Raw genomic sequence first — 55,089 nt, forward strand, 5'->3', positions numbered from 1 at the left:
GGTGCAGATGCAGGTCGGAAATCAGGTCGACGGTGCGCCACGCGGGCGGCGCCACCAGCTCGGAGAAAGCCGGGTTTGCCACGTGGGTCATGCCGCGCCGTCGCTCCTGAAAGGCGTCATTCAGCGGTGACGACAGCCTTTTCGATCACGACGTCCTCGAGGGGCACGTCGTCATGGAAACCCTTGCGGCCCGTCTTCACGGCCTTGATCTTGTCGACGACATCGGTGCCGCCCGTGACCTTGCCGAAGACCGCGTAGCCCCAGCCCTGGGCCGAGGGTGCGGTGTGGTTCAGGAAGCCGTTGTCGGCCACGTTGATGAAGAACTGGGCGGTGGCCGAGTGCGGTGCGCTCGTGCGGGCCATGGCCACGGTGTAGTTGGCGTTCTTGAGGCCGTTGTTGGCTTCGTTCTCGATCTCGGCGCCGGTCGGCTTTTGCTTCATGCCGGGCTCGAAGCCGCCGCCTTGCACCATGAAGCCGGGGATCACGCGGTGGAACACGGTGTTGTCGTAGTGGCCCTTCTTCACGTACTCGATGAAGTTGGCGGTCGACTTCGGTGCCTTCACGCCGTCGAGTTCGAGCGTGATGACGCCGAGGTTCTTGATGTGCAGTTCGACTTGGGGGTTGCTCATGAGATAGCTCCTTCTTCGGAAACGGGATTACTTCGCCACAGAGGCGGACTTGATGGTGATGGTTTCGACGGGCACGTCCTGCATGCCGTTCTTGTTGCCGGTTGGCACGGCGCGGATCTTTTCGACCACGTCGGTGCCGGCGACGACCTTGCCGAACACGGTGTAGCCGTAGCCGTCGGGGCTGGGTGCGTTGAGCGCGTCGTTGTTCTTCACGTTGATGAAGAACTGCGAGGTGGCCGAGTTCGGGTTGCCCGTGCGGGCCATCGCGATCGTGTACTTGTCGTTCTTCAGGCCGTTGTTGGCCTCGAGCGGGATCGGCGGGCGCGTGGGCTTTTGCTGCAGGTCGGCCGTGAAGCCGCCACCCTGGATCATGAAGTTGCCGATGACGCGATGGAACACCGTGCCGTCGTAGTGCTTGTCCTTGACGTACTGCAGGAAGTTCTCGACCGTCTTGGGGGCCTTGGCCGCATCGAGCTCGACCACGATGTCGCCCGCCGAGGTGGCGAGCTTCACGCGCGGCGCGGCCTGCTGGGCGTGCGCGCCGGCGGCGGCACCGAAGGCCAGGGCCGCAGCCAGTGCAAGGGCGCCGCGGCGGCTGAAACGGGAAAGTGCAGGGGTCGTCAAATGAGGCTCCGTGTGCGGGTGGAGGGGAGGGCGATGGGCCTGCGATGGCGCAGGCTGGGAGGCAACTGTGTGCGCACCGCCGGATTGCAAGGGGCTGTTACTTGGTCGAACGGCCCACGGGCTTGCGCACTTCGGCGGGCGCAGCCGGCAGCACGGCCGCATCGGCCGCGGCCTTGGGCGTGAAGATCTGGCGGATCAACGAGAGCTTGGGTGCGACGCTCGCGTTGGTGGTGGCGAACTGCTGGGCGCGCATGTATTCCTGGGCTGCCAGGCGTGCATACACGTCGCCGAGGTTTTCGTGCGCGGTGGCGTAGTTGGGGCTGAGCTTGAGCGCGGTTTCGAGGGCGGCGCGCGCCTGGTCGAACTTGCTCTGCGAGGCGTAGAGCGCCGCGAGGTTGTTGTAGGGCTCGGGCAGTTCAGGGAAGTCCTGCGTGAGCTGCGTGAACGCGGTGATGGCCTCGGCGGTCTTGTTCTGCTCGGTGAGGATCACACCGCGCAGGAAGCGCATCTGCGGGTCACGCGGCTTGCCGGCGATGTAGGTGTCGGCCTTGGCGAGCGCCTCGGTGGCCTTGCCCTGGCGTAGCAGGAGGTTGACGTCGTCGTAGTCGTTGGCGTGCGCGGCAGAGCCCCACAGACCGAACAGCAATGCAAAGGCGATGGAGAGTCTGGAGAACGCGGCGTGCTTCATGAAGCCTCGGCAGGATTGGGGGGAGCGGGCCTGGAGAACACCCGGATGCTGCGCGGCGGCAGCCGTTTATACTGCGTCGCATTGTAGCCGAGGGGCCATGTCCAACCCCTCGTCGCCACACCTCCCGTCACCCCTGAAATACACCGTTGTTCGCCCGTGCCGCACGTGCGCGAATCAACGCTTTCCGAGTCCCATGAGTCTGCGCATCTACAACACGCTGTCGCGTGAATTGGAGGATTTCTCCCCCCTGCAACCTGGACAGGTGCGCATGTACGTGTGCGGCATGACGGTCTACGACCTGTGCCATATCGGTCACGCCCGCATGATGATGGCGTTCGACGTGGTGCAGCGCTGGTTGTGCGCCAGCGGCTATGCCGTGACCTACGTGCGCAACATCACCGACATCGACGACAAGATCATCGCCCGTGCGGTCCAGCGCGGCATCACCATCCGCGCACTGACCGACGAGGTGATCGCGGCCATGCACGAGGACATCGGGGCGCTGCGCATCGAACCGCCCACCATCGAGCCGCGCGCCACCGAATACGTGCCGCAGATGCTCGGCATCATCGAGACGCTGGAGCGCAAGGGCCTGGCCTACCGCTCGGACAACGGCGACGTGAACTACGCGGTGCGCAAGTTCCCCGGCTACGGCAAGCTTTCGGGCAAGTCGCTCGACGAGTTGCACGCGGGCGAACGCGTCGCGGTGCTCGACGGCAAGCAGGACCCACTCGACTTCGTGCTCTGGAAATCCGCCAAGCCGACCGAGCCCGACGACGCCAAGTGGGAAGGCCCCTTCGGCACCGGCCGCCCGGGTTGGCACATCGAGTGCTCGGCCATGAGCTGCGCCACGCTCGGCGAGACCTTCGACATTCACGGCGGCGGCGCGGACCTGCAGTTCCCGCACCACGAGAACGAGATCGCACAGAGCGAGGGCGCCAACGACAAGCCGCTCGCGCGCTTCTGGGTGCACAACGGCTTCGTTCGGGTGGACAACGAGAAGATGTCCAAGAGCCTGGGCAACTTCTTCACGATCCGCGAAGTGCTTCAGAAGTACGACGCCGAGAGCCTGCGTTTCTTCCTCGTGCGCACGCACTACCGCAGCGCACTCAACTACAGCGATGCGCACCTGGACGACGCGCGCAACTCTCTCAAGCGCCTGTACACCGCGCTCGACCTGGTGGCGCCCGCGGTCGTGTCCATCGACTGGACGCAGCCCCACGCGGCACGCTTCAAGGCGGCGATGGACGAGGACTTCGGCACGCCCGAAGCCATTGCCGTGCTGTTCGAGCTGGCAGGCGAAGTCAATCGCACGAAGTCTGCGGAGACCGCAGGCCTGCTGAAGGCGCTGGCGGGTACGCTGGGGTTGCTGCAAGGCGACCCGGAGGCATTTCTGCAGGCGGGCACCACGCTCGACGACGCCACCATCCAGTCGAAGATCGACGCACGCGCGGCGGCCAAGGCGGCGAAGAATTTCGCCGAGGCCGATCGCATTCGCCAGGAACTCCTCGAGCAGGGCATCGTGCTCAAGGATTCGCCCACGGGAACGACCTGGGCGGCCGCACAGTGAACGGAACGACGAACCCCGTACCCGCAACCCAGCAGACCAGCGTGCGCATCTACACGCCGGACTATTGGGAGGAAGCCTGCAAGCACCTCGCCAAGAAGGACCGCGTGATGAAGCGGCTCATTCCGAAGTTCGGCGAAGCGTGCCTCGAATCGCGTGGCGACGCCTTCACCACGCTGGCACGCAGCATCGTGGGCCAGCAGATCTCGGTGAAAGCGGCGCAGTCGACCTGGGACAAGTTCGCTGCGCTGCCGCGCAAGCTGACCCCGGCCAGCGTACTCAAGCTCAAGGTTGACGACATGCGCGGCGCTGGGCTGTCGGCGCGCAAGATCGAGTATCTGGTCGACCTGGCCCTGCATTTCGACTCGCGCACCGTGCACGTCGACGGCTGGAAGGACATGTCGGACGAGCTCATCATCGAAGAGCTCGTGGCGATCCGCGGCATCAGCCGCTGGACCGCCGAGATGTTCCTCATCTTCCACCTGATGCGCCCGAACGTGCTGCCGGTCGATGACCAGGGCCTGCTCAACGGCATCAGCGTGAACTATTTTTCAGGCGATCCGGTCAGCCGCAGCGATGCCCGCGATGTCGCCGTGGCCTGGGCGCCGTATTGCAGCGTGGCGACTTGGTATATTTGGCGATCGCTGGACCCCGTCCCAGTCGCGTATTAGGAACACCCCCAGGCTGCGCGCACTTCGTGTCGCTTCCGCCAACCCCCTCGAGGGGGCAACACCAGCGGCCCGGCAAAGCCGGTTCCGTGGTGTTCCTTGAATGGATGCGACGGACTGATGGCCGGTCAATTGAAATCAACAGGAGAAGACGTTGGCAAAACGAACCTTCCTCGACTTCGAGCAGCCCATTGCTGAACTCGAAACCAAGATCGAAGAACTGCGCTATGTACAGACCGAATCGGCGGTCGACATCTCGGAAGAAATCGATCAGCTGGGCAAGAAAAGCCAGCAGCTCACCAAAGACATCTACAGCGACCTGACGCCCTGGCAGATCACCAAGATCGCGCGGCATCCGGAGCGCCCCTACACGCTTGACTACGTCAACGAAATCTTCACCGACTTCGTCGAGTTGCATGGGGACCGTCATTTCTCCGACGACCTGTCGATCGTCGGCGGCCTTGCGCGCTTCAACGGCGTGCCCTGCATGGTCATCGGCCACCAGAAGGGCCGCGACACGAAGGAGCGCACCGCGCGCAACTTCGGCATGAGCAAGCCCGAGGGTTACCGCAAGGCCTTGCGCCTCATGAAGACGGCCGAGAAGTTCAAACTGCCGGTGTTCACCTTCGTGGATACGCCGGGTGCCTATCCCGGCATCGACGCCGAAGAGCGCGGCCAGTCGGAAGCCATCGGCCGCAACATCTTCGAGATGGCGCAGCTCGAAGTGCCGATCATCGTCACGATCATCGGTGAAGGCGGTTCGGGTGGCGCGCTGGCCATTTCGGTTGGCGACCAGCTCGTGATGCTGCAGTACTCGATCTACTCGGTGATCAGCCCTGAAGGTTGTGCGTCGATTCTCTGGAAGACCAGCGACAAGGCGCAGGAAGCCGCCGATGCGCTGGGCATCACGGCGCACCGCCTGAAGGCGCTGGGCCTGGTCGACAAGATCGTCAACGAACCCGTCGGCGGCGCGCACCGCGACCATCGCCAGATGGCTGCCTTCCTCAAGCGCGCGCTCAACGACGCCTTCCGCCAGGTCAGCGACCTGAAGCCGAAGGAACTGCTGGAGCGCCGCTATGAGCGCGTGCAGAGCTACGGCCGGTTCAACGACACCAAGGCCGACAACGGCCGCTGAGCGGCCCGTCCCTTTTCGATCATGAGCGAAGCCTTCGAACGCGCCATGGCCGCGTTCGAGCCGGCTTGCCTGCCGCTGGCCGTGGGCTTCAGTGGCGGCGCCGATTCGACGGCCTTGCTCGCGGCCTGCGCGGCGCGTTGGCCGGGGCAGGTGATCGCTTTCCACGTGCACCACGGCCTGCAGGCGGCGGCTGACGACTTCGAGCGGCAATGCGCGCAAGTCTGCGAACGGCTCGGCGTGCCGCTGGTGACGCATCGGGTCGATGCCCGACATGCGCCTGGTGACAGCCCTGAGGATGCCGCGCGGCGCGCGCGCTATGACGCGTATGCGGCCATGGCACAGGCTGATGGCGCGCGGCCCGCGGTGTCGTCCATCGCGCTCGGGCACCACGCCGACGACCAGATTGAAACGCTGCTGCTGGCGTTGTCCCGCGGCGCCGGCATGCCGGGTTTGGCCGCGATGCCTGCGCATGCCGTGCGCAACGGCTTGAACGTCCATCGACCGTTGCTCGCTGTGCCCGCAGCCGATATCCGCGACTGGCTCGCGCAACAGCAACTGCCATGGATCGAGGACCCGAGCAACGCCGACGCGCGCTACACCCGCAATCGCATTCGCGCCGTGCTGCTGCCGGCGCTGGCAGACGCTTTCCCACAGTTCCGCGCCACTTTCGCCCGCAGCATCGGCCATGCAGCGCAGGCCCAGCAGTTGCTGGGTGAGTTGGCGGCGCAGGACCTCGCCGTGGTGGGGGAGCCGCCGCAGATCCGGCCATTGCAGGCGCTGTCCCGCGCTCGCCAGGCCAATGTCCTGCGCCAGTGGCTGATGCAGGCGCACGGCTGCGCGCCGAGCGCGGCGCAGCTCGATCAGCTGCTGGACCAGGTCCGCGCCTGCACCACGCGCGGCCACCGCATCCGCCTCAAGGTGGGCGCGGGCTTCGCCGAGCGCAGGGGAGAGCGGCTGCATTGGTACAATGCCCCGCCCTCGCTGAAGACTTTGCTCTGACGGCTTGCAGGGCGCCGCCTTTCAAGCGGCCCTTTATCTTTCTCTGATTGCATCCATGGCATTGATCGTTCACAAATACGGCGGCACGTCGATGGGCTCGACCGAGCGCATCCGCAATGTCGCCAAGCGCGTCGCGAAATGGGCGCGTGCGGGCCACCAGATGGTCGTGGTGCCCAGCGCCATGAGCGGCGAGACCAACCGCCTGCTCGGTCTTGCCAAGGAGCTCACTCCGAGCAAACCCGGCGTGGCCTATCAGCGCGAACTCGACATGCTCGCCGCCACCGGCGAGCAGGCATCGTCGGCGCTGCTGGCGATGGCGCTGCAGGCCGAAGGCATGGAGTCCGTGAGCTACGCGGGCTGGCAGGTGTCGGTGCATACCGACAACTCGTACACCAAGGCCCGCATCGAGAGCATCGACGACGCCAAGGTGCGCGCCGACCTCGAGGCTGGCCGTGTCGTGGTCATCACCGGCTTCCAGGGCGTGGACGACGAGGGCAACATCACCACGCTGGGGCGCGGTGGCAGCGACACCTCGGCCGTGGCCATTGCGGCGGCCATGAAGGCCAGCGAGTGCCTGATCTACACCGACGTCGACGGCGTCTACACCACCGACCCGCGCGTCGAGCCCGATGCGCGCCGCCTGAGCACCGTGAGCTTCGAAGAGATGCTCGAGATGGCCAGCCTGGGCTCCAAGATCCTGCAGATCCGCTCGGTGGAATTCGCCGGCAAGTACAAGGTGCCGTTGCGTGTGCTTTCGAGCTTCACCGCATGGGACATCGACATCAATGAAGAGGCCAAGTCCGGCACGCTGATCACTTTCGAGGAAGACGAAAACATGGAACAAGCCGTCGTATCCGGCATCGCATTCAACCGCGACGAAGCCAAGATCTCGGTGCTCGGTGTGCCCGACAAGCCCGGCATCGCGTATCACATCCTCGGTGCCGTGGCGGACGCCAACATCGAGGTCGATGTGATCATCCAGAACCTCAGCAAGGACGGCAAGACCGACTTCAGCTTCACCGTGCATCGCAACGAGTTCGCGCGCACGGTCGAACTGCTGGAGTCGAAGGTGATGCCTTCGCTGGGGGCGACCGAAATCGTGGGCGACACCAAGATCTGCAAGGTCAGCATCGTCGGCATCGGCATGCGCAGCCACGTGGGTGTGGCGAGCAAGATGTTCCGTGTGTTGAGCGAAGAGGGCATCAACATCCAGATGATCTCGACCAGCGAAATCAAGACCTCGGTCGTGATTGACGAAAAATATATGGAATTGGCTGTGCGCGCGCTGCATAAAGCGTTCGATCTCGACCAACCGAGCGCCTAAGTAATGGCATAATCGACGCTTCTTTCAGGAACTGTGACCGAGTGGCCGAAGGTGCTCCCCTGCTAAGGGAGTATGGGGTGTAGAGCCTCATCGAGGGTTCGAATCCCTCCGGTTCCGCCAGGATTGGCTTCCTGATCACTTCACGGTGATCAAACAGCCCTTAAAAGCCCCGCCCGTCGGGGCTTTTTTGCGTCCGGGTGCGACGTGTGACAGCTTCGTCGAGAAGGCGTGATGACCTTCAGGCCCTCTGCGGTTCAAGCGTGATGGGCGCCGCATTCACGACCCCGCCCAATGCCAGTTCGCATGGATCGCAAGGCACCGAAATCTGTCGCCCGTCGAACCTCACCCGCACATGCGGAAAGGTCGTTCCGGTGATGGTGCCGAGCCGGCCCTCGCAGAGGACACGATCCCCTCGGCGGAAGGATCGACCGAAGCGAAGCCTGATCTGTTCGAAGCTCATTTTTCGTTGTCTCCTGGTGTGCATCCGATGCTCAACGCACCGTGTCGGGTTCGAGCGGCGGCCGGACCAGGGTCGCGGCCGTGTCCTGAAGGATCAGCGCGTGATCCGGGTCGTGGCTGAGGTAGGGACTGGTCAGCAGTTGGCTCATCAGCCGGTCGAAGTGGTAGCGGACCTTGGCTGGCTCAGGGTGCGCGGCGTACATGGCGCGCAACATCGAGACGACGACACTGGTCTGGGTGGTCAAGACCTCCATGGAACCCAGGCGGCCCGCCGCTTCGAAAACTGCTTGTTGATCTGTGGGGGGCATTCGGACCTCCTTTCTGGGGCGTTGGAATGTCCAACGCGAAAGAGGCTTAAAGGATTACATTGGCCGACTCCATCCCCGAAATCGGTGAAGTTGCGCCTTTTATTTGTGATTTATTTCACGAATTTTGGCTATCGGCGTTTCTCGGGAGCCGATCCCAGGATTCCGGCCAGCACCCGCAACGCGTCGGTCGCGAGGTCTGAAAAGTGCACCGAGCAGGCCAGCATGAGGTTCAAAGGCAGCCCGAAATCTTCGATCAGCGTGCCGTCCGGGTCTCGCAGGGTGCCGTCCGGATCGCGACCCACGAGGCCGGCCGTACCGGCGCGCTGCGCGTAGGTGCCTGGCGGAACGCCGTAGGCGGCCACTGGAAGGCCCAGGGCAATGGCGGCGCCGACCTCGAACACCGTGCCCGAGTCCGGCTCCAGCCCGCGAAACGGCGCGAGGTTGGCGATGACGCCATCCGCCGACCGCAGCAGCTTCATGTTCTCCTCGTAGATCCGGCGTGCGGGGTCGGTGCCGGCATCCTTGCCGTCGAACGGCGGCACCGCCGTCATGCCGAGCGCGTCGCAGGCCAGCGCCAGCGCGGCAAAGTACTGCGCGGCGTCGGGCCGGAACACGTCGGGGCCGGCGAGATAGACCCGCGGACGTGAGGAAGAGGAGGGCATCGGTCGAGTATGCGACCGCCTCCCGCGAAGAGCCAACGGGAAGGGCGGTGAACAGGTCGGCTACTTCTTCATTGCCTTGACTTCAGCCATGCCCTTGCTTTCTTCGGCCTTGGCCTGCTTCACGCACGTCGCCTTGGCTTCGCCCTTCTGGTCGTCGCATTTCTCCTTGGCGATGCTGTAGGCAACGTCCACCTTGGCTTCGGCCACCTTGCGCGCGTTGCCGTCGCTGGGCTTCATCTTCTGGTCGAGTTCGGCCTTGGCGAGTTTTTCCTTGCCCTTGGCTTCTTCCACGCAGACGTCCTTGGCGTTGTCCTTCATGGCATCGCATGCCGACCGGTCGGTCTTGTAGTCGGCCGAGATCTTGTCGCGGGCTGCCTTGTATTCGGCGACCATCGGATCGACGGTGGCCGTGGGTGGCGTGTTCATTTGCGCTTGCGCCGTCACTGCCGTGAGACAGGACACGGCAGCGGCGCACATCCACATGAGCTTTCTTTGCATGGTCATCTCCTTGACGACGCCGGCGTTTGCCTCATGGCAGGAAGCGCAAGAGATCCGGCGCCCGGAACCATCCTAGGAGGCGAGCGCACCGAAGCGGTAGGACGCCTCGCGCAGCCGCCGTCAGCGCATGCTGACGCTCAGTGGTCTTCCGTTGTAGCGTGCGCGCGTATCTCGCTGCGCAGGGCGCGCTGGCCCGAAGCCAGTGCAAGTTCGTAGCTCTCGACCGGGTCGAAGGCGCTGCGAAGGACGGTGGGGTGAGCCCCGTCCGTGTCGGTTTCGAGCAGCCGCCAGACAAAGGATCCGGGAGCCGGCTCGTCGATGATGAGTTCGATCGGATGCGTCATGGCCTCACCATGTCCGCTCGGACTGCACCTGTCTGTAGGCGAAGGCCGACCGATCCCGGGCCGCGCCGCCAGAACCCCCAGATATGGTGATGGCCGACGGCCGTTCGCTGGGGGACACTGCGCTGCCGCTCGCGGGGCCTGAGCGATGATTCGGGCATGCCGCGCCCCTTGTTCGAACCGATGTCGATGTCCGTCCTGTCTTCCATGCCCGAAGGTCCGGCGATGGCGCCGTTGCCCAGCCCCGACCTGCCGATGCCCGTGCTGATCGTCGAGGACGACGCCTTGATGCAGCGGCGCATCGTCGGCATCCTGGGCCAGTTGGGCTATGGCAACGAAGCGCTGGTGCTGGCGGGCACGCTGACCGAGGCACGCATCCAGCTCGCGATGAAATCGTTCGCGCTGGTGCTGGTCGACCTGGGCCTGCCCGACGGCAACGGCGTGGAGCTGATCGCGCAGATGAGCGCATCGACGAATGCATCGCTGAACGCATCGGTGAACGCATCGGTGAACGCGGACGAGGGCCCCGGCATCCTCGTGATTTCCGCCTGGAGCACCGACGACCTCATCCTGAACGCGCTGCGCGCCGGCGCCACCGGCTATGTGCTCAAGGAGCGTGACGACCTGGAGCTGCTGTTGTCGATCCGCAGCGTGCTGCGCGGCGGGGCGCCGATCGATCCGTTCATTGCGCGCCGCATCCTCGACCTGACGCAGGCGCCGCCGGCCACGCCGGGGCGCGTCGGCGAAGATGTGCTGACCGCGCGCGAACTGCAGATTCTTCAACTGGTTGCCGAAGGTCTGACCAACCGCGAGATTGCCGAGCAGATCTTCCTGTCGCGGCACACCGTCGAATGCCACATCAAGAACATCTACCGCAAGCTCACCGTTTCCTCGCGCACGCGCGCCGTTTTCGAAGCGCGTTCGCGTGGCTTGCTGGCCTGAGCCTGTGGTGGTTGTTCGCGCACGCGGCCTGGGCGGCCGAAGGATGCGCGCCGCGCATCGACAGCGTGCGGGCTGTGCGCGCCGCAGCCGGCAGCGGGCCTGAAGCGCCGCCTCCCATCGACGGCTGGCAGCCGGTGACGCTGCCTCACCATTGGAACGAGCACTGGCCCGGCTTCGAAGGCACCGTGTGGTACCGCATCGATTGGCAGCGCCCGTGCGCGGGCCGCGACGACGAGCCGCAATTGGGCGTGGCCTTCGACTACCTGAGCATGGCCGGTGCGATCTCGCTGAACGACAACCTGCTGTGGCGCGACGCCAGCCTCGTGGAGCCGTTGAGCCGCAGCTGGAACACGCCGCGCGTGTTCTTCCTGCCGGGTGCTGCCTTGAACGCCAGCACCAACACGCTGTGGGTGCAGGTGGTGGGCGGCAGCATGCACGGCTCGGGGCTGGGACGCGTGATGCTCGCTCCGGCGGACGAGGCGGTGGCGTACTACGACGAGCGCCGCCTGTTCGGGCGTGTGCTGCCCGCGGTGAACATCGTCATCTCGATCACGCTGGGTTGCTTCTTCGTGGTGCTGTGGCTCATGCGCCGGCAGGAGACGGCCTACGGCTGGTACGCGCTCAGCGCCATTGCCTGGCTGGTGTTCGCGAGCAACACGGTGATCACCACCGTGCCGTGGCCGTTCGCTTCGACCGAGGCCTGGTCGCGCTGGATCACGGCCTGGATGGTCCTGTACGTAAGTTGCTTCTGCATGTTCATGTGGCATTTCGGCGATCAGCGCTTTCCCCGGCTGGCCCGCGTGCTCTGGGCGGTGGCGGTGCTGGCCGTGGCGGCGATCGCGCTGTTGCCGCAGCCTGCGCTGTCTCTGGCGACGCTGGCAGTGTTCATCACGTACTCGCTGCTCTTCATGGCCGTCTGCGTGCAGTTCATCCTGCGGGCGCTCGACACGAAGAAGGCCGAGCACCTGCTGTTGGCCCTGTGCGCCTTCGGCTTCCTGGTGGCGGCCGTGCACGACGCGTTGATGATCCTGCGCGTCATCGACGACCGCTTCGGCTACACGGTGGTCACGGCGCCGCTGATCATGATCGGCATGTCGTTGATCCTGGCGGGCGGCTTCACGCGCAGCCTGCGTCGTGTCGAAAGTTTCAACGACGACCTGGAGCGCGAGGTGCGTGGTGCGCGCACCGAACTGGCCGACACGCTCAGTCGCGAACACCGCTTGGAGCTCGACAACGTGCGGCTGAACGAGCGCCTGAGCGTGGCGCACGACCTGCACGACGGCCTGGGCAGTTCGCTGGTGCGTTCGATCGCGCTGGTGGAACAGTCGGGCGAAGCGCTGCAGCGGCCGCAGTACCTGTCGATGTTCAAGTCGCTGCGCGACGACCTGCGCCAAATCATCGACACCCACAGCGGCGGCGCGGCCCCGGTGGCCGCCACGCCCACGCAATGGCTGGCGCCGATGCGCCATCGCTTCGGCCGGCTGTTCGAGGAGATGGGCATGCGCAGCCATTGGCAGACGCCCGTGGCCTGGCCTTGTGGGCTATCCGCGCGCCAGGTGCTGGGCCTCACGCGCCTGCTCGAAGAGGCATTGGCCAACGTCGTGAAGCACAGCCGCGCGCAGACCCTGCGCGTGCAACTGCTGGCCGATGGCGAGGCTGGCGTGCTGCTGAGCGTCGAAGACGACGGCGTGGGCTTCGATGCGGTGGCTGTTGCCTCGTCGATCGGTGGACTGGGCCTGCGCAGCATGCAGGCGCGCATGACGCGCATCGGCGGCACGCTGCAGATCGATGCCGGCGCAGGAGGCACAAGGCTGGAGGCGAGGGTGCAGGCACCCGTGGCAGGCCCTGGCAACGGCTGAGGCGCGCGCTGCGCGCGGTGATCACCCAGCCTTTCGGAACGCGCGAACTTCGGGCGCCGGGTTGTCCTCGACATACTGCATCAGGAAGTCCAGGAACTCCTGCGCCGAAGGCGAGAGCCCGCGGTCCTTGTTGAGCCACACCTGGAACCTGCGGCTGAGCACGGGCGTGACGAGCGGGCGAAATTCGAGTTTCTGGCGCTGCAGCAGCACGCCCGCGTACGGCAGGCAGGTGGTCACGCCCAGGCCGTGCTCGACCATGCTCAGGGCGGTCGTGAGGAAGGCGACTTCATGCGTCGGGCTGAACTCGATCCGGCCAGGCGACGCGTACAGCTCGGCGCTGAGCAACTGCGTGTACTCGCCCTGCAGCGAGATCACGGGGTAGCGGACCAGGTCGCTCCACGCGACCCGTTGCTTCTGGGTCAGCGGATGCCCCGGAGGCAGCACCGCCAGGAAGGGCAGGGTGAACAGCGCGCGCGCCACCACATGGGCCGATGCGTCGCGTTCGGGGCCGATGGCCAGGTCCACGTCGCCGCTGGTGAGGCGGCCCAGCACGCTTTCCACCATCGAGTCCTGCAGGCGCACGCGGATGCCGGGGTACTTCCGGGCAAAGGCGGCCATGATTTCCGGCATGACCGTGCACGCCATCACCTGCGGCACCGCGATGCGCACGGTGCCGGTGCGCAGCTCCCGCAGGTCGGACACCGCGTCGAGCGCCATGCCCAGGTCCTGGAGGATGCGCTCGGCCATCGGCAGGAACACCTCGCCCGCGCCGGACAGCTGCAGCTTGCGCGTCGTGCGGTGAAGCATCTGCACGCCCAGGTTGGACTCCAGGTCCTTGATGAGGCCGCTCAGTGCCGACTGCGTGATGTGCAGCCGCAACGCCGCCTCGGTCACGCTGCCGGCGCGGGCGACCGCAATGAAGGCGCGCAATTGACGCAGCGTGACATTCATCGGTTTATCCAATAAATGGAAAAGAAATATCTGATTGAACCATGAATGAAGCTCGCATCCAATCGCAGCGCTGTCACAACAACCACTGCCCAGGAGACATCGTTCATGCCCGTTTTTCATCGTCTTGCACGTCGCGGCTTCCTTTCGCTGGCTGCCGCCGTGCTTGCTTTCGCAGGAGGCCACGCCCAGGCGCAGGCACCAGCCTTCCCGTCCAAGCCGATCAAGTGGATCGTCGGCTACCCCGCCGGCGGCGGAAGCGACTTCCTGGCCCGCACCATCGGCGCCCAGATGTCGATCCAGGCCGGCCAGCCGGTCATCGTCGACAACCGGGCCGGCGCCGGCGCCATCATCGGCGCCGAGGTCACGGCCCGGTCCCCGGGCGACGGCTACACCGTCTTCACCGCCGACAACGGCGTGCTCGTGTACAACCCTGCGCTCTACAAGAAGCTGCCCTACGCCGTCGATCGCGACTTCGCGATGCTCGGCCTGATGGCGCGCACGCCGCTCGTGCTGGTGGCGGCACCCTCGACCAACATCAAGACGATCGGTGCCCTGATGGAGACGCTGAAGAGCAAGCCGGGCACCTTGTCGTACGCCTCGCCGGGCAACGGCAGCCCACACCACCTCGCGATGGAACTGTTCCTGAGCCGCAGTGGCCTGTCGACGATGCACGTGCCGTACCGCGGCGCCGCGCCCGCGCTGCAGGACGTGATGGGCGGACAGGTGCCGCTGATGGTCGTCGACACCTCGTCGGGGCTCAGCGCCATCCAGGCGGGGAAGGTCGTTCCGCTGATGGTGTTCAGCGCCAAGCGCCTGCCGATTCTTCCCGCCGTTCCCACGGTGGGCGAGCAAGGCTTCAAGGATTCGGAGGCCTACGCATGGCAAGGGCTGGTTGTGCCCGCGAACACGCCGCAGGCCATCCAGGACCGTCTTTCCAAGGAGATGCAGGCAGCGGTCGGCAACGAAGGCGTGCGCAAGAAGCTGCAGGAAGGCGGCTGGGAGCCGGTGCCGAGCGACAGCGCGCTGATGAAGACCTATGCCTTCGCGGAGACGAAGAAGTGGCACGCGTTGATCCGTGAACGCGGCATCTCGCTGGACTGAAGACGCCGCCTCGCGATGAGGCGAGCCGGGGCGCACCGGCGGTGTTGTAGCCTGTCGCCCCATGGATTCCCTCATCGCCGCTTCCGCGCGTGCGCTCGCTGCCGGCGACGCGCTGGGTGCCCTCAAGCGCGTGGCCTTGCGCGACGACCCGCCGGCCCTCGCGCTGCGCGGCATCGCCATGGCCCAGCTCGGAGAGCATCCGCGCGCACGCGAGCTGCTGCGGCGGGCCGCGAGCGGTTTCGGGGCGCACGAAGAAGCGGCGCGTGCGCGCTGCGTCGTCGCGGAGGCCGAGGTGGCGCTGGCGATGCGCGACCTGGGCGGTTCGCCGCGTGCGTTGATCGCGGCAGCCGCCACGCTCGAAGCACGCGCCGACCTGGCCAATGCACTGCAGGCGCGGCTCATCGCGGCGCGCCGGCTGTTGCTGATCGGCCGGCTCGACGAGGCTGCAGCCGCACTGTCGCTGCTCGATGGGCACAGCCTGCCGCCGTCGCTGGCGGCGGTGGCCGAGCTGGCGTCGGCGGAACTTGCGTTGCGTTCACTGCGCACCGGCACGGCGCGGGCGGCACTCGCTCGTGCGCATGAAGCGGCCGTGCGTGCGCGCGTGCCGGCATTGCTGGCCGAGGTGGCCGAGGCACGGGCCGCGCTGGAGCGTCCCGCTGCACGACGCATCGCCGCAGGCGGTGAGCAGGCCCTGCGCATGGACGAGGTCGAGGCGCTGCTCGCGTCCGATGCGCTGGTGGTCGATGCCTGCCGTCGCGGCATCGGAGGCGGTGACACCTGGCGCTCGCTTGCGCGGCGGCCCGTGCTGTTTTCGCTGGCGCGCGCGCTGGCTGCGGCATGGCCCGGCGATGTCGATCGCGACGCGCTGATTGCCGACGCGTTCCGCACGCGAGACCCCGACGAAACGCACCGTGCACGCCTGCGCGTCGAGATCGGCCGGCTGCGCGTGCTCGTCAAGCCGATGGCGCGCATCGAGGCCACGCCGCGGGGCTTCATCCTCACGCCGCTCGATGCGCGCCCGGTCGTGGTGCTGGCCCCGCCCATCGACGGCGACCAGGCTTCGCTGGTGGCGCTGCTGTCCGACGGCGCGGCCTGGTCGACCTCGGCGCTGGCGCTGGCCCTGGGCGCGAGCCAGCGCACCGTGCAACGCGCGCTGGCCGACCTCGAGGCCGAACAGCGCGTGCGGGCCATCGGGCAGGCGAGGGCGCGCCGCTGGCTGGCCCCGCCGCTGGCGGGATTCACGACGATCTTGTTACTCCCCGCTGCGCTGCCTATTGAATAGAGTCGGGCTCATGCGCTACCCCGAGGCGCACCTACAGGAGCCCATCATGAGCAGCAGTCAGAGCAGGAAGACAGGCAAGGACCGGTTCGAAGGCGCGGCGCAGGCCGCCGAGATCGTGCGCGAATACGGCCCGTTCGAAGGCGTGGAGCGCATCCACGGCGTGACGCACGACGGCCACCAGGTGTGGGCCGCCACTGGCGGGCAATTGCTCGCGTTCGATCCCGCAGACGGAAAACCCACGCGACGGATCGACGTGGCATGCGACGCCGGCACTGCCTTCGACGGCACCTGCTTCTATCAGATCGCAGAAGCGCGCATCGACAAGATCGACGCCGTCACCGGCAAGGTGCTGGCGTCGATTCCTGCGCCTGGCAATGGCTCCGATTCGGGCCTCACCTGGGCCGAAGGCAGCCTGTGGGTGGGCGAGTACCGCGACCGCAAGATCCACCAGATCGATCCGGCGACCGGCGCGATCCGGCGCACCATCGAGTCGAACCGCTTCGTCACCGGCGTGACCTGGGTCGACGGCGAACTCTGGCACGGCACCTGGGAAGGCGACCAGAGCGACATCCGACGCATCGACCCCGCGAGTGGCGACGTGATCGCCCGGCTGGAGATGCCCAGCGGCGTGGGCGTGAGCGGGCTGGAGTCCGATGGCGCGGGGCTTTTCTACGCCGGTGACGGGCGGGCGAGCAAGGTTCGCGCGGTGCGGCGCCCGAAGGCGGCCACGGCCTGAGACGGTGTGAACGAACCCCAAGGAGCACAGATCATGAACACCACCGTGAACCACCCCGTCGTGACCCCCGACCGCTGGATCGCCGCACGCCAGTCGCTGCTGGCACGCGAGAAGGAGCTGACCCGGCTGCGCGACCGCATCGCACAAGAGCGCCGCGCACTGCCGTGGACGCGACTTGAGAAGGCCTACATCTTCGACACGCCCGAGGGCCGCCGTCCACTCGCCGACCTGTTCGAGGGCCGCAGCCAACTGCTGGTGCAGCATTTCATGTTCGGACCCGACTGGGAGCAGGGCTGCCAGAGCTGTTCCTTCATGGCCGACCACTCCGACAGCATGCGCGTGCACCTGGCGCATCGTGACGTCACGCTGGTGGCCGTGTCGCGCGCGCCGCTCGCCCGCATCGAGGCCTTCCGCCGCCGCATGGGCTGGCAGTTTCCCTGGGTCTCGTCGCACGGCAACGACTTCAACCACGACTTCGGCGTGAGCTTCACGCCGGAGGAAATGGCCAGCGGCGCCGTCGCCTACAACTACGTGAAGCAGCCGTTCCCGAGCGAAGAAGCGCCCGGCGTCAGCGTGTTCTTCAAGGACGACGCCGGCGACGTGTTCCACACCTACTCGACCTACGGTCGCGGCGTGGAAGTGATGATGGGCACATACAACATGCTCGACCTCGTGCCCAAGGGCCGCGACGAACACAACCCGGACTACGCGATGGACTGGGTCCGTCACCACGACCGCTACGAGCCCGCGCCTGCCACTGCGGTGGGTGGTTGCTGCCACGCGCAGTCGTGACGACAAGGCGCACGGCCCAGCTCGTTGAACGGTCCGCATCATGGCAAGCCTCTGGCCCTGGCTGGTGGTGGCGGGGATGGGCGCCCTGCACGGCCTGAACCCTGCCACCGGCTGGATGTTCGCAGCCGCCTGGGGCCTGCGCTCGCACGATCGGGCCCAGGTGCTGCGGGCCTTGTGGCCGATCGCGGTGGGGCATGTTGGCTCGATCGCCCTCGTGATCGTCGCGGTGGCGTTCGGCCTCTCGATGGACCGCAGCCTGGTGCAGTGGCTGGCGGGTGGGTTGCTTGTCGTGGTGGTACTTGTTCACCTGTCAGGCCACTTGCCCGCGATGGCGCGTGCACCGGCTGGGCACGCCGGGCTGGCGCTGTGGTCCTTCATGATGTCCACCGCGCACGGCGCCGGCCTGATGCTGGTGCCGGCACTGATCCCGCTGTGCATGGGCGATGCATCGAAGGGGGCGATGGGCGACTCGCTGATGGTCGCCTTCGCAGCTGTCATGGTTCATGCCGTGGCGATGCTTGCAGCGACCGGCCTGATGGCTGTCGGCTTCGGTGCGGGCGTGGGCTGGTTGCGGCGTCTGACGTGGCTTCGAGGTCCGCTTGCCTTTGCAGCGGCGCGCAGATTTGTTGTGAAGACCAAGTGAGGTGAATCACAGTCAGGCGCGCGTTGGGTGCGCGGCTCGGCACGATGACCCGCATGGACACCGATGCCCCTGTGTACGCAACGACACGCCGACACCGCGATGCCGCGTCGGCCCCGGCCTTCGTCAATCCGTTCATTCGCTGCCGATGCGGATTGGCGAGCCTGGAGCGCATCCACCGGCGGTCGTGGATGAAGTTCCTGCCCGGCCTGCGCTTCTATCGCTGCAGCAGTTGCGGCAAGCCGCAGCTGGCGTCGAAGCGCGCGGTGCGCGAAGCAGTCATTGCGCGCAGGAGCCACCAGTACCAGCGTTAGCCGGTGGAGCTGGGGCTCCTCTTCTGCGGCTGTTGCACCAGCATCCCGTGCAGCAGCAGGTCGATGGTCTGCTCGGTGTGCCGCTCGGCCTGCTCGGCGGTCATCGGGTCGACGTTGTAGAGCCGCTTGATCAGGTGGATGGATGACTGCACCGAGGTCAGCAGGCTCGTCATCATGACGCTCGCATAGGCGCGCGGGTAAGGCTTGATCAATCCTTCCGCCTCGCATTCGGCGAGCAGTGCGTCGAGCAGTTCGTGGAACGGCCGCATGTAGTGCTCGATGATCCAGTCGAGCCGCGGGCCGGCCTGCGCCACCTCGCGCAGCACCAGCGAATGCGCTGCGGGGTGCAGCACGTTGATGATGGCGAACACCCGCAACGCGCTGCGCAACTTCGTGAGCGGGTCGGCGGTGTCCTCGTCGACCTGCATGGCATCGATGGAGGCCAGCGCCTCCGTGTACGTGCTCTCGACCACGGCGCGCCACAGCCCTTCCTTGCCGCCGAAGTGATAGTTGAGCAGCGGCTGCTTCACGTCCGCGCGTCGTGCGATGGCCAGCACCGAGGTGCCCTCGAAACCCTTTTCGGAGAACTCGACGATGGCCGCGTCCATCAGGCGCTGCCGCCCCGAGGTATCGGCGATCGGTTGCGAGACCGGCGCCTCGGTGGCGGAGAGGGTTGGCATGCGCTTTGGCGTGGTCTTGCCCGTGGGCGTCTTCGTGGATGGCATGCGCTGGCAGGTCGTGGCGGGTTGACGATGGCCGCATTGTCCAACAGTCGCACGCATCGAAGGATCTGCGGGTGCTTTTGACTTATATAGGTATAAATACTCGGATCGCATTGACTTATATTTGTATAAATTCTCATGCATGACAGCCGTTGGCGCTGTCTTTGTTCGAGAGAGTCACAGATGCACGAGTTGGATGTTCCCGTCTTGATCGTTGGCGCCGGGCCGGTCGGGCTCACGATGGCCGCCTTGCTGGCCGACCAGGGCATTGCGTCGCTGCTCATCGAGCAGCGCGACGGTCTGCACCAGGCGCCGCAGGCGCATGTCATCAGCGCAAGGACGCGTGAAATCCTGGCCAGCCTGGGCATTGCGGACGACGTGCTGGCGCGCGTGACCACGCCGCCGGCCGACGCGCGCTATGTGACGTGGCGGCGCAACCTTGCCGAGGAGGACATCGCGCGCATCGAGATCGGTGGCGAGGCGCGCTTCGTGCAGCTGGATGCGGTCAGCGCAAAGCGCAGCGCGAATGTGCCGCAGCACCATCTCGAACGCCTGTTGTTCGAGGCGCTGTCGGGGCGCACGCGTTGCGAGACGCGCTTCGGCCAGACCTGGCTGGACGCGGAAGAAGAAGGCGATGGCGCGGTCTCGCGTGTCGAGGACTCCGCCAGCGGCGAGGTCTACCGCGTGCGCAGCCAATGGCTCCTCGCGGCGGACGGTGCAAGCAGTTCCGTGCGGCGGGGGGCAGGCATCGCGATGGCCGGCGACACGAACTTGGCCCACATGATCACGATGAACTTCGAGGCCGACCTGCGTCCGCTGGTGAAGGACAGTCCGTCGATCCTGTTCTGGACCTTGTCCGCGAAGGCGCCGGGCACCTTCATCGTTCACGATGCCGCGCGCTACGCGGTGTTCATGACACCGTACTTCCCTCCGCACGAGCAACCGGGCGATTTTCCGGTCGCGCGTTGCGAGCGCATGCTGCGGGCGGCGCTGGGCAGCGCGGATGTGCCGTTTCGCATCAGCTCGCTGTCGCACTGGACGATGCAGGCCCACGTGGCCGACCGCTACCGGCAAGGGCGCACCCTGCTGGTCGGAGACGCGGCACACCGCTTTCCGCCCACGGGCGGGCTGGGGCTCAACACAGGCATTGCGGACGCGCACAACCTGGCATGGAAGCTGGCGCTGGTCATGCAGGGCCGCGCGGGCGAGGGCCTGATCGACACCTATGGCGCGGAGCGTCGCCCGGTCGCCCTGGCGAACTGCGAGGCCAGCGTGAAGAACTTTCACAAGATGCGCGAGGTCACCGCGGCCATGGGCATCGACGACCGCCGCTTGCCGATGCTGGGCCGCATCCGCTCGAGTGCGCTGGCTCGGGCGTTGCCGGACCACGTGCGCGCGGCGATCGGCGGGGTGTTCGTGGCGCCCGTCGAATGGCGAACGCGTCGCATCGCGAAGGCGGCGTCCACGCGCTGCGCGGCCATCCGGCAGCGGGTGCAACGCGCCGCCGAAGATCAGATGGCGCACTTCAGCACCGTGGGCCTCGACCTGGGCCACGCCTACCGGGGAGCGGCCGTGTGCGACGACGGCACGACCGCGCCCGTCGCGCCGGACCCCGTGCGGGAGGTATGCCAGTCCCTGACGCCCGGTGCCCGCTGGCCGCACTTTCACCTCGCGCCCGACACGGGTGTTGCGTACCGCACCAGCTCGCACGCGCTCCTGAGGCCGGGGCACTTTCTCCTGGCGGGCACGGGCCGTCATGGCGCGGTGTGCGAACCGCTGGCCGCGTCGCTGGGCACGGCCGTGGTGGGCGTCAACCTCGACCTGGCCGCCTCGCACAAGGCGCTGGCGCAAGTGGTCGCATGGAATGACGGCCATGCCGACGCCATGGTCCTGGTGCGGCCCGACGGCCATGTGGCCTGGCGCAGCACCGCAAAGGTGCCGGACCTGAACGAGGTCTCGGCCGTGCTGCGCGCCCTCCTGCAGGTCACCCCTTTTCAACCCACCCCTCGATCCCAAGGAAATGCAATGACGAACCCCATGGACATGTTCCCGCTCCCTTCGCCCGATCCGCAGGCCCGATCCCCGCGCAAGCTTGCGCACGTCGTGCTGGCGACACGGCAGTTCGAGGCGTCGATCCGTTGGTGGAGCGTGGTGCTCGGTGCGCGCACGATGTTCCGCAACGAGATGCTGTGCTTCCTGAGCTACGACGAAGAGCACCACCGCGTGGCACTGATCAATGCGCCCACGCACAGCCCCGGGAAAGCCGAAACCGCGGGGGTGGATCACGTCGCCTTCACCTACGGCACGCTCGACGACTTGCTGCACACCTACGCACGGCTCAAGAGCCACGGCATGCAGCCCGTATGGAGCATCAACCACGGGCCGACCACCTCGCTGTATTACCTCGATCCCGAAGGCGTGAAGGTCGAGCTGCAGGTCGACAACTTCGAGAGCGCCTCAGAGCTGGACGCCTGGTTTCGTGCCGGCGATTTCGCGACGAACCCCATCGGCGTGGAGTTCGACCCCGAGGAACTGCTCGCCTCGCATCGCGCGGGCTGAGTTGCAGGCCCGGAGAACCACACCATGCGCTTGTGCACTTTCTCGACCGATGCGTTCCCGCAGCATGTCGGCCTGGCCTTGCCTGGGCAGCGGTTGCTCGATGTGAGCGCCGCGTGGCCCGGCGACCCGCGCTTTGCCTCGCTGCTGGGCGTGATCCAGCACGAGGACGAAACGCTGCCGATGCTGCGGGGGCTGCTCGCTTCGGCGCAGACGCCGCCGGGTTGCCTGCATGACCTGAAGGACGTGCGGATCGGGCTGCCCTACCAACCGCCGCAGATCCGCTGCTTCAGCGTGTACGAGCAGCACCTGAAGAATGCCTTCCGGCAGGTTGCGGCCAACGTCGCACCGGTGGCGGGTGCAGCGGCGGGCGCGATGCAGATTCCCCCGGCCTTCTACGAGACACCCGTCTACTACAAGGGCGTGCGGCTCAACCTGTCCGGTCCTGGTGCGTCGGTACGGCGGCCCGAGCCGGGCACGAAGCTCGACTACGAGGCCGAGCTGGCGGTGGTGATCGGGCGCGGCGGCAAGAACATCGCCGCATCTGCGGCGATGGGCCATGTCTTCGGCTACGTCGTCTTCAACGATTTCTCGGAACGCGCACAGCTCATGAAGGAACTGCGCAGCGGCGTGGGCACCGGGCCCGCGAAGGGCAAGGACTTCGACGGCAGCAACAGCCTCGGGCCCTGGATCGTCACCGCCGACGAAATCCCCGATCCGCATGCGCTCGATGTGACGGTGCGGGTGAACGGGCAGGTGCGCGGGCAGGGCAGCACGTCGGGCATGACGCACCGCGTCGACCGCATCGTGAGTTTTGCCTCGCAGAACGAGACGCTGCATCCGGGCGAACTGCTGGCCACGGGCTGCGTGCCTGACTGCGCGGGCATCGAACAGTGGTGCTTCCTGGAAGATGGAGACCGCGTGGAGGTCGAGATCGCGGGGCTCGGGGTGCTGGAGAACACCGTCGTCGCGACCTGATCGCCTGCCTTCGACGGTCGCTTCCTTCATCCCCCAAAGAAAAAAAGACGGAGACAACGATGACAACGACATGGCGGACCTGGGTGTCCGCAGCTGCGCTGTGCCCGGCGCTGGCCACCGCCGACAACGGCTACTTCCAGATCGGCTACGGCGCCGAGGCGCGTGGTCTTGCCGGCGCGGCCGCCGCTTCGACCCGGGATGCTTTCGGCGGCGCGAGCAATCCAGCCACCACGGCCTGGGTCGGCGACCGGATGGAGGGCAACTTCATCGCGACCCGTGGCGATACGCGGATGGCGCGCGTGGCGAACATGCCGCCGCCGGCGACAGGCCTGCTCGATACGCGGACCGACAGCATCGGCCGCTGGGAGCCATTGGCCGAGTTGGCGCTCAGCCGCGTGATCGCGCCGGGGCTGTCGGCCAGCCTCGTCGCCTACAGCAACGGCGCCGGCACCTACTTTCCCGCCGGCAGCACGCCGTGCCCGTCGCCCAGCGGCGCGGTGCAGATGGCGAATGCCGCCTGCGGCACCGGGCGCAGCATCACGACGATCAAGCAACTGACGATGGCGCCCGGGGTGTCGAAGAAGCTGGGCGAGCGTGTGTCCATCGGCGCCTCGCTGCTGCTCACGGCGCAGCAGTTCAAGGCCGAAGGCGTGCAGCCGCTGGCGCCCCAGTCGGCGGCGCCGCATCACTTGAGCAACCAGGGCGTGGCGTCGTCGTTCGGCGTGGGTGTGCGCATCGGGGCCTACTGGCGCGCCTCCGACACGCTGAGCCTGGGTGCCGCGTGGTCGCCGCGCACGCGCATGGGCCGCATCAAGGCCTATGAAGGTTTGCTGGCAGACCACGGCCGGCTCGATGTGCCGATGAATCTGCTTGTCGGCCTGCAGTGGTCGCCGACCGAGGCGCTGTCTGTGCTGCTGGACTATCAGCGCATCGGCTATTCCGGCGTGTCCGCGCTGGGCAACCGGCTTTTCGACGGTTCGGTGCTGCGCGGCGCGGTCGGCGGCCCCGGCAATGGCTGGAAGGACATGAACGTCGTCAAGCTCGGTGTGCGCTACCAGGCGACGCCGGCGTTGCGCCTGTCCGCGGGCGTGTCGGCGAACACGGCCGCTTATGCGGATGCGGCCACGAGCGACAACCTCAATTCGCCTTCCACGTTCCGTCGGCACTTCACGCTGGGGCTGGGCTATGCGACGTCGGATCGCACCGAATGGTCGGTTTTCTATTCGCTGGCGCCAGCGCACCGGACGAGTGGGCCTTCGGCGCTTGCCGGCGCGGTGGGCGCACAGCTGAACGGTGTGTCGAACCCCTGGGGCAGGGAGAGCCTGGCCACGCGTCAGCAAAGCATCGGCGTGCAGTACGCGGTGCGGTTCTGACGGGGCGGCGCGGCCTTCGCGCTACTTCGAGGCGCCGTCGCCCGTCGTCTTCTCCTGCAGCTGCTGCTGGCGTTCGGCGATGGCCATGTCGCGCGCCACGTCGTAGCCCAGCGTGCGCACCGAGAAGGACCGGCTCACGCTGCCTTGGCCCGCCGTGTAGGTGATCGCCACCCAGTACCCGGGATGTCCCGCGCGCGGCGTCTTGAACTGCACGCCGCTGACGCCGCTCGTGTTGTTGCGCCGCACGATCTCCGACTTCGAACGTTTGGGCGGCAGCGCCGCTTCGTCGTCGGGCGACAGGCGCGTGCGGATGGCTTCCTCGGCGGGATGCAGCCGCGCGAGGCCGACCATGCGGGCGAGTTGCCGTTGCCGCTCGCCGATGGCCAGCGTTCGGGCCGCATGGCCCCAGTCGGCGAGGTCGAATTCGGTGCGCAAGGTTTCCTCGTTTCCGAGGTAGGTCTTGGCCAGCCAGGCCACGGGCTTGCCTTGTGCGGAGAGCCGGCTGGAGACGCCGGGTTCGCCCGTCCGGTTGTTGCTGCGCAGGGTCTGCGCGCGTTCCTTGCGCGTGACGGGCGGGTGCTCTTTCACGATGATGTCGCGCCAGGCCTGGGCTCGTCGCAGGGCCTGCCGGGGGCCGCCGTAGCTGGCGTAGCCGAAGAGGCATGCGTAGCGCACGCCGTTTCGCACGAGCGACACCTCGTAGCCCCAGGGGCGCGCGGAGATGCCGTACATGTCGGCGGGGTTCGGAATACCTTTGGGCATCGTGGGTGCTGCGCTTTTCTTCTAGGACGGGTGTGTGGGGCGCCGGCGCTTCATGGCATGTCGGGGTTTTCTCCATCCCAGCCGCAGAGCTCGTCGGACAGTTCGTGCGCCTGCGGCAGCAGGCTGCCGAAATCCGTCGAGGCGAAGGTCGGCGGCACGTGCACGCCCTGGTCGTCGCGGCGAACCAGGCCGCGGCTTTCCATGTCGCGCATGGTCTTGTTGACGACCTCGCGCGAGAGCCCCGAGTACGACGCGATCACGGCCTGGGTGATGCGCTTGTCGTAGCCGCCGGTGGCGGCCGGCGCCAGTTGCGTGAGTTCGTGCAGCACGCGGCTCACGAGGTTCTCGGACGACAGCGACGAAATGCGGCGCAGCTGCCCGCGCACCACGCCGACGCGCTTCATCGCGATCTCCAGCAGGCCCATGGTCACCTGCGGGTACAGCGCGCACAGCCGGCGAATCGCGGCCACCGGCAGGTGGTAGACCGAGGAGGGCAGTGCGGCCACCAGCGTCGAGGTGGCCCGGTAGCTGTTCTCGCCGAGCGAGGGGCCGAGGAAGAAATCGCCCCGGCGGATGAAGTCGGTCGTGACGTCCCGGTCGACCGCGCGCAACAGGCCCGTGGCCACGCAGTAGATGCGGTCGGTATGCGTCTCCGCCTGCAGCACGATCTCGTTGCGCCGGTACGAGTGAAGCGCGCTGTTGCGGATCAGGGCCGCACGTTCGGCGGGCGGTACGCTGGCGATCAGGGGATGGAGATACATGGCCAAGGGGATTGCGAGACCATCGGCGGTTCGTGTTCATGTGCGAACCCACGGTCGGCGGTCAGGAACAGGACGGTTCGGCGCCCCCGGGGCGGCTCGCCATCGGGTGCCCCTTCGCCGGACCGGGCTGCGACGGGCTGCAGGCGGCAAGGTCACCTCAGCCGGGCTGGAGCTGTGCGAACAGCGTGTCGATTCGGGCCCGTTCCTCGGCGCCTCGCAGACAGCGCTCGCGCAGCCACAGGGCATCTCCGCGGCGTGCGATGCCCAGGTCGTACACGTGCCCGATGTCGTCGACCACGACATGCGCCGCATGCGTTCCGTGCCGCGCAGGGGGCGAGGGCTGGGGATGCGGCTGCGCAGCCCACAGCGCCAGTTCGATCTCGGCCGGACTCATCGGGCCGCTGGCGCGCAGCGCGATCCAGTCGGCGTGCAACTGCGGCAGCGCCGCGATGCCCTTCACGAGGATCGGCTCGCGCCTGAGCGGCGCCAGCAGTTCGTCGAGTTGCGCGTCGCTCTGGGGCTGCGGCGCACCTGTGCGGACAGGGTGGCGGGTTCGAAGCAGGAAGCAGTCGTCGCGCAGGCAGGTCAGGTCGGTGTCGGTCGACGGCGATGGTGGAAAGGCCGCGAAGAGCCGGCGCCGGATTTCACGGCTCACGCCCGCCGCCATCTCCGGACCGTCGGTTTCGGCCAGTTGCGCGAGGTTGGCGATGAAGACCAGTGCGCACATCCGGCTGGTCGGCGGGACAGGGGAAGGCCGCACCTGCTCGGCGGTGTCGCGGCGCCGCGGCGGCAGGCATGACGCCAGCACCGCACGCCATCGCACACCGAAAGGTTCGAATTCCGTGAAAAACAGAGCAGCCATTTCATCCCCAGTAGAGAAAGTTCCGGTTGACGTTCGATTCGCAGGAATGCTACGAATCGCGCGCTTTCTTGGCATTCGCTTTCGCGGCGCGGATGTGGCGCGAGTCACATTCAGAGGCAGTTGCCCGCAGTGAGACCGGGCCGGGGAACGCATCGCTTCCCCTCGCTGCACGCACTGGTTCTCCCCCGAGCGCCGGCTCCGTAATCTCTGTTATGGTTTGTAAAAATTATCTGAGGTCCGGGCGGATCTGTCAGAGAGAAATCACAGGGAGTCCTCTTGGGTGACTTGCGGTTTGGCATGGCGCCGGCCGCATGGAGGAGGGGTGTGTCGCATGTCCGAGACCGACAGTCGCGTCCAGCGTTTTCACACCGGCATGGTGCCGCGCAAGGACGGGTTTGCCTTCTGGGCCGACGCGATCGGCCCTCATGTGGGGCGGCTGGACAGCACGGAGCGCACGGATTTCCACCAGGAACTCACGATCGTTGAGACGGGCGGGCTGGCCTTCATGCGGGCGCAGGGCACCGGTGCGAGCGTCGAGCGCGAGGGCCCGAGCCGGCTGATGGGGGCCGAGGTCTATCCCTTTCACCTGCTGCTCAAACTTGACGGCGGCTTCGCCATCAGCGACCAGCACCGGCGCGTCGAGCTCGGGTCCGGCGACATGGTGCTGCTCGACTCCTGGCAGCGGATGCGCCTGAGGTCGACGCAGGCCACCGACTCCTGGTCGCTCGGTTTGTCGGAGGAGGCGGTGAGCCGCTGGCTGCCGCATGCGGACCAGGCCATCGATCTGCGGCTGGCGGGCGGCAAGGGCTGGGCCGGCATGCTGTCGGGGTACCTGCGTGCGCTGGATGTTGCCCACCTGTGCAGTATCCGGAGCCCCGCCCAGCAGCAGCAGCTCGGCGAGCACCTGCTCTCGATGCTGTCGTTCACGCTGGAGCAGTGCGGGCTGACAGCGCGGCCGGGCGCGCTGGGCGAGCGCGTGTCGCCGCGCGACGGTGAACTGCACGCCCGCATGCGCCGCTGGATTCGCGACCACCATGCCGACGCGGAGGTGGATGCCCAGAAGCTGGCCGCCAGCTTCAACGTGTCGGTCCGATACGTCCACAAGGTGTTCGCCAACGCCGGCCGCGGCATGACCTTCCTGCAGACCCTGCAAGCCGACCGGCTGGACGCGGCAGCCCGGATGCTGCGCAGCCCGGAGGGCGCGCGCAAGTTCGTTGCCCAGATCGGCTACGACTGTGGCTTTGCCGACCCCGCCTATTTCGGTCTCGTCTTTCGCAAGAAATACGGCTGCACGCCGCGCGCCTTTGCCTTGCAACGGGGGCAGGTTGCAGGCGGCACGCTGCTCCTTGATTGACCGGCAGGTTGGCGATTCGCCGGCCTTGTCGGGCGCCGCCCTGCGGTTGTGCCCGATTCTCATATTTCTGTTCTTCTTATTTATATCTGTAAATTTTATTTGGGAATAAATTCGCCTCTCAGGAAATTGGTCTGAATGCGGATGTGTTTGTAACAAAATGCGTCTCGCTTCAACAATTCAAAGCAAATTATTGCGAGGAGATTGAATGATGCAAAGAATTTTTTGGACCATCGAGGCAAAAATAGAAGTTTGTAACGCCGCGATGTGCGAGGTAATTTCAATGCTTGAGCAAAACTCCCCGCACATTGCCGTGTTGGACGCTTCCCCCCGAACGAGATGGCACGCCAGCCGCGCCATCAAGATGCTGGGTTATACGCCTTTTGCATTCTCCACTATCGAGGAATTGACCGAGCAGGCCGAATTGGTCGGTAATTTCGAAGCATTGGTGCTGTCAATTCCAGCGGCACCTGAAGATGCGCAAAAGCGCATGGCCCGGATCCGCGAAACACTGGGCTACCGCACGCCATTGATCATGAGCGCGCGCAAACGCCAGATTCGCGGGTTGTCGCTGTTGCATGCGGGGGCCGACGACGCGGTGCTGTCGGAGCCCTCCACCTTCGAAGAGATGTACTGCATGCTCGAATTCTTCCTGCGCCAGCGCAACCGGCCTGTGGTGCCGCGCAGCCTGGAATGGCAGGAATTCACCCTGTTGTCGCCATTCGACATGGTGGACGTGGCAGGTACCGAAATCCGCCTGACGCCCATCGAATTCGACCTGGCCGTCGAGTTCTTCCGCCAGATGAACCGGCCCCTGGGTCGCCAGCACCTGGAAACGATCGGCTGGCAAAGCGGTGTCGCCGCCGGCTCCCGCACGCTCGATGCCAACGTGTCGAAGCTGCGCCGCAAGCTCGGGCTGTATGTCGATCAGCCGCACGGCCTGTCGCTGCACGCCATCTGGGGCATGGGCTATCAGCTCAGCCAGTTGGGCAAGCGCGAAGCGCCCAGCGCCTGGACGTTTCCGGCGGATTTCCGCATGGCGTCGGCGTCGCAGCCCCAGCTGTCGTCGTGAAGATTCAGCGGGCTGGCGGCTGCTGCGCCAGCACCCAGCGTGCGAGGACCTGCGCGTCGGCCTCGGAGACCAACGACTGGCGCGGCATGATCACGCGGCCCCAGGTGCCGACGCTGCCGTTGCGGATCTTGTCGGCCAGCCGCGCCGGCGCGGTGGCGTCGTTCCGGTAGCGCTCCGCGATCTGCACGAAGCCGGGCCCGACCTGCTTGTGGACCAGCCCATGACAGGCCATGCAGGCGTTCTTGCGCGCGAGATCCACGGGGGAGGGTTGCGGCTGCTGAGCTGCGGCGCCGAAGGAGGCCGTTGCCAGGAAGCCGGCAAGCGCGATCAGGCGAAGGTGGGGAGCGGAAGGCCGGAAAGTGCAGGGCATGGACAGGGGAACTCGGGACAGGCGAAAACTGTACCTTGCCCCGTCGCAGTCCCCAGATCGCAGCCCGAATGCCCCGCCCGGGCGTCGTCGCTCATGCGCGACAAGTCGATTCAAGAGTAACTATATGTATGGTTAAATCCCTCGCAACTACCGCGAAGAGGACGAGGGATTCCTATGAAGCTGCCGCTCAGCATGGCGTTGGCCACCGTGATCCTGGCCGGATGCGCCAGCGCGCCGACCGGACCCGGCAAGGGCACCGGCATGTCGTACATGCCGATGGTCGCCATGGAAGGCGTGGACAAGGCGCGCTACGACAGCGACGTGGCCGACTGCCGCACGGCAGCCACCCGCATCACGGCGCGCAGTGAATCCGGCGACGCGATGTGGGCTGCATTGGGCCTGGGCCTGATCACGGTGCACGGGCAGGGCATCGTCGCCGCGGCGTCGTACACCGGCATCAGCGCCGCCGTCATCGACTGGAACAGCCGCCCCAGCAGCGCGCTGCTCGCCGAGCACCAGCAGATCGCCATCGTCCATTGCATGGCCAAGCGCGGCTACCGCAACCTCGACCCCAACGTGCAGGACACGTTCTACGGCAACACCTTCAACCCGGTGCTCGCGCTCAAGCCGCGCCGCACGGGTGTCGACACCTACAACGTCGAGCGACTGGCCAAGGCTGGCCGCTGCAACGTGCAGCCGCGCGCCGAACTCACGGCCAAGGGGCCGGGCTACGAAAGCTACAGCGTGCCGTGCGAGAGCGGCATGGCCTGGGCCGTGCGCTGCGAGTTCGGCAACTGCCGCGTGCAGGCGCAGACGCCGATGCGCCCCACGGCGCCCGTGCGCCGCTCCTGAGTTCGCGCCGCCTGCAAGGCGGGCCGGCTCACATCAGGTCACGTCACGACCATGCCCTTGAGCGCCGGGTCGGGCGGTGGCGCCTTCAGCTTCATGTCGCGCAGCGTCTTCACGAGCAGCTGCGCGATCATCATGTTGCGGTGCCGCTTGCTGTTGGCCGGAATCACATGCCACGGCGCATGCTCGGTCGACGTGGCGGCGAGCGCGTACTGATAGGCCTTCTGGTAGCCGGCCCACTTGGTGCGCACCTCGAGGTCGCCCATGCTGAACTTCCACTGCTTGCCGGGGGTGTCGATGCGGGCCTGCAGGCGTTCGCGCTGTTCGTCCTTGTCGATGTGCAGCATGCACTTCACGACGACCGTGCCGGTTTCCGTGAGCAGACGCTCGAAATCGTTGATCTGCGCGTAGCGGCGGCGGGTCTCGGCCTCGTCGATCCAGCCCTCGACCACGGGCACCAGCACGTCTTCATAGTGGCTGCGGTTCCACACCATGATCTCGCCGGTGCGCGGCACCGCGGCGTGGCAGCGCCAGAGGTAGTCGTGCGCGCGCTCTTCTTCGCTGGGCGCCTTGAACGCCGTCACGCGCACGCCCAGCGGCGATGTGCGCGAGAACACCCAGCGCACCGTGCCGTCCTTGCCGCTGGTGTCCATGCCTTGCAGCACCAGCAGCAGCTTGCGCCGGCCTTCGGCATGCAGCAGGTCCTGGAACTCGTCGAGTTCGACGGCCAGGTTGTCGACCTCGGCGCGCTGGGCCGACTCGTCACCCGTGAGAAAGGGCGTGTCGTCGGGGTCGATGCGCGAGAGCTTGAACTTGCCGCCGACGCGGTACTTCTTGAACTTGGACATCTGCGAGCGCTCCGTCAAAAAAGAAACGAAGCCCGCAGGGTACGCGAATCAGCGCTGCGGGCGCCCGCGCGTGGGCGGGTGGGGGTCGTCGCCATCGCCGCTGTCGTCGATCGACGCGCTCCAGCGGTTGTCCCATTCGGCTTGGTGCCGCACGCCGTCGATCTCGCGCCGGTCGCGCTTGGTGGGGCGGCCCTGCTCGATGGCCAGCGCCGGTTCGCTGCCCATGCGGCGTTGCTCGCGGAAGGCGGCCTGTGCTGCCAGGCTCTCGGGTGTTTCTTCGTACAGCTGCTGGGCCACGGGCGCCGGCCCGCGCTGGCCGCTGAGTCCGCGCACGGTCACGGTCCGCGTGAGCGGGCCCATGCGCATGGCGACGGTGTCGCCGGCCTTGACCTCGCGCGAGGCCTTGGCGACCTCGCCGTTCACCTGGATGCGGTTCTTGCCGATTTCGTCCGCGGCCAGCGAGCGGGTCTTGAAGAAGCGGGCGGCCCAGAGCCACTTGTCGATGCGCAGACGGTCCATGAAGGTCGGAAAGGAAAGGTCAGGCATTGTGGCGCGACAGCGGCAGCCGCACCACGGCGTCGAGCCCGGTCACGTAGGCGGTGCCGCCGGCGCCGAGCGCCGTGCGGTTGTCCAGGCTGATGCGTCCGCCCAGCGCCCCCACGATCTCGCGGCAGATCGCCAGGCCCAGGCCCGAGCCGCTGGAGGTGTTGCCCGCCGCGAACGGCGCGAACAGGCGCTGGCGCAGTTCGTTGGAAATGCCCGGGCCGTCGTCGCGCACGGTGAGCACCGCCTCGTCGCCTTCGGCGCGCACGCTCACCAGGAGCGGGGCGCCGGCGGGGCTGTGCTTGATGGCGTTGTGCAGCAGGTTGCGCGTAAGCTCCTGCAGCATCCACTGGTGCGCGCGCACAGTCACGGCGTCGTCGGTGGCCAGCTCGAAGTCGAGCGTCTTGTCGGCCACCAGCGGCGACAGGTCGAGCGCGATGTGGCGCACCGCGTCGCCCAGGTCGAGCACCGCCGACTCGGGCTGCTGGCGCAGCTGCTCCACCTTCGCGAGCGACAGCATCTGGTTGGCCAGCGTGGTGGCGCGCTCGACGGTCTGGCTGATTTCGCCGAGCGCTTCTTCGGGCGCCACGTCGCCGCGGCGCGCCGACTGCACCTGCGCCTTCAGTACGGCCAGTGGCGTGCGCAGCTGGTGGGCGCTGTCGCGCACGAAGCGCTTCTGGTGGTCGAGCAGGCGTTGCAGCCGGCCCATGACCTCGGTGGTGGCGTCAATCAGCGGGCGCAGTTCGGCAGGGGCGCCGGGGGCGTCGATGGGCGACAGATCGTCTTCCGGGCGCTGCTCGATGGCCTCGCCGAGTTCGCGCACCGGCCGCGTGGCGCGCTGCACCACGACCACGGTGACCAGCGCGATCACGCCCATCAGCAGCAGCTGGCGCCAGAGCATGTCGAGCAGCAGCTTGCGCACGAGCGTCTCGCGCAGCTCGAGCGTCTCGGCGACCTGCACCACGGCCATGCCGCGCCCGCGCGCGCTGGCCACCGGCTGCAGCAGCACGGCCACGCGCACCGGCTGGTCGCGAAACTCCGCGTCGTAGAAGTCGACCAGCGCCGAGTAGGCGCCGCGATCCGGGATGCGTCCGCGCCAGAAGGGCAGCTCGGCAAAGCCCGAGACCATCTCGCCGTCGAGCGCCGAGACGCGGTAGAAAAGCCTGCTGCGGTTGTCGGCTTCGAAGGCCTCGAGCGCGGAGTAGGGCACGATCGCGCGCAGCCGCGCCATGTCGTCATAGCCTTCCACGTCGAGCTGTTCGCCGATGGTCTTGGCCGACGCCAGCAGCGTGCGGTCGTAGGCCGTGGTGGCGGCCGCCAGGCTCTGGCGGTACAGGCTCACGCTGTTGATCACCACGAACACGGCCACCGGCACGAGGATGCCGAGCAGGAGCCGTGCGCGCAGGGACGACATCATCCGCCGCATGCCCGTGATCAACCCTCGGCCCGTAGCAGGTAGCCCAGGCCACGCATCGTCATCAGCACGGTCCCCGTGCCCACCAGCTTCTTGCGCAGGCGGTACACGACCACTTCGATGGCTTCGTACTGCACGTCGGTCTCGCCGGGGAACACCAGCTCGAACAGGCGCTCCTTGGTGACGGCGTGGCCGGGTTTCATCATCAGGCCCTTGAGCAGCGCGAGTTCGCGCGGCGTGAGCTCGAGCAGGTCGGCGCGGTGGTAGATCGCACCGTTGTCGGGCTCGAAGCGCAGGCCGCCGACCTGCAACGGATTCAGTGCCGCCTCGGGCCCCGCGCTCTGGCTGCGCCGGCGCAGCGCGCGGATGCGGGCCTCGAGTTCGTCCAGGTCGAAGGGCTTGGGCAGGTAGTCGTCCGCGCCGGCGTTCAGGCCCATGATGCGGTCGCCGACCGTGCCGCGCGCGGTCAGCAGCAGCACCGGCGTGCGCAGGCCCTCGGCGCGCGCCTGGGCCAGCACCTGCAGGCCGTCGACGTTGGGCAGGCTCAGGTCGAGCGCGACCACATCGGGCTCGACGGCGCGCCACTGCGCCAGCGCCTGCGCACCGTCGCCGCAGATGCGCACGTCGATGCGCCGGCGTCCGAGCGTGCGCTGCAGGGTGATTTGCATCGAGGGGTCGTCTTCGACGAGCAGCAGCTTCATACGGGGCGCGCGAACGGGCGGATCAGGGGCGGATCGGGGAGGGCTTCTTCGGTGTTTTCCCCAGTCTGGTGGACAGCCAACTGACAGCGGGGCGGCGCATGATAGCGGCTCAGGTCCAAGTCAGGTTCCATCCGTTCCCAAGTTCTGAGGAGACACCAACGATGCGTCGCGATACCTTTTTGAAGTCCCTGGCCGCACTGGCCGCTGTCGGCGCCTTGCCGCTGTCGGCGCGTGCCGCCGCCAACGTCAAGATGATGATCCCCGCCAACCCGGGCGGCGGCTGGGACACCACGGGCCGCGCGCTGGGCAAGGCCCTGACCGATGCCAAGGCGGCCGACACCGTCGCCTACGACAACAAGGGCGGCGCCGCCGGTGCACTGGGCCTGGCCCAGTTCGTCAACGGCTCCAAGGGCGACGCGAACGCGCTGATGGTCATGGGCTCGGTCATGCTGGGCGGCATCATCACCGGCAAGCCGCCGGTCAACCTGTCGCAGGCCACGCCCATCGCGCGTCTGACCACCGAATACAACGTGTTCGTGCTGCCGTCCAACTCGCCGTTCAAGAGCATGAAGGACGTGGTCGACCAGCTCAAGAAGGACCCGGGCAGCGTCAAGTGGGGCGGCGGTTCGCGCGGCTCCACCGAGCACATCGCCGCGGCCATGATTGCCCAGAAGGTCGGCGCCGACCCGTCGAAGATCAACTACGTGGCCTTCCGCGGAGGCGGTGAAGCCACCGCCGCCATCCTGGGTGGCAACGTCACCATCGGCGGCAGCGGCTACAGCGAGTTCGCCGAGTACATCGCCGCCGGCAAGATGAAACCCATTGCTGTCACCTCCGCCCAGCGCCTGCCGGGCATCAACGTGCCGACCCTGAAGGAACAGGGCATCGACGTCGAGATCGGCAACTGGCGCGGCGTGTACGGCGCGCCCGGCATCTCGGCCGAGCAGCGCAAGGCGCTGACCGACATGGTGCTGGCCGCGCTCAAGAGCGCTTCGTGGGCCGAGTCGCTCAAGAAGAACGACTGGACGCCGGCGGTGCTGTCGGGCGACGCCTTCGCCAAGTTCGTCGACGACGACTTCGCGAGCCTGCGCGCCATCATGGCCAAGTCCGGAATGATCTGAATTTGGTTCGCCCCCAGGCTGCGCGCACTTCGTGTCGCTTCGCCAACCCCCTTCCGGGGGCAACACCTGAGGCCCGGCAGAGCCGGTTCCTCGGTGTTTCTGGAAAGGGGGCAGTTCTTTTCCCCTACGACTGCGGGAGCAAAAAATGACAACTCCAGAATCCTCGGTCTCTCGTTCCGCTGAGGCCACGTCCGGCGCGACCCGCTGGCCGCAATACCTTGTCGGGCTGGGCGTGCTGCTGACCGGCGTCGCGCTGGCCTATGGCGCCATCGACATTTCTTCCGAAGCCGGCTACGGCGGCGTCGGCCCCAACTTCCTGCCCTGGCTGGTCTCGATCGTCCTGATGGTCTGCGGCGCATGGATCACCTGGGAGGCGCACAGCGGCGGCTTCCGTGAACTCGACGCGCCCTCGGGTGCCGACACCGCGTACTGGCCCGGCTTCATCTGGGTGGCGGCGGGCCTGCTGCTCAATGCGGCGCTCATCACCACCATCGGCTTCATCCTGAGCTGCGCGCTGTGCTACCTGCTGGCCGTGCAGGGCCTGCGCCGCGCCGCCGGGCAGGCCAAGGTCAACGCGCCGGGCACCTGGGTCACCGATTTCGTGACCGGCCTGGCGATCTCGGCCCCTGTCTTCTGGATGTTCACCAAGTTCCTGGCCATCAGCCTGCCGGGTCTCACCAGCACCGGCTGGATCTGAGCGGAGCCCCGTCATGGATATCTTCAATGCGCTGCTGGCCGGTTTCGCGGCTGCCATCACCCCGATCAACCTGCTGTGGTGCCTGATCGGCTGTGCCCTGGGCACGGCTGTGGGCGTGCTGCCCGGCATCGGCCCCGCGGTGGCGGTGGCCATGCTGCTGCCGATCACCGGCAAGGTCGACATCACGGCCTCGATGATCTTTTTCTCGGGCATCTACTACGGCGCCATGTACGGCGGCTCGACCACCTCGATCCTGCTGAACACGCCCGGCGAAACCGCGAGCATGGTCACGGCGATGGAGGGCAACAAGATGGCCAAGAGCGGCCGCGCGGGCGCGGCCCTCGCCACTGCGGCCATCGGCTCCTTCGTGGCCGGCACCATCGCCACCGTGGTCGTCACGCTGTTCGCGCCCTTCGTGGCCGACTATGCGGTGCGTCTCGCGGCGCCCGAGTACTTCCTGCTGATGCTGCTGGCCTTCACCACGGTGAGCGCGGTGCTGGGCAAGAGCACGCTGCGCGGCATGACGGCGCTGTTCGTCGGCCTGGCCATCGGCTGCGTGGGCCTGGACCAGATCACCGGCCAGGGCCGCTACACCGGCAACATGCCCGAGTTGCTGGACGGCATCGAGATCGTGCTGGTGGCGGTGGGCCTGTTCGCCGTCGCCGAAGTGCTGTACGCCGTGCTGTACGAAGGCCGCGTGGTCGAGGGCCAGAACAAGCTGACCCGCGTGCACATGACCGGCCGCGACTGGAAGCGCTCGATTCCCGCCTGGCTGCGCGGCGCGGCCATCGGCACGCCCTTCGGCTGCATCCCGGCCGGTGGCACGGAGATTCCGACCTTCCTGAGTTACGCCACCGAGAAGAAGCTTGCGAAGGACCCCGCCAACCAGGCCGAGTTCGGCACCACCGGCGCCATCGAAGGCGTGGCTGGCCCCGAAGCCGCCAACAACGCCACGGTGACGGCCGCGCTGATCCCGCTGCTGACGCTGGGCATTCCCACGTCGAACACCACGGCCATCATGCTGGGCGCGTTCCAGAACTACGGCATCCAGCCGGGCCCGCAGCTGTTCACCACCTCGGCCGCGCTGGTCTGGGCGCTGATCGCGTCGCTGTACATCGGCAACCTGATGCTGCTGGTGCTGAACCTGCCGATGGTTGGCCTGTGGGTCAAGCTGCTGAAGATTCCGAAGCCGCAGCTGTACGCCGGCATCCTGATCTTCGCGACTGTGGGTGCGTACGGCATGCGCCAGAACACCTTCGACCTGTTCCTGCTGTTCGGCATCGGCCTGCTGGGCGTGGTGATGCGGCGTTTCGACTTCCCGACAGCCCCCGTGGTGGTCGGCATGATCCTCGGCCCGCTCGCCGAAGCCAACCTGCGCAACGCCATCGCCATGGGGCAGGGCAGCCCGGTCGTGTTCTTCCAACGCCCCGAGTCGATCGTCGTCATCATCGCCATCGTCGCCGTGCTGGTGCTGCCGCGCCTGGCCAAGCGCATGAGCGAACGCAAGCTGAAGCGGCTGGCGCAGCTGGACGCCTGAACGTCCCAACCCCTTCCGACCGACTCTCTTCGGCCCCGCAGGCGCCGCCTCGCACGTCATGTGCGGCGCGGCGCCTGTGCACTTTCGGGTTCACAAATACGCCAACTCTCATAAAATGAGAATTATTCTTATTTGTCGATGAGTGCCGGGCACTCGCTGGAGAAGTGCCATGGCTTCGGCCGAATCCGTCTTGCATCAGGAAGTGCGCGTCTTGTACGGCGACCATCACGGTTGGCTGCAAGGCTGGCTGCGGCGCAGGCTGGGCAGCGCCTGCGATGCGGCCGACCTGGCGCACGACGTGTTCATGCGGCTGCTGGCGCGCCGCCACCCGATCGAGATGAACGAGCCGCGGGCCTACCTGTCAGCCATGGCGCGCGGACTGGTCATCGACCACTGGCGTCGTCGCGAGATCGAGCAGGCCTGGCTCGACACCGTGGCGCTCATGCCCGAGGCGACGGCCCCGTCGCCCGAAAGCCGCCTGCTCGTGCTCGAGACGCTGATCGAGATCGATCGCATGCTCGATGCCCTCAAGCCTGCCGTGCGCACCGCGTTCCTGCTCGCGCAGTTCGACGGCCTGAGCTGCCGCGAGATCGGCGAGCGGCTGGGCGTGTCGCTGGCCACCGCCGAGCGTTACGTGGCCAAGGCGCTGCGCGCCTGCTACGCGTACCGCTTCGACGCATGAGCGGCGCGGCATGAGCGGTCAGGCACTGGGCGCAGGTCCGCTCGACGACGACGATCCTCCGGGCGCCTTGCCCGACAGCGTGGTGGACGCGGCCATCCTCTGGTCGGTCCGGCTTGAGCACGGCGAGGCCACGCCCCGCATGCAGCGCGCCCACGCGCAATGGCTGCAGGCCGATCCGCGCCATGCACAGGCCTGGCGACGCATCGGTGCGCTCCGGCGCGGTTTTGCCGACGTGCCTGCGGCGCCCGCACGCGACGTGTTGCACGCCGCGCAACTGCGGCGTGAGGCACGCATGGGGCAGGGCCGGCGCGGCGCGGTCAAGCTGCTGTCGCTGGCCGGCGTGGCACTGGCCGCGGGCTGGGTGGTGCGCGAGCACGCGCCGTGGCAGCGGCTCATGGCGGACACCAGCACCGGCGTGGGCGAACAGCGCACGCTGCAACTGGCCGACGGCACGCGGATCGTGCTCAACACCGACAGCGCCGTCAGCACCGACCTCAGCGGCGAGCGCCGTCTCATCGTGCTGCGGCGCGGGGAGATCATGGTGAGCACCGGCGACGACGCGGGCGCGGCCTCGAAGCGGCCGTTCTGGGTCTACACGCCGTTCGGCAGGATGCAGGCGTTGGGCACACGCTTCGTCGTGCGCATCGACGAGCATCGCGCGCGCGTGAGCGTGCAGGAAGGCGCCGTGGCGCTGCATCCCGGCAACGGGCCCGCGCAGGCCGAGGTGCGCCCCGGCGAGAGCCGCTGGCTGTCCGACGACGGCACCGCACCCGCGGAGCGCCGCGGGTTCGACGACGACGGCTGGGTCGACGGCGTCATCGCCGGGCGCGACATCCGCATGGCCGACCTGCTGGCCGAGCTGGGCCGCTACCGGCACGGCGTGGTCGCCTGCGACCCGCGCGTGGCCGACCTGCGTGTGTCGGGTGTGTTCCATGTGCAGGACAGCGACAAGGCGCTGCGTTTCCTGGCGCAGACGCAGCCCGTGAGCATCCGGCTGCGCACGCGCTTCTGGGTGTCGGTCGGCCCGCGCGATTGAGGTGCCGCAGATTTCTTGCGGCCAAGGTGAGGGGATTTCGTTTCTCGTCCGGCCTCCTGGATGAACCCGCTCGGCGACGAGCTTCATCCACCTCTCGAGTCCGCCCAGAACCATGAGCTTCCAACGAATCCGCGCCGCCGGCGCACCGACCTTCGCGCTGCATGCCGCGCTTGCCGGCCTGACAGTGGGCGCCGCCGTGCTGCCCGACACCGCACGCGCACAGACCGCATCGCCGGCCCAGGACACCCGGGTGTTCAGCGTGCCCGCCGGTGCGCTCGACGCGGCACTGAACCGCTTCGCGCGCACGGCCGGCGTCAACCTCAGCTACGACCCGGCGCTGGTGGCCGGCGTCACCACGCGCGGGCTCGAAGGCCGCCATGGCGTCGCGGGCGGGCTGGCCGCGTTGCTGGCCGGCTGCGACCTCGAAGCGGTGCCACAGCCCGGCGGTGGTTTCTCGCTGCGCAAGGTTGCGGGCGCAGCGGGCGCCGCCGCCGTTCCTGCTGGGGCCGCATTGCCCACCGTGACCGTCACTGCGTCGACCGAAGCCGGCCCCGCCGCGCTGCCCGCGCCCTATGCCGGCGGGCAGGTGGCGCGCGGTGGCCGGCTCGGCATGCTGGGCAACGCCGACGTCTTCGAGACGCCATTCAGCACCAAGGCCTACACGGCCGAACTGGTCCGCAACCAGGGGGCGCGCAACGTCAACGACATGGTCGCCAACGACCCCTCGATCCGCACCAGCCTGTCGGCCACGTCGCCGCTGGACCAGAGCTCGATCCGCGGTTTTCTCACCAACAGCGATGCCTACCTCTTCGACGGCCTCGAGGGGCTCTTTGCGTACAGCAACATCCCGATCCAGCACTACGAGCGGCTCGAAGTGCTCAAGGGCCCGGCCGCGGGGCTCGTGGGCGCCTCGGGCTATGGCAGCACGGTGGGCGGCAGCTTCAACCTCGTGCCCAAGCGGGCCACCGACACGCCGGTGCGCTCGGTCACGCTGTCGGCCAACGACCGTTCGCTGATCGGCACGCACGTCGACATCGGCCAGCGCTTCGGCACCGACAACCGCCTCGGCGCGCGCCTGAACCTGAGCGCCGAAGACGGTAAGCTCTTCGACGGCGCCAAGCGCAGTCTTGCGGCCGCGCAGGTCGCGCTCGACTACCGCGGCGACAGGTTCCGCGCCGTGCTCGATGCGGGTTACACGCGCCGCAGTTCGTCGCCGCTGTTCAACCACTGGCTGCTGCAGGCCGGCGCGGCACTGCCGTCGCCGCCCGACCCCAAGGTGCATCCCAAGCCCTCGTGGGAAACGCTCGACGTTCGCCAGCCCTTCGCGCTGCTGAGCGCCGAATGGGACTTCGCCGACCGCTGGACCGCCTATGCCCGCTTCGGCAAGCTGCGCGAGCACACGCCCGAGCGCCAGTACATCGACCAGACCACCGTCGACGGCCTGGGCCGCGTCACCTACAGCAGTGCCTCCAGCCTGTTGTGGACGCAGTCGAACCAGGTTGCCGACATCGGCGTGCGCGGCAGTTTCGCCCTCGGGCCGACGCACCACAAGGTGGCGATCAGCGCGGTATCGCAGCGCCAGCAGCTGCAGGACCTGCGCTCGCAGTCGCTGGCACTGCCGGTGCGCGTGGTCGGCAGCCTCTACACGCCCAACCTCGTGCCGAACCCCTTCGCATACGGCGTGCCCCAGGTGCCGGGTGTCGACAGCCCGGCACTGAGCCTGGACAGCATCGCCGTGGCCGACACGATCTCGGCGTTCGACGAGCGCCTGTTCGTCACGCTGGCCGCGCGCGAGCAACGCATCAAGAAGTTCCCCTACAACCAGTCCAAGCTCACGCCCACGGTGGCTGCGCTGTGGAAGTTCGACAACGGCATCTCCATCTACGGCAACTACGCGGAGTCGCTCGCGCAGGGCGCGGTGGCGCCGGCCGGTGCGCGCAATGTCGGCGAGCAGCTGGCGCCGTACCTGTCGCGCCAGCACGAGTTCGGCCTCAAGTGGGACCGCGGCAGCTACGGCCTCACGGCCGCGTACTTCGACATTCGCAAGACCACGGCCTATGTCGACAGCGACAACTACTTCCGCGCCGCGGGCCTGCAGCGCAACAAGGGCGTGGAGATCGAGAGCTTCGGTGAAGTGGCCAAGGGCGTTCGCCTGCTGGGCGGCGTGGCCTGGATCGACGCGCGCATGAGCCGCACGGCTAAGGGCGCGAGCGACGGCAAGAAGGCCATCGGCGTGCCCGAGTTCACCGCCAACCTCGGGCTGGAGTACGACGTGCCCTCGGTGCCCGGCCTCACGCTGACCGGTCGCTACATCTACACCGACAGCGCCTGGGTCGACCTGGCGAACACGCAGCGCGTGCCGTCCTGGAAGCGCATCGACCTTGGCGCGCGCTACACCACGCGCGTCAACGGCGTGGGCATGACGCTGCGCGCGGGCATTTCGAACCTGCTCGACGATACCTACTGGACCATCGCGGGGCGCAACTTCATCTCCGTGGCGCCGCCGCGCACCTGGCAGCTGCAGGCCAGCTTCGACTTCTGAGCGCGGGCGAGGGCGAGGGCGAGGGCGCTGTCGGCGTCACAATCCTGCCGCCGACAGCCCCTAAGATGCGCGCGTTGGCTCGGGGTACCGCTTCTTTCGTCCCTCGCATGCCGTGCCCGGTACGGCATGGCATGCCGAGAGGTATTCCTGTGAGTCCCCAGATGTTTGCCTGGCTGCTGCTTGCGGCCAGCGTGGCGGCGGAAGTCGCCGGCACGATCGCCCTTCGCCATGCCGAAGGTTTCACCCGCCTGTTGCCATCGCTGCTCACCGCCGCCTGCTATGCGGGCGCGATCTGGCTCATGTCGCTCGCGGTGCGTGTACTGGATGTGGGACTGGGCTATGCGGTCTGGGCCGGTGCCGGCACCGCGTTGATCGCCGTTGCCGGCATGGTGTGGTTCGGGGATGCGGTCACGCCCCTGCGCGTGATCGGCCTGATGACCATCGTCGCGGGCGTGGTGGTGCTGAACATCGAGGCGGGGTAGCGGGCGGACTTCTCCGCTGCCGCCCCCGCTCGTTCAGTCACAAGGCTCAGCGCTGCGGCGCCTCTACCAGGTCGTCGTCGATGTGCGGATCGGCCGGCTGCCCGCGCACCTTGCGCACGGTGCGCCGGATCCAGTGCTCGATGTCGTCGATGTAGGTGAACACGGCCGGCACCACCAGCAGGCTCAGCACCGTGGAGGTGATCAGACCGCCGATCACCGCCATCGCCATCGGCGAGCGGAAGCTGGAGTCGGCGGCGCCGAAGCCCACGGCGATCGGCAGCATGCCGGCGCCCATGGCGAGCGTGGTCATGATGATGGGCCGCGCGCGCTTGTGGCAGGCATCGCGCAGCGCGTCCCAGCGGCTCATGCCGTGGTCGCGGCGCGCCACGATGGCGTACTCCACCAGAAGAATGGAGTTCTTCGTGGCAATGCCCATCAGCATGATCAGGCCGATCAGCGAAGGCATCGACAACGCTTTCTGCCCGATCAGCAGGCCCACGAACGCGCCGCCCAATGCGAGCGGCAGCGCGCACAGGATCGTCACCGGATGCAGGAAGTCCTTGAACAGCAGCACCAGCACGATGTAGATGCACAGCACGCCGGTGAGCATCGCCAGGCCGAAGCTGGCGAACAGCTCGGTCATCACCTCGGCGTCGCCCACCTCGGCGATGCGCACGCCGGGCGGCAGCTTCTGGATCGAGGGCAGGCCTTCGACCGCCGTCTTGGCATCGCCCAGGCCCACGCCCGACAGCTCGATCTCGAAGTTGACGTTGCGTGAACGGTCGTAGCGGTCGATGACGGCCGGGCCGCCTTCCATCGTGAGCGAAGCCACCTGGCTGAGCATGACGGGCCCGCGCGCGCCGGGCACCGACAGGCGCCCGATCAGGTCGAGGTCCTGCCGCGCCGAGTCTTCGAGCTTCACCACGATCGGCACCTGCCGCTGCGCGAGGTTGAGCTTGGCCAGCGCCTGGTCGTAGTCGCCCAGCGTGGCCACACGCAGCGTCTCGGCGATGGCCGCGCTGGTCACGCCCAGGTCGGCGGCGCGCGCGAAGTCGGGGCGCACGGCGATCTCGGGGCGGATCAGGCTCGCGGTCGAGGTGATGTTGCCCAGGCCGGGAATGGTGCGCAGGTCCTTCTCGACCGCGCTCGCGGCGGCCGACAGCGCCAGCGGGTCTTCGCCGGTGAGCACCAGGATGTACTTCTCGCCCGAGCCGCCCAGGCCCACGGTGTTGCGCACGCCGGGCAGGGTTTCGAGTGCAGTGCGGATTTCTTTTTCGATCACCTGCTTGCGCGGCCGGTCGCCGCGCGGGTCGAGCTGGATCGTCAGCGTGGCCTTGCGCGTCTCGGGCGTGCCGAAGTTCGCGAACGGGTCGCCGCCCGCGCTGCCGCCCGCCACCGTGGTGTAGACGCTCTTCACGTGGTTGATCTTCATCACGCGGCGGCGCGTTTCCTCGGCCGCGGCCGTGGTCTGTGCCAGCGTGGAGCCCGGCGGCAGCGACAGGTAGACCTGCGTCTGCGAGTTGTCGTCGGCCGGGATGAAGCCGGTCTTGAGCAGCGGGATCATCGCCAGCGAGCCGAAGAAGAAGAGGGTGGCCATCACCATCGTCTTGAAGCGGTGGTGGGTGCTCCACTCCACGGCGCGCATGTACCAGCGCAGCCAGCCCGGCTCCTTCTCGGCGCCGACGATGGGCTTGAGGATGTAGGCCGCCATCATCGGCGTGAGCACGCGCGCCACCACCAACGAGGCGAACACCGCGAGCGACGCGGTCCAGCCGAACTGCTTGAAGAACTTGCCGGCCACGCCGCTCATGAAGGCGGTGGGCAGGAACACGGCGATCAGCGTGAAGGTGGTGGCGATCACGGCCAGGCCGATTTCGTCGGCCGCCTCCATGGCTGCCTGGTAGGGCGACTTGCCCATGCGCAGGTGGCGCACGATGTTCTCGACCTCCACGATGGCGTCGTCGACCAATATGCCGACCACCAGCGAGAGCGCGAGCAGCGAGATCACGTTGACCGAGAAGCCCAAGAGGTACATGCCCACGAAGGCCGGGATCACCGACATCGGCAGTGCCACGGCCGAGACGAAGGTGGCGCGCCAGTCGCGCAGGAAGAGCCACACCACGATCACCGCGAGGATGGCGCCTTCGTACAGCAGGTGCAGCGAGCCGTCGTACTCTTCTTCCACCGGGTCGACGAAGTTGAAGGCCTCGGTCAGTTCGATGTCGGGCCGCTGCACGCGCAGATCGGCCAGTGCCTTCTGGATGGCGCGGCCCACTTCCACCTCGCTGGCGCCGCGGCTGCGGGCCACCTCGAAGCCCACCACGGGCTTGCCGTTGAGCAGCGCGGCGGCGCGCGGCTCGGCGATGGTGTCGCTGATGCGCGCCACCTGGTCCAGGCGGATGCGGCGCCCGTCGCTCAGCGCGATCTGCATGTCGGCGAGCTGGTCGGCCGACTGCACGGTGGCCATGGTGCGCACGGGCTGTTCGCTGCCGCCCAGGTCGATGCGGCCGCCCGCGCTTTCGGTCTGCACCTGGCGCAGCTGGCGCGAGATGTCGGCCGCCGAGGCACCCAGCGCCTGCAGCTTGCCCGGGTCGAGGTCGATGTGCACCTGGCGCGTGACGCCGCCCACGCGGTTCACCGCGCCCACGCCAGGCAGCGCGAGCAGCTTCTTGGTGATGTCGTTGTCGACGAACCAGCTCAGCGCCTCGTTGTCCATACGCGAGGACGCGATGGTGAAGGCCAGCACCGGCTGGGCCGCGAAATCGAGCTTGGTGACGACGGGGTCGCGCACGTCGGCCGGCAGGTCGGCGCGCACCTTCTGCACGGCCGAGCGCACGTCGTCCACGGCTTCCTGCACGGGTTTCTCGAGGCGGAACTCGACGATCAGCGTGGCGGCGCCGTCCTGCACCTTGGTCGTGATGTGCTTCAGGCCCTGGATGGTGGCGATGGAGTTCTCGAGCTTGCGCGCGACGTCGGTCTCCAGCTGCGAAGGTGCGGCACCGGGCAGCGAGGCCGAGACCGTGACGGTCGGCAGGTCGATGTCCGGAAAGTTCTGCACCTTCATCGCGTTGAAGGACAGCAGCCCCCCGAAGGTGAGCAGCACGAACAGCATCACCGCCGGAATGGGGTTGCGTATGGACCAGGCGGAAACGTTCATGGCGTGTTCCTCGTGTCGGCTTACTTGGCGACGGCGGCGGATGCCGCGGGCGTTGCCGGAGTCGCTGGCGGGGTGGCCGCCGTGGGCGTGGCGTCCACTACGCGCACGAGGTCGCCGTCATTGAGGAAGCCCGCGCCCTGCACCACGATCTGCACGCCTTCGGGCAGTGCGCTGGTGATTTCCACGCGGTCTTTCAGGCGGCGGCCGGTCTGCACCTTGAGCTGCGCCACGCGGTTGTCGGGCAGCAGCGTGAAGACGTTGTTGAAACCGTCGCGCGGCACGATCGCGCTTTGCGGCACGGTCGGCGCGGCGCTGCGGCCGAGCTCGAAATCGCCGCGCGCGAACATGCCGGCCTTCACGCCGGTGTTCTGCTGCACGTTCGGCAGGTCGACGTACACCAGCGCCGCGCGCGTCTGCGGATCGACCGTGGGCGCAATGCTGCGCACCTTGCCCTTCACCTGCGCGCCGCTGGCGCTGACCACGAAGGCCGGCGTGCCCACGGCGATGCGGCCCAGTTCGGCCGAGGTGACTTCGGCACGCCATTCGAGCCGGCCCTGGCGGATCAGGCGGAACAGCTCGGTGCCGGCGGCGACCACGCTGCCCACCGTGGCGGTGCGCGCGGAGATCACGCCGTCGTCCGAAGCCAGCACCTGCGTGTTGCGCCCGCGCACCTGCTGCGCGGCCAGCACGGCCTCGGCCGCCTCGGCGCGCGCCTTCGCGGTCTGCTCGGCGGTCTGGTACTGGTTGATCTGCTGCTGGCTCAGTGCGCCCGTGGCCTGCAGCGTGCGGGCGCGCGCGGCGTTACCGGCGGCGTCGGCGGCCGAGGCGCGGGCCTCGGCGAGCGAGGCGCGGGCCTGCGCAATGTCGGCCTGCACGGTCTCGGGCGAGAACACCGCGAGCACCTGGCCCTTCTTCACGGTGTCGCCCACATTGACGCGCACCTCGGCCAGCTTCAGGCCGTTCGATTCGGAGCCGATCACCGCTTCCTGCCAGGCCGCCACGTTGCCGTTGGCCGCGAGTGTGACGGTGAGTTCGGTGGCTTCGGGCTTCGCGACCGAGACGGTCAGTGCGGGGCGCTGCGCCGGGCCCTTGGCGGCGGGGGCAGCCTTGTCGGCCGCACCCGGCTCGGCCGGCTTGCGCGTGAGCCACAGGCCCGCCGCGACAACGATGACGAGCGCCAGCAGCGCGATGACAAGGGTGGAACGCTTCATTGTTTTCATGGCGACGTCGCGACCTTGGCGGCCGGGGTGGTGGTCATTGGGGACGATGCTTCAGCGGGGCGGCTCCAGCCGCCGCCCATCGAGCGGTACAGCGAAACCCAGGCTTCGGTGCTCTCGCGCTGCAGCGAGACGCGCGCGGTCTGCGCGGCGAACAGCGTGCGGCGCGAGTCCTCGAGTTCGAACAGGCTGGCCAGGCCGCTGCTGTAGCGAGCCTGAGTGGCGTCGAACGAGGCCTGGTAGTTCTTCACCGCGCTGTCGGCGTCGGCGCTGCGCGCGGTGGTGGCGTCGAGGTTCACCAGCGCTTCCTCGACCTCGCGCACGGCCTGGCGCACGCTCGCGCGGTAGAGCGACACGGCCTCGGTGTAGCGCGCCTTGGCGGCTTCGGAGTTGGCCGCGCGGGCACCGCCGTCGAGCAGCGGCACGGTGAGCGACAGCGGCCCGACCGTCCAGGTGTCGAGCGATTCGCGAAAGCCGCTCGTGCGGATCTGCATGCGGCCGATCGATCCCGAGAGCGTGAGCTTCGGGTAGCGCTCGGCCTCGGCCGAGCCCACCTCGGCGCTGGCCGAGGCCACGCCGAGTTCGGCCGCGTACACGTCGGGCCGCTGCGAGAGCGCCTGCGCAGGCACGCTGGTGATGCTGCCGACCACCGGCAGCGCGCGCTGCGTGGGCGAAGCCGCGAGCTTCTGCGCCAACGTGGGCTCGTCGAGCCCGCTGAGCGCCACCAGCGCCTTGCGCTGCACCGCGCACACGGCGCGCTGCTGGGTCAGGCGGCCGGAGGCATCGGAGGCGCTGGCGCGCGCGAGCGCCGCGTCGGCCGGCGCGGTGAAACCGGCACGCGCCGACAGGTCGGTCAGGCGTGCGGTTTCGCCGCGCGATTTCACGTCGGACTCGGACACGCTCAGCTGCTGCTGACAGGCGCGCTCGGCGAAATAGGCGTTGGCCGTCTCGGCCGCCACGGCCACGCGGGCGTCGTGCCACTTGGCGGTGGCGCTGTCGAACTTCTGCTGCGCGGCGTCGCGGTCGGCGCGCAGGCGGCCGAACAGGTCGATCTCCCACTTCGATTGCAGACCGGCCTGCAGCGTGGTCACCGGTGCGAGACCGCCACTGCCACCGCTGCTGCTGCCACCCGTGCCGCCCGATCCGAACGACGACCCCGAGACGCCCCGGCTGGCCGACAGCGTGCCGTCCAGGTTGGGCAGCAGCGCCGCGCCCGCCTGCACGCGCGTGAAGCGCGCCTCGGCCACGCGCGCGGCAGCGCTCGCGAGGTTGGGGCTGGCAGTCTCGGCGGCGGCGATCAGCTCGACGAGCAATGGATCGTCGAGCTGGCGCCACCAGTCGGCCAGCGCGGTGAGCGAGCCGCCGTGGGGCAGGGGCGCGTGCCATTGCGCGGGGAAGGGCGCCTCGACCCGGGCGGGCGGGCGCGTCAGGCCGCAGCCCGCAAGACCGAGGCTCAGCGGCAGGCAGAGAAGGGCAATTCGTCGGAGTCGTCTCATGGCTTCTTTCGTTGCTCGGCGGCCACCTCGCGGCGGCGTGCGGTTTCGGCCTGGACCAGCGCCATCGCATAGCCCGTGAGCCGGTCGGCCCAGGCGTCGATGGCGCGCGGCGTGCGCAACAGCGACGGGCGCAGGGCCTCGATGAAATCCTGGCTCACGTACAGCTGCATCGACAGCCCCGTGATCGCGAAGGTCAGGCGGTGGATGTCGTCGTCGGCGCGCGCCACCTGCAGGTGGCGGCACAGCAGCTCGGCGATGGCCCGGTGCGGGCCCTTGATGTCGCGCTCCAGCTCCTCGGCCCATTGGCTGGTGGGTTCCAGCATCTCGCGCATGTGCAGCTGGATGCACTGGCGAACGATTTCTCCCTGCTTGAGCGGTTCGACCATCAGCGCGAAGCAGGCGCGCAGCGCCGCTTCCAGGGGGAGGCCGGTGTCGCGGCAGATGGCGATCAGGTCGCTCGAATCGCCGCCCATCGGTTCGCTGAAGGTGGCGGCGTACAGGCCTTCCTTGTCGCCGAAGTAGTAGCTGATGGCCGAGATGTTGACCTCGGCCTCGCGGGCGATCTCGCGCGTGGAGGTCTTGGAGAAGCCCTTCTGCGCGAACAGCCGCAGCGCGGTGTGCAGCAGCCGGTGGCGTGCCTCGGCGCCGTCGCTGCGCGGTGCGCGGCGCGGGGCCTGGGTGGTCGATGGTGTGGCTTGCATTGCCGGCATTAAAGCACGCACGAAATCAAACGATTGATTTACTTAAGGCTTGCTGAAGTGTTCGGTTTTCAAGCAGCCCCGGAGCGAGTTCCAGGTGCGACAGAGCGCTGGCTTCCGGCTGATGTCCAATCCGCTGTACCGCGTCTCTCACTCTTCATCCATACACAAACAGGGGATTCACCGCATGAAGCTTGGCAAGATCGTTCTCGGGGCGCTCGCCGTCGTGGCCGTGGCAGGCACGGCGGGCTGGTTCAGCCTCGACAAGGAAACGCGCGGGTTGCTCGCGACGCTGCCGACCAATCGCGACGTGCTGTTCTGGAGCCAGCCGCAGCGCGATGCGGCATTCCGCGCGCTCGACCGCCTGCCCGTGCTGGCCAAGGCCCGGGTGGTCCCCGCCGCCGCCACGCCGTCGCCCCTGCCGCCGGGGGCGCCGCTGGCCCTGCCGGTGGATATCGACGCCTACATGGCGCAGCAGCGCAGCGCCGCGCTGGTGATCCTGCAGGACGGCAAGCTGCGCCTGGAGCGCTACGGCCTGGGCTTCGGCCCCGAGGGGCGCTGGACGAGCTTCTCGGTCGCCAAGTCCCTCACCTCCACGCTGCTCGGCGCCGCCGTGCGCGACGGCCACATCCACAGCCTCGACGACAAGGTCAGCGACTACATCCCGGAGATGAAAGGCTCGGCCTACGACGCCGTCAGCATCCGGAACCTGCTGACGATGACCTCCGGCGTGCGCTGGAACGAAGACTATGCCGACCCGCAATCGGACGTGGCGCGCTTCAACAACCACCGGCCGGAGGAGGGCGTCGATGCGCTGGTGAGCTACCTGCGCCAGCTGCCGCGGGCGGCACCGGCGGGCACGCGCTGGAACTACAGCACCGGCGAGACCAACCTGGTCGGCGTGCTCGTGGCGCGGGCAACGGGCAAGCCGCTGGCCGCCTACCTCTCGGAAAAGATCTGGAAGCCCGCCGGCATGGAACAGCAGGCCACGTGGATCCTGAGCAGCACCGGCCAGGAAATCAGCGGCTGCTGCATCCAGGCCGCGACGCGCGACTTCGCCCGCTTCGGCCAGTTCGTGCTCGACGGTGCACGCGTCGGCGGACAGCCCATCGTGCCGGACGACTGGCTGGCCGACGCCACCACCCGGCGCGCGGACATCGGGCAGCCGGGTCGCGGCTACGGCTACCAGTGGTGGACCTACGACGACGGCAGCTTCGCGGCGCGCGGCATCTTCGGCCAGGGCATCTTCATCGACCCGAAGCGCAAGCTGGTCATCGCGTCCAACAGCAACTGGGCCGGCGGGGCGACGGGGCGCGCCGACAGCGCGGTGCGGGAAGATTTCTACAAGGCGGTGCAGAAGGCCGTGGACGACGAGGCGGCAGGCAAGCCCGGCGGTTGAGGCCTCACAAGGGAGCGCGCGACCCACGCGCTACGATCCCGCCATGTCCGCCGCTCCCACTGCCTCGCCCGCCTTGCCCCTCGACGCCGAGGGCATCCTCGCGCTCGCCGCGCGCTCGATGTTCCATCTGTTCTCGAGCATCAGCCAGGGCATGTTCCTGGTCGACCGCAGCGGGCGCATCGTCTGGGTGAACGAGGGCTACCGGCGTTTCCTGCCGGCGCTGGGCTTCTCGTCCATCGACGAGTTCATGGGCCACATGGTCGAGGACGTGATTCCCAACACCATGATGCGTCGCGTGCTGGAAACCGGCGAACCCATCCTCATCGACCTGCTGACCAACAAGGCCGGCACTTTCGTGGTCAGCCGCATCCCGCTGCGCGAAGAACGTGAAGACGGGGACCGTGGCCTGGGCGAAGTGATCGGCGCCATCGGCATCGTGCTGTTCGACCAGCCCGAGACCACGCTGCAGCCGCTCATCAGCAAGTTCGCGCTGCTGCAGCGCGACCTCGACGACGCCCGGCGCGAGCTGGCCAGCCAGCGCAACAACCCGCTGTACCAGCACGCGCCCGACGGCCAGCGCCGCTCCAAATACACCTTCGCGAGCTTCATCGGCAGCAGCCCGGCGGCCGTGGAAGTGAAGCGCCACGCGCGCCGCGCCGCGCAGTCCACCAGCCCGGTGCTGTTGCTCGGCGAGACCGGCACCGGCAAGGAACTGCTGGCGCATGCGATCCATGCGTCGTCCACGCGCGCCAAGGGCCAGTTCGTCAGCGTCAACATCGCGGCCGTGCCCGACACGCTGCTCGAGGCCGAGTTCTTCGGCTTCGCGCCCGGCGCCTTCACCGGTGCGGACAAGCGGGGGCGCGAAGGCAAGTTCAAGCTGGCCGACGGCGGGAGCCTCTTCCTCGACGAGATCGGCGACATGCCGCTGGGCCTGCAGGCCAAGCTGCTGCGCGCGTTGCAGGAAGGCGAGATCGAACCGCTGGGTTCGAACAAGCTGGTGCCCTTCGATGCGCGCGTGATCGCCGCCACCTCGCGCGACCTGCCCGAGCTGGTGCGGCGCGGCCTGTTCCGCGAAGACCTGTACTACCGCCTCAACGTGCTGCCGCTGCGCGTGCCGCCGCTGCGTGAGCGGCGCAGCGACATCCCGGCGCTGGTCGAGGCGCTGGGCGAGGACATGGCCCTGCGCAGCGGCGAGGCGCCGCCCGAACTCACGCCCGACGCGCTCGCACTGCTCGCCGGCCAGCACTGGCGCGGCAACATCCGCGAGTTGCGCAACGTGCTGGAACAGGTAACGATGCGCAGCGACTCGCAACGCATCGACGCGGCGCAGCTTGAACGCATCCTGCGCGAGGCGGGGCTGGACCAGATCGAGGCGCCCGATACCTCGCACAGCCTGCGCGATGTCGACCAGGAAGCCGAGCTGCTGCGGCCGCTGTCGCAGCAGGTGGCCGAACTGGAGCGCAAGGCGATCGCCGCCGCGCTGGAGAACACCGGCGGCAACAAGCTCGCGACCTCGCGGCTACTCGGCATCTCGCGCGCCACGCTGTACGAGCGCATGACCGGGATGGGACTCTCATGAGCGTCAAGGCACTGCGTTCCACATTCGGGCCAAACTGCCACTGGTGCGGCCTGCCGATGGACTTCGACGAACCGCACGGCCGGCCCGAGTCGGCCACCATCGAGCACCTGCTCGACGCCACGATGGGCGGCATGCGGCAGCCGAAGCACCGGCGCCTTGCCCACGCGGTGTGCAACCACACGCGCAACCAGTTGCGGCTGAAGGCCGAACGCGAGTTCGAAGAATGGCTCGCAACCCGTCGCGCCTCTGCTGGGAAACCCTGACTGATCAAAAGACAGTTGTCTGAAATTAAGACAATTCGAATGCACTGAAATCAGTCGAAATCGTGCGCTGCCGAATGAAGAAACGTTTGTTATCAATGGCTTAGCTGGGTGGCACGAACTGTGCAATATTCAGTCACCTTTTTCAGGAGACAAGAAATGCACCGTCGCCACCTCATCGCCCTGGCCGCCCTCGGCGCCACCGTTGCCGCCGCACCCGCCTGGGCCCAATCGAACGAGATCCGCATCGCCCACGTCTACAGCAAGACCGGCGCGCTGGAAGCCTACGGCAAGCAGACGCAGACCGGCCTGATGATGGGCCTGAACTACGCCACCGGCGGCACGATGATGATCAACGGCAAGAAGCTCGTGGTCCTCGAGAAGGACGACCAGGGCAAGCCGGACCTGGGCAAGTCGCTGCTGGCCGCCGCGTACTCCGACGACAAGGCCGCGCTCGCGGTCGGCCCGACCGCTTCGGGCGTGGCACTGGCCATGCTGCCGGTGGCCGAGGAATACAAGAAGATCCTGATCGTCGAGCCCGCCGTGGCCGATTCGATCACCGGCGACAAGTGGAACAAGTACATCTTCCGCACCGGCCGCAACTCGAGCCAGGACGCGATCTCCAACGCCGTGGCCATCGACAAGGCCGGCGTGACCGTCGCCACGCTGGCGCAGGACAACGCCTTCGGCCGTGACGGCGTGAAGGCCTTCGGCGCTGCGCTGAAGAAAGCCAAGCTCGCGCACGAGGAATACCTGCCGCCGACGACCACCGACTTCACGGCCGGCGCGCAGCGCCTGATCGACAAGCTGAAGGACCAGCCGGGCCGCAAGATCATCTGGATCGTCTGGGCCGGCGCGGGCAACCCGTTCAAGATCGTCGATCTCGACCTGAAGCGCTACGGCATCGAGATCGCCACCGGCGGCAACATCCTGCCGGCCATGGCGGCCTACAAGTCGCTGCCGGGCATGGAAGGCGCGGCGTACTACTACTTCGGCATCCCGAAGAACCCGGTGAACGAGGCGATGGTCGCGGCCCACTACAAGGAATTCAAGACGCCGCCGGACTTCTTCACGGCCGGCGGTTTCTCGGCCGCGATGGCGGTGGTGACGGCGCTGAAGAAGACCAACGGCGACACCAACACCAACAAGCTCATCAACACGATGGAAGGCATGAGCTTCGACACGCCCAAGGGCAAGATGACCTTCCGCAAGGAAGACCACCAGGCGATGCAGTCGATGTACCACTTCAAGATCAAGGCCGACCCCGCGTTCGCGTGGGGTGTGCCGGAGCTGGTGCACGAGATCAAGCCCGAGGAAATGGACATCCCGATCAAGAACAAGCGCTGATCGGTTCCCCACCTGCGCGGCGCTGAGCCGCCCCCGTTCCGCCCGGACTGGCCACCGGGCGAGCGCCAGCCTGCGCCTTTTTCGGCAAGGCGGCGTGACCATGTGACCAGGCCGATTCGTCAATCAGCAAGTGCAAGCGTTCGATACACAAACCAAAAGGAGACAGCGATGCCAGCGATGCGAAGGAATGTGATGTGGAAGGGGTGGGCCGCCGCGGCGGCCGTGGCGTGGGCGGCGCAGTCCGCGATGGCGGCGGTGCCGCTGCCGGCGCTCGGCGCCAATCCGGCGGAGGTCAGCGTGTCGGGCCTGTCGGCCGGCGGTTTCATGGCGGTGCAACTGCACGTGGCGTACTCGGCCACTTTCAAGCGCGGCGCGGGCGTCGTCGCCGGCGGCCCGTACTACTGCGCGGAGGGCTCGGTGCTCAACGCGACCGGGCGCTGCATGACGCACAGCACCAGCATCCCGGTCTCGACGCTCGTGAGCACCACCAACAGCTGGGCGGCCAGCGGCGCGATCGATCCGGTGTCGAACCTCACGGGCTCGAAGGTGTACCTGTTCTCGGGCACCTCCGACAACACCGTCAAGCAGGCGGTGATGGACGACCTGAAGACCTACTACCAGAGCTTCGTGCCGACCGCGAACACGGTCTACAAGAACAACATCGGCGCGGGCCACGCGATGGTCACCGACGACTACGGCGGCGCCTGCAGCACCACGGCCGCGCCGTACATCAACAACTGCGGCTTCGACCTCGCGGGCGACATCCTGCAGCACCTGTACGGACCGCTGAACGCGCGCAACAACGGCACGCTGGGCGGCACCTTCACCGAGTTCAACCAGGGCGAATTCGCCGGCGGCTCGGGCATGGCCGCCACCGGCTGGCTCTACACGCCCGCGGCCTGCGCCGCCGGCAGTGGCAACAGCTGCCGCGTGCACCTGGTGCTGCACGGCTGCAAGCAGAACTACACGGACGTCAGCGACCAGTACGTGAAGAAGACCGGCTACAACCGCTGGGCCGACACCAACAACATCATCCTGGTCTACCCGCAGACCAGCACCGCGGCCACCAACAGCTGCTGGGACTGGTGGGGCTACGGCAGCGTCAACTACGCCAAGAAGTCGGGCCCGCAGATGGCCGCGCTCAAGGCCATGATGAGCCGCCTGACCAGCGGCGGCGGGGGCGGCGGCTCGACGCTGCCGGCGCCGACCGGCGTGGGCACCTCGGGCGCGACCGCCAGCAGCATGGTGATCGGCTGGGCCGGCGTGACCGGCGCCACCGGCTACAACGTGTACCGCGGCGGCAGCAAGGTCAACGCCTCGGCCGTCACCGGCACGAGCTACACCGACACCGGCTTGGCGGCCTCCACCAGCTACAGCTGGACCGTGGCCGCGCTCGATGCCTCCAGTGCCGAAGGCGCGATGTCGTCGGCCGCCACCGGCACCACCACCGCGGGCGGCGGCGGCACGGGCGGCACCTGCTTCACGGCGAGCAACTACACGCACACCATGGCGGGGCGCGCCTATGCGCTGTATGGCTTGACCTATGCCTACGGCTCGGGCCAGTCCATGGGCCTGTGGAACATCTACGTGACGACGACGCTGAAGCAGACCGGCACCAACTACTACGTGGTCGGCACCTGCTGAAGGCGGGTGCGCCACCGACTTTTTCGATTCGCAAGGACCTATCCACAATGCTTGAGACCCGGGATCTGACCATCCGCTTCGGAGGGCACGTGGCCGTCAACAGCGTGAGCTGCGCATTCGCGCCGGGCACGCTGACGGCCATCGTCGGCCCCAACGGGGCGGGCAAGACCACTTACTTCAATCTGATCTCCGGGCAGCTCAAGGCCACGGCCGGCACGGTGTCGCTCGACGGGCAACCGTTGTCGCACCTGTCGCCGTCGGCGCGCACGCACGCCGGGCTGGGGCGCGCGTTCCAGCTCACCAACCTGTTTCCGAACCTCACGGTGCTGGAGAACGTGCGCCTGGCCGTGCAGGCCACGCGCGCTGGCGCGCACCGCCACGGGCTCAACCTGTGGAGCATCTGGAGCGACCACAAGGCGCTGACCGAGCGCGCGGACCAGATCCTGGCCGACGTCGCGCTGAAGGCGCGTGAGAACGACACGGTGGCCAGCCTGCCGCACGGCGACCAGCGCAA

At 67.7% G+C, this 55,089-nt stretch carries 55 protein-coding genes and 1 tRNA gene (2 of these 56 running past the window's edge); 33 read left to right on the top strand and 23 right to left on the bottom strand.

The window, feature by feature from the left end; all coding sequences use genetic code 11:
* The 4 genes from D3H34_RS00230 to D3H34_RS00245 form a co-directional block, all read right to left on the bottom strand.
* Positions 1 to 91, bottom strand: the 5' end (the start) of a protein-coding gene (locus D3H34_RS00230) for a UDP-2,3-diacylglucosamine diphosphatase (protein ID WP_119551074.1). It extends 686 nt beyond the left edge of the window; only the first 91 of its 777 coding nucleotides appear in the window; its start codon is at positions 89 to 91; its stop codon lies beyond the left edge, outside the window.
* A 25-nt stretch (positions 92 to 116) separates the two neighbouring features.
* Positions 117 to 629, bottom strand: a complete 513-nt coding sequence (locus D3H34_RS00235; RefSeq protein ID WP_119551075.1) for a peptidylprolyl isomerase — start codon at positions 627 to 629, stop codon at positions 117 to 119.
* A 27-nt stretch (positions 630 to 656) separates the two neighbouring features.
* A complete protein-coding gene (locus D3H34_RS00240) occupies positions 657 to 1,253 on the bottom strand; it encodes a peptidylprolyl isomerase (protein WP_119551077.1) in 597 nt (198 codons plus the stop codon).
* A gap of 97 nt (positions 1,254 to 1,350) precedes the next feature.
* Positions 1,351 to 1,941 carry a tetratricopeptide repeat protein gene (locus tag D3H34_RS00245; protein WP_119551079.1) on the bottom strand — a complete coding sequence of 197 codons (591 nt, stop codon included), beginning with the start codon at positions 1,939 to 1,941 and terminating at the stop codon, positions 1,351 to 1,353.
* A gap of 193 nt (positions 1,942 to 2,134) precedes the next feature.
* On the opposite strand from D3H34_RS00245, the gene cysS reads away from it, so the two are divergent.
* The 6 genes from cysS (at position 2,135) to D3H34_RS00280 (ending at position 7,754) form a co-directional block, all read left to right on the top strand.
* The gene (cysS, locus tag D3H34_RS00250) at positions 2,135 to 3,511 is read left to right on the top strand and encodes a cysteine--tRNA ligase (RefSeq protein ID WP_119551081.1); all 1,377 of its coding nucleotides are present in this window, start codon (positions 2,135 to 2,137) and stop codon (positions 3,509 to 3,511) included.
* On the top strand, positions 3,508 to 4,179 hold the full coding sequence (locus D3H34_RS00255) for a DNA-3-methyladenine glycosylase family protein (RefSeq protein WP_119551083.1): 672 nt from the start codon (positions 3,508 to 3,510) through the stop codon (positions 4,177 to 4,179). The genes cysS and D3H34_RS00255 overlap by 4 nt, the downstream gene beginning before the upstream one ends.
* Positions 4,180 to 4,330: 151 nt before the next feature.
* Positions 4,331 to 5,311, top strand: coding sequence for an acetyl-CoA carboxylase carboxyltransferase subunit alpha (locus D3H34_RS00265; RefSeq protein ID WP_119551085.1), 981 nt, complete (start codon positions 4,331 to 4,333; stop codon positions 5,309 to 5,311).
* 21 nt (positions 5,312 to 5,332) lie between these two features.
* Entirely contained in the window at positions 5,333 to 6,310 is a 978-nt protein-coding gene (tilS, locus tag D3H34_RS00270) for a tRNA lysidine(34) synthetase TilS (protein WP_119551087.1), read from the top strand.
* 55 nt (positions 6,311 to 6,365) lie between these two features.
* The gene (locus D3H34_RS00275) at positions 6,366 to 7,634 is read left to right on the top strand and encodes an aspartate kinase (protein WP_119551089.1); all 1,269 of its coding nucleotides are present in this window, start codon (positions 6,366 to 6,368) and stop codon (positions 7,632 to 7,634) included.
* A gap of 27 nt (positions 7,635 to 7,661) precedes the next feature.
* Positions 7,662 to 7,754 (top strand) — tRNA-Ser (locus tag D3H34_RS00280).
* A 118-nt stretch (positions 7,755 to 7,872) separates the two neighbouring features.
* Here the strand turns inward: D3H34_RS00280 and D3H34_RS34135 are convergent.
* The 5 genes from D3H34_RS34135 to D3H34_RS00300 form a co-directional block, all read right to left on the bottom strand.
* Positions 7,873 to 8,094, bottom strand: a complete 222-nt coding sequence (locus D3H34_RS34135; RefSeq protein ID WP_167481090.1) for a hypothetical protein — start codon at positions 8,092 to 8,094, stop codon at positions 7,873 to 7,875.
* 31 nt (positions 8,095 to 8,125) lie between these two features.
* Positions 8,126 to 8,338: a hypothetical protein gene (locus D3H34_RS00285; protein ID WP_286185283.1), complete on the bottom strand. Its 213-nt coding sequence runs from the start codon at positions 8,336 to 8,338 to the stop codon at positions 8,126 to 8,128.
* A gap of 191 nt (positions 8,339 to 8,529) precedes the next feature.
* Positions 8,530 to 9,063 carry a nucleoside 2-deoxyribosyltransferase gene (locus D3H34_RS00290; RefSeq protein ID WP_119551093.1) on the bottom strand — a complete coding sequence of 178 codons (534 nt, stop codon included), beginning with the start codon at positions 9,061 to 9,063 and terminating at the stop codon, positions 8,530 to 8,532.
* Between the two features lie 60 nt (positions 9,064 to 9,123).
* Positions 9,124 to 9,561, bottom strand: a complete 438-nt coding sequence (locus D3H34_RS00295) for a hypothetical protein (protein ID WP_119551905.1) — start codon at positions 9,559 to 9,561, stop codon at positions 9,124 to 9,126.
* A gap of 137 nt (positions 9,562 to 9,698) precedes the next feature.
* Positions 9,699 to 9,905: a hypothetical protein gene (locus tag D3H34_RS00300; protein ID WP_119551095.1), complete on the bottom strand. Its 207-nt coding sequence runs from the start codon at positions 9,903 to 9,905 to the stop codon at positions 9,699 to 9,701.
* Between the two features lie 186 nt (positions 9,906 to 10,091).
* Between D3H34_RS00300 and D3H34_RS00305 the strand changes: the two genes are divergently transcribed.
* Both D3H34_RS00305 and D3H34_RS00310 read left to right on the top strand, forming a co-directional pair.
* Entirely contained in the window at positions 10,092 to 10,844 is a 753-nt protein-coding gene (locus D3H34_RS00305; protein WP_434057667.1) for a LuxR C-terminal-related transcriptional regulator, read from the top strand.
* 11 nt (positions 10,845 to 10,855) lie between these two features.
* Positions 10,856 to 12,703: a sensor histidine kinase gene (locus tag D3H34_RS00310; protein WP_167481091.1), complete on the top strand. Its 1,848-nt coding sequence runs from the start codon at positions 10,856 to 10,858 to the stop codon at positions 12,701 to 12,703.
* Between the two features lie 21 nt (positions 12,704 to 12,724).
* Here D3H34_RS00310 and D3H34_RS00315 read toward each other — a convergent pair whose 3' ends face one another.
* A complete protein-coding gene (locus tag D3H34_RS00315; RefSeq protein ID WP_119551098.1) occupies positions 12,725 to 13,654 on the bottom strand; it encodes a LysR family transcriptional regulator in 930 nt (309 codons plus the stop codon).
* Positions 13,655 to 13,759: 105 nt separating this feature from the next.
* On the opposite strand from D3H34_RS00315, the gene D3H34_RS00320 reads away from it, so the two are divergent.
* The 6 genes from D3H34_RS00320 to D3H34_RS33820 all read left to right on the top strand — a co-directional run bounded on the left by D3H34_RS00320 (position 13,760) and on the right by D3H34_RS33820 (position 18,519).
* Positions 13,760 to 14,755, top strand: a complete 996-nt coding sequence (locus tag D3H34_RS00320) for a Bug family tripartite tricarboxylate transporter substrate binding protein (protein ID WP_119551100.1) — start codon at positions 13,760 to 13,762, stop codon at positions 14,753 to 14,755.
* Positions 14,756 to 14,816: 61 nt separating this feature from the next.
* On the top strand, positions 14,817 to 16,037 hold the full coding sequence (locus tag D3H34_RS00325) for a helix-turn-helix domain-containing protein (RefSeq protein ID WP_119551102.1): 1,221 nt from the start codon (positions 14,817 to 14,819) through the stop codon (positions 16,035 to 16,037).
* Between the two features lie 46 nt (positions 16,038 to 16,083).
* The gene (locus tag D3H34_RS00330) at positions 16,084 to 16,773 is read left to right on the top strand and encodes a Vgb family protein (RefSeq protein ID WP_119551907.1); all 690 of its coding nucleotides are present in this window, start codon (positions 16,084 to 16,086) and stop codon (positions 16,771 to 16,773) included.
* Between the two features lie 33 nt (positions 16,774 to 16,806).
* Positions 16,807 to 17,565 carry a DUF899 domain-containing protein gene (locus D3H34_RS00335; protein ID WP_119551104.1) on the top strand — a complete coding sequence of 253 codons (759 nt, stop codon included), beginning with the start codon at positions 16,807 to 16,809 and terminating at the stop codon, positions 17,563 to 17,565.
* Positions 17,566 to 17,605: 40 nt separating this feature from the next.
* Positions 17,606 to 18,208 carry a hypothetical protein gene (locus tag D3H34_RS00340; protein WP_286185290.1) on the top strand — a complete coding sequence of 201 codons (603 nt, stop codon included), beginning with the start codon at positions 17,606 to 17,608 and terminating at the stop codon, positions 18,206 to 18,208.
* Between the two features lie 53 nt (positions 18,209 to 18,261).
* Positions 18,262 to 18,519, top strand: a complete 258-nt coding sequence (locus D3H34_RS33820) for a hypothetical protein (protein ID WP_147400354.1) — start codon at positions 18,262 to 18,264, stop codon at positions 18,517 to 18,519.
* On the opposite strand, the gene D3H34_RS00345 is transcribed toward D3H34_RS33820, so the two are convergent.
* Complete coding sequence (locus D3H34_RS00345) at positions 18,516 to 19,244, bottom strand: TetR/AcrR family transcriptional regulator (RefSeq protein ID WP_167481092.1); 729 nt, start codon at positions 19,242 to 19,244, stop codon at positions 18,516 to 18,518. The genes D3H34_RS33820 and D3H34_RS00345 overlap by 4 nt on opposite strands.
* A gap of 180 nt (positions 19,245 to 19,424) precedes the next feature.
* Here D3H34_RS00345 and D3H34_RS00350 point away from each other — a divergent pair, with 180 nt between their 5' ends.
* The 3 genes from D3H34_RS00350 to D3H34_RS00360 are packed head-to-tail and all read left to right on the top strand — an operon-like array spanning position 19,425 to position 24,148.
* On the top strand, positions 19,425 to 21,800 hold the full coding sequence (locus D3H34_RS00350; RefSeq protein ID WP_167481093.1) for an FAD-dependent monooxygenase: 2,376 nt from the start codon (positions 19,425 to 19,427) through the stop codon (positions 21,798 to 21,800).
* A 24-nt stretch (positions 21,801 to 21,824) separates the two neighbouring features.
* A complete protein-coding gene (locus D3H34_RS00355; protein ID WP_119551110.1) occupies positions 21,825 to 22,775 on the top strand; it encodes a fumarylacetoacetate hydrolase family protein in 951 nt (316 codons plus the stop codon).
* A 59-nt stretch (positions 22,776 to 22,834) separates the two neighbouring features.
* Complete coding sequence (locus D3H34_RS00360) at positions 22,835 to 24,148, top strand: OmpP1/FadL family transporter (protein ID WP_119551112.1); 1,314 nt, start codon at positions 22,835 to 22,837, stop codon at positions 24,146 to 24,148.
* 21 nt (positions 24,149 to 24,169) lie between these two features.
* Here the strand turns inward: D3H34_RS00360 and D3H34_RS00365 are convergent, their stop codons facing one another.
* From D3H34_RS00365 to D3H34_RS00375, 3 genes are all read right to left on the bottom strand, one after another.
* Entirely contained in the window at positions 24,170 to 24,910 is a 741-nt protein-coding gene (locus D3H34_RS00365; protein WP_286185293.1) for an AP2 domain-containing protein, read from the bottom strand.
* Between the two features lie 50 nt (positions 24,911 to 24,960).
* On the bottom strand, positions 24,961 to 25,671 hold the full coding sequence (locus D3H34_RS00370) for a Crp/Fnr family transcriptional regulator (protein ID WP_119551909.1): 711 nt from the start codon (positions 25,669 to 25,671) through the stop codon (positions 24,961 to 24,963).
* A gap of 157 nt (positions 25,672 to 25,828) precedes the next feature.
* Positions 25,829 to 26,533: a hypothetical protein gene (locus D3H34_RS00375; protein WP_286185294.1), complete on the bottom strand. Its 705-nt coding sequence runs from the start codon at positions 26,531 to 26,533 to the stop codon at positions 25,829 to 25,831.
* A 331-nt stretch (positions 26,534 to 26,864) separates the two neighbouring features.
* Here D3H34_RS00375 and D3H34_RS00380 point away from each other — a divergent pair, with 331 nt between their 5' ends.
* Together D3H34_RS00380 and D3H34_RS00385 are read left to right on the top strand one after the other, a co-directional pair.
* Positions 26,865 to 27,887: an AraC family transcriptional regulator gene (locus D3H34_RS00380; protein WP_119551114.1), complete on the top strand. Its 1,023-nt coding sequence runs from the start codon at positions 26,865 to 26,867 to the stop codon at positions 27,885 to 27,887.
* Positions 27,888 to 28,092: 205 nt separating this feature from the next.
* Positions 28,093 to 28,956, top strand: coding sequence for a winged helix-turn-helix transcriptional regulator (locus D3H34_RS00385; protein ID WP_119551116.1), 864 nt, complete (start codon positions 28,093 to 28,095; stop codon positions 28,954 to 28,956).
* A 4-nt stretch (positions 28,957 to 28,960) separates the two neighbouring features.
* Here the strand turns inward: D3H34_RS00385 and D3H34_RS00390 are convergent, their stop codons facing one another.
* Positions 28,961 to 29,326 (bottom strand): c-type cytochrome, encoded by a 366-nt coding sequence (locus D3H34_RS00390; protein WP_286185298.1) that lies wholly within the window; start codon positions 29,324 to 29,326, stop codon positions 28,961 to 28,963.
* A 174-nt stretch (positions 29,327 to 29,500) separates the two neighbouring features.
* On the opposite strand from D3H34_RS00390, the gene D3H34_RS00395 reads away from it, so the two are divergent.
* Positions 29,501 to 30,178 carry a hypothetical protein gene (locus D3H34_RS00395; protein WP_119551120.1) on the top strand — a complete coding sequence of 226 codons (678 nt, stop codon included), beginning with the start codon at positions 29,501 to 29,503 and terminating at the stop codon, positions 30,176 to 30,178.
* A gap of 38 nt (positions 30,179 to 30,216) precedes the next feature.
* Here D3H34_RS00395 and D3H34_RS00400 read toward each other — a convergent pair whose 3' ends face one another.
* Genes D3H34_RS00400 through D3H34_RS00415 form a run of 4 tightly spaced genes read right to left on the bottom strand, consistent with a single transcriptional unit; the run spans position 30,217 to position 33,681 of the window.
* A complete protein-coding gene (locus D3H34_RS00400) occupies positions 30,217 to 31,023 on the bottom strand; it encodes a PPK2 family polyphosphate kinase (RefSeq protein WP_119551123.1) in 807 nt (268 codons plus the stop codon).
* A gap of 48 nt (positions 31,024 to 31,071) precedes the next feature.
* Positions 31,072 to 31,542, bottom strand: coding sequence for an RNA-binding S4 domain-containing protein (locus tag D3H34_RS00405; RefSeq protein ID WP_119551125.1), 471 nt, complete (start codon positions 31,540 to 31,542; stop codon positions 31,072 to 31,074).
* A 19-nt stretch (positions 31,543 to 31,561) separates the two neighbouring features.
* Positions 31,562 to 32,992, bottom strand: a complete 1,431-nt coding sequence (locus D3H34_RS00410; RefSeq protein ID WP_119551911.1) for a sensor histidine kinase — start codon at positions 32,990 to 32,992, stop codon at positions 31,562 to 31,564.
* Positions 32,993 to 33,000: 8 nt separating this feature from the next.
* Positions 33,001 to 33,681: a response regulator transcription factor gene (locus tag D3H34_RS00415; RefSeq protein WP_119551127.1), complete on the bottom strand. Its 681-nt coding sequence runs from the start codon at positions 33,679 to 33,681 to the stop codon at positions 33,001 to 33,003.
* 161 nt (positions 33,682 to 33,842) lie between these two features.
* On the opposite strand from D3H34_RS00415, the gene D3H34_RS00420 reads away from it, so the two are divergent.
* From D3H34_RS00420 to D3H34_RS00450, 7 genes are all read left to right on the top strand, one after another.
* Entirely contained in the window at positions 33,843 to 34,802 is a 960-nt protein-coding gene (locus D3H34_RS00420) for a Bug family tripartite tricarboxylate transporter substrate binding protein (RefSeq protein ID WP_119551129.1), read from the top strand.
* 145 nt (positions 34,803 to 34,947) lie between these two features.
* Positions 34,948 to 35,499 carry a tripartite tricarboxylate transporter TctB family protein gene (locus D3H34_RS00425; RefSeq protein WP_119551131.1) on the top strand — a complete coding sequence of 184 codons (552 nt, stop codon included), beginning with the start codon at positions 34,948 to 34,950 and terminating at the stop codon, positions 35,497 to 35,499.
* 13 nt (positions 35,500 to 35,512) lie between these two features.
* Complete coding sequence (locus tag D3H34_RS00430) at positions 35,513 to 37,036, top strand: tripartite tricarboxylate transporter permease (RefSeq protein ID WP_119551133.1); 1,524 nt, start codon at positions 35,513 to 35,515, stop codon at positions 37,034 to 37,036.
* Between the two features lie 169 nt (positions 37,037 to 37,205).
* Positions 37,206 to 37,718 carry a sigma-70 family RNA polymerase sigma factor gene (locus tag D3H34_RS00435; RefSeq protein ID WP_119551135.1) on the top strand — a complete coding sequence of 171 codons (513 nt, stop codon included), beginning with the start codon at positions 37,206 to 37,208 and terminating at the stop codon, positions 37,716 to 37,718.
* A 10-nt stretch (positions 37,719 to 37,728) separates the two neighbouring features.
* Complete coding sequence (locus D3H34_RS00440; RefSeq protein ID WP_119551137.1) at positions 37,729 to 38,754, top strand: FecR domain-containing protein; 1,026 nt, start codon at positions 37,729 to 37,731, stop codon at positions 38,752 to 38,754.
* 112 nt (positions 38,755 to 38,866) lie between these two features.
* Positions 38,867 to 41,296, top strand: a complete 2,430-nt coding sequence (locus D3H34_RS00445) for a TonB-dependent receptor (RefSeq protein ID WP_119551139.1) — start codon at positions 38,867 to 38,869, stop codon at positions 41,294 to 41,296.
* A gap of 149 nt (positions 41,297 to 41,445) precedes the next feature.
* Positions 41,446 to 41,778, top strand: a complete 333-nt coding sequence (locus D3H34_RS00450; RefSeq protein WP_286185305.1) for a DMT family transporter — start codon at positions 41,446 to 41,448, stop codon at positions 41,776 to 41,778.
* Positions 41,779 to 41,824: 46 nt separating this feature from the next.
* Here the strand turns inward: D3H34_RS00450 and D3H34_RS00455 are convergent, their stop codons facing one another.
* From D3H34_RS00455 to D3H34_RS00470, 4 genes are read right to left on the bottom strand one after another with little or no spacing between them, the layout of a single operon-like run.
* Positions 41,825 to 44,935 carry an efflux RND transporter permease subunit gene (locus tag D3H34_RS00455; RefSeq protein WP_119551143.1) on the bottom strand — a complete coding sequence of 1,037 codons (3,111 nt, stop codon included), beginning with the start codon at positions 44,933 to 44,935 and terminating at the stop codon, positions 41,825 to 41,827.
* 20 nt (positions 44,936 to 44,955) lie between these two features.
* Positions 44,956 to 46,155: an efflux RND transporter periplasmic adaptor subunit gene (locus tag D3H34_RS00460; protein WP_119551145.1), complete on the bottom strand. Its 1,200-nt coding sequence runs from the start codon at positions 46,153 to 46,155 to the stop codon at positions 44,956 to 44,958.
* Complete coding sequence (locus tag D3H34_RS00465; protein WP_119551147.1) at positions 46,152 to 47,648, bottom strand: efflux transporter outer membrane subunit; 1,497 nt, start codon at positions 47,646 to 47,648, stop codon at positions 46,152 to 46,154. Before D3H34_RS00465 ends, D3H34_RS00460 begins: the two co-directional genes overlap by 4 nt.
* Entirely contained in the window at positions 47,645 to 48,358 is a 714-nt protein-coding gene (locus D3H34_RS00470; protein WP_434057668.1) for a CerR family C-terminal domain-containing protein, read from the bottom strand. Before D3H34_RS00470 ends, D3H34_RS00465 begins: the two co-directional genes overlap by 4 nt.
* A 175-nt stretch (positions 48,359 to 48,533) precedes the next feature.
* Between D3H34_RS00470 and D3H34_RS00475 the strand changes: the two genes are divergently transcribed.
* The 6 genes from D3H34_RS00475 to D3H34_RS00500 all read left to right on the top strand — a co-directional run.
* The gene (locus D3H34_RS00475; protein ID WP_119551151.1) at positions 48,534 to 49,745 is read left to right on the top strand and encodes a serine hydrolase domain-containing protein; all 1,212 of its coding nucleotides are present in this window, start codon (positions 48,534 to 48,536) and stop codon (positions 49,743 to 49,745) included.
* Positions 49,746 to 49,788: 43 nt separating this feature from the next.
* Positions 49,789 to 51,324: a sigma-54 interaction domain-containing protein gene (locus D3H34_RS00480; RefSeq protein WP_119551153.1), complete on the top strand. Its 1,536-nt coding sequence runs from the start codon at positions 49,789 to 49,791 to the stop codon at positions 51,322 to 51,324.
* Positions 51,321 to 51,587, top strand: coding sequence for a hypothetical protein (locus tag D3H34_RS00485; RefSeq protein ID WP_119551155.1), 267 nt, complete (start codon positions 51,321 to 51,323; stop codon positions 51,585 to 51,587). Before D3H34_RS00480 ends, D3H34_RS00485 begins: the two co-directional genes overlap by 4 nt.
* Before the next feature lie 156 nt (positions 51,588 to 51,743).
* Complete coding sequence (locus tag D3H34_RS00490; protein WP_119551157.1) at positions 51,744 to 52,931, top strand: substrate-binding domain-containing protein; 1,188 nt, start codon at positions 51,744 to 51,746, stop codon at positions 52,929 to 52,931.
* 168 nt (positions 52,932 to 53,099) lie between these two features.
* The gene (locus tag D3H34_RS00495; RefSeq protein ID WP_119551159.1) at positions 53,100 to 54,575 is read left to right on the top strand and encodes an extracellular catalytic domain type 2 short-chain-length polyhydroxyalkanoate depolymerase; all 1,476 of its coding nucleotides are present in this window, start codon (positions 53,100 to 53,102) and stop codon (positions 54,573 to 54,575) included.
* Positions 54,576 to 54,622: 47 nt separating this feature from the next.
* Positions 54,623 to 55,089, top strand: the 5' portion of a protein-coding gene (locus D3H34_RS00500; protein WP_119551161.1) for an ABC transporter ATP-binding protein. Its footprint extends 298 nt past the window's final position; 467 of the gene's 765 nt are visible here — the first part of the coding sequence; it begins with the start codon at positions 54,623 to 54,625; its stop codon lies beyond the right edge, outside the window.

This window comes from Acidovorax cavernicola (assembly GCF_003581445.1).

Bases quoted from the DNA above. Each gene is read 5' to 3' on its own strand.
- D3H34_RS00415 (WP_119551127.1), bottom strand. From the start codon at position 33,681: ATGAAGCTGCTGCTCGTCGAAGACGACCCCTCGATGCAAATCACCCTG.
- D3H34_RS00335 (WP_119551104.1), top strand. From the start codon at position 16,807: ATGAACACCACCGTGAACCACCCCGTCGTGACCCCCGACCGCTGGATC.
- tilS (WP_119551087.1), top strand. From the start codon at position 5,333: ATGAGCGAAGCCTTCGAACGCGCCATGGCCGCGTTCGAGCCGGCTTGC.
- D3H34_RS00385 (WP_119551116.1), top strand. From the start codon at position 28,093: ATGATGCAAAGAATTTTTTGGACCATCGAGGCAAAAATAGAAGTTTGT.
- D3H34_RS00375 (WP_286185294.1), bottom strand. From the start codon at position 26,533: ATGGCTGCTCTGTTTTTCACGGAATTCGAACCTTTCGGTGTGCGATGG.
- D3H34_RS00400 (WP_119551123.1), bottom strand. From the start codon at position 31,023: ATGTCCAAGTTCAAGAAGTACCGCGTCGGCGGCAAGTTCAAGCTCTCG.
- D3H34_RS00245 (WP_119551079.1), bottom strand. From the start codon at position 1,941: ATGAAGCACGCCGCGTTCTCCAGACTCTCCATCGCCTTTGCATTGCTG.
- D3H34_RS00480 (WP_119551153.1), top strand. From the start codon at position 49,789: ATGTCCGCCGCTCCCACTGCCTCGCCCGCCTTGCCCCTCGACGCCGAG.
- D3H34_RS00320 (WP_119551100.1), top strand. From the start codon at position 13,760: ATGCCCGTTTTTCATCGTCTTGCACGTCGCGGCTTCCTTTCGCTGGCT.
- D3H34_RS00460 (WP_119551145.1), bottom strand. From the start codon at position 46,155: ATGAAAACAATGAAGCGTTCCACCCTTGTCATCGCGCTGCTGGCGCTC.
- D3H34_RS00390 (WP_286185298.1), bottom strand. From the start codon at position 29,326: ATGCCCTGCACTTTCCGGCCTTCCGCTCCCCACCTTCGCCTGATCGCG.
- D3H34_RS00315 (WP_119551098.1), bottom strand. From the start codon at position 13,654: ATGAATGTCACGCTGCGTCAATTGCGCGCCTTCATTGCGGTCGCCCGC.
- D3H34_RS00290 (WP_119551093.1), bottom strand. From the start codon at position 9,063: ATGCCCTCCTCTTCCTCACGTCCGCGGGTCTATCTCGCCGGCCCCGAC.
- D3H34_RS00425 (WP_119551131.1), top strand. From the start codon at position 34,948: ATGACAACTCCAGAATCCTCGGTCTCTCGTTCCGCTGAGGCCACGTCC.
- D3H34_RS00360 (WP_119551112.1), top strand. From the start codon at position 22,835: ATGACAACGACATGGCGGACCTGGGTGTCCGCAGCTGCGCTGTGCCCG.
- D3H34_RS00430 (WP_119551133.1), top strand. From the start codon at position 35,513: ATGGATATCTTCAATGCGCTGCTGGCCGGTTTCGCGGCTGCCATCACC.
- D3H34_RS00235 (WP_119551075.1), bottom strand. From the start codon at position 629: ATGAGCAACCCCCAAGTCGAACTGCACATCAAGAACCTCGGCGTCATC.
- D3H34_RS00470 (WP_434057668.1), bottom strand. From the start codon at position 48,358: ATGCCGGCAATGCAAGCCACACCATCGACCACCCAGGCCCCGCGCCGC.
- D3H34_RS00485 (WP_119551155.1), top strand. From the start codon at position 51,321: ATGAGCGTCAAGGCACTGCGTTCCACATTCGGGCCAAACTGCCACTGG.
- D3H34_RS00350 (WP_167481093.1), top strand. From the start codon at position 19,425: ATGCACGAGTTGGATGTTCCCGTCTTGATCGTTGGCGCCGGGCCGGTC.
- D3H34_RS00295 (WP_119551905.1), bottom strand. From the start codon at position 9,561: ATGCAAAGAAAGCTCATGTGGATGTGCGCCGCTGCCGTGTCCTGTCTC.
- D3H34_RS00410 (WP_119551911.1), bottom strand. From the start codon at position 32,992: ATGCGGCGGATGATGTCGTCCCTGCGCGCACGGCTCCTGCTCGGCATC.
- D3H34_RS00495 (WP_119551159.1), top strand. From the start codon at position 53,100: ATGCCAGCGATGCGAAGGAATGTGATGTGGAAGGGGTGGGCCGCCGCG.
- D3H34_RS00345 (WP_167481092.1), bottom strand. From the start codon at position 19,244: ATGCCATCCACGAAGACGCCCACGGGCAAGACCACGCCAAAGCGCATG.
- D3H34_RS34135 (WP_167481090.1), bottom strand. From the start codon at position 8,094: ATGAGCTTCGAACAGATCAGGCTTCGCTTCGGTCGATCCTTCCGCCGA.
- D3H34_RS00475 (WP_119551151.1), top strand. From the start codon at position 48,534: ATGAAGCTTGGCAAGATCGTTCTCGGGGCGCTCGCCGTCGTGGCCGTG.
- D3H34_RS00405 (WP_119551125.1), bottom strand. From the start codon at position 31,542: ATGGACCGTCTGCGCATCGACAAGTGGCTCTGGGCCGCCCGCTTCTTC.
- D3H34_RS00490 (WP_119551157.1), top strand. From the start codon at position 51,744: ATGCACCGTCGCCACCTCATCGCCCTGGCCGCCCTCGGCGCCACCGTT.
- cysS (WP_119551081.1), top strand. From the start codon at position 2,135: ATGAGTCTGCGCATCTACAACACGCTGTCGCGTGAATTGGAGGATTTC.
- D3H34_RS00355 (WP_119551110.1), top strand. From the start codon at position 21,825: ATGCGCTTGTGCACTTTCTCGACCGATGCGTTCCCGCAGCATGTCGGC.
- D3H34_RS00340 (WP_286185290.1), top strand. From the start codon at position 17,606: ATGGCAAGCCTCTGGCCCTGGCTGGTGGTGGCGGGGATGGGCGCCCTG.
- D3H34_RS00380 (WP_119551114.1), top strand. From the start codon at position 26,865: ATGTCCGAGACCGACAGTCGCGTCCAGCGTTTTCACACCGGCATGGTG.
- D3H34_RS00395 (WP_119551120.1), top strand. From the start codon at position 29,501: ATGAAGCTGCCGCTCAGCATGGCGTTGGCCACCGTGATCCTGGCCGGA.
- D3H34_RS00300 (WP_119551095.1), bottom strand. From the start codon at position 9,905: ATGACGCATCCGATCGAACTCATCATCGACGAGCCGGCTCCCGGATCC.
- D3H34_RS33820 (WP_147400354.1), top strand. From the start codon at position 18,262: ATGGACACCGATGCCCCTGTGTACGCAACGACACGCCGACACCGCGAT.
- D3H34_RS00275 (WP_119551089.1), top strand. From the start codon at position 6,366: ATGGCATTGATCGTTCACAAATACGGCGGCACGTCGATGGGCTCGACC.
- D3H34_RS00435 (WP_119551135.1), top strand. From the start codon at position 37,206: ATGGCTTCGGCCGAATCCGTCTTGCATCAGGAAGTGCGCGTCTTGTAC.
- D3H34_RS00465 (WP_119551147.1), bottom strand. From the start codon at position 47,648: ATGAGACGACTCCGACGAATTGCCCTTCTCTGCCTGCCGCTGAGCCTC.
- D3H34_RS00420 (WP_119551129.1), top strand. From the start codon at position 33,843: ATGCGTCGCGATACCTTTTTGAAGTCCCTGGCCGCACTGGCCGCTGTC.
- D3H34_RS00445 (WP_119551139.1), top strand. From the start codon at position 38,867: ATGAGCTTCCAACGAATCCGCGCCGCCGGCGCACCGACCTTCGCGCTG.
- D3H34_RS00305 (WP_434057667.1), top strand. From the start codon at position 10,092: ATGTCCGTCCTGTCTTCCATGCCCGAAGGTCCGGCGATGGCGCCGTTG.
- D3H34_RS00370 (WP_119551909.1), bottom strand. From the start codon at position 25,671: ATGTATCTCCATCCCCTGATCGCCAGCGTACCGCCCGCCGAACGTGCG.
- D3H34_RS00440 (WP_119551137.1), top strand. From the start codon at position 37,729: ATGAGCGGTCAGGCACTGGGCGCAGGTCCGCTCGACGACGACGATCCT.
- D3H34_RS00330 (WP_119551907.1), top strand. From the start codon at position 16,084: ATGAGCAGCAGTCAGAGCAGGAAGACAGGCAAGGACCGGTTCGAAGGC.
- D3H34_RS00325 (WP_119551102.1), top strand. From the start codon at position 14,817: ATGGATTCCCTCATCGCCGCTTCCGCGCGTGCGCTCGCTGCCGGCGAC.
- D3H34_RS00455 (WP_119551143.1), bottom strand. From the start codon at position 44,935: ATGAACGTTTCCGCCTGGTCCATACGCAACCCCATTCCGGCGGTGATG.
- D3H34_RS00365 (WP_286185293.1), bottom strand. From the start codon at position 24,910: ATGCCCAAAGGTATTCCGAACCCCGCCGACATGTACGGCATCTCCGCG.